The 41,997-nt window shown below is 60.0% G+C and carries 34 protein-coding genes and 1 pseudogene; 18 read left to right on the top strand and 17 right to left on the bottom strand.

All coding sequences use genetic code 11. The annotated features are described in order from the left end of the window. The first annotated feature begins 1,126 nt into the window (after window positions 1–1,126). The 3 genes from L8H52_RS29060 to L8H52_RS29050 all read left to right on the top strand — a co-directional run bounded on the left by L8H52_RS29060 (window position 1,127) and on the right by L8H52_RS29050 (window position 7,848). Window positions 1,127–4,579 (top strand): alpha/beta fold hydrolase, encoded by a 3,453-nt coding sequence (locus L8H52_RS29060; protein WP_242209908.1) that lies wholly within the window; start codon window positions 1,127–1,129, stop codon window positions 4,577–4,579. A gap of 131 nt (window positions 4,580–4,710) precedes the next feature. Then, window positions 4,711–6,579, top strand: coding sequence for a hypothetical protein (locus L8H52_RS29055; RefSeq protein WP_242209909.1), 1,869 nt, complete (start codon window positions 4,711–4,713; stop codon window positions 6,577–6,579). Window positions 6,580–6,603: 24 nt separating this feature from the next. Next, on the top strand, window positions 6,604–7,848 hold the full coding sequence (locus tag L8H52_RS29050; RefSeq protein WP_242209910.1) for a metallophosphoesterase: 1,245 nt from the start codon (window positions 6,604–6,606) through the stop codon (window positions 7,846–7,848). Between the two features lie 122 nt (window positions 7,849–7,970). Here the strand turns inward: L8H52_RS29050 and gbcA are convergent, their stop codons facing one another. After that, window positions 7,971–9,266, bottom strand: coding sequence for a glycine-betaine demethylase subunit GbcA (gene gbcA, locus L8H52_RS29045; protein ID WP_008083155.1), 1,296 nt, complete (start codon window positions 9,264–9,266; stop codon window positions 7,971–7,973). A gap of 297 nt (window positions 9,267–9,563) precedes the next feature. Here gbcA and gbcB point away from each other — a divergent pair, with 297 nt between their 5' ends. After that, complete coding sequence (gbcB, locus tag L8H52_RS29040; protein WP_007911227.1) at window positions 9,564–10,664, top strand: glycine-betaine demethylase subunit GbcB; 1,101 nt, start codon at window positions 9,564–9,566, stop codon at window positions 10,662–10,664. 337 nt (window positions 10,665–11,001) lie between these two features. Here gbcB and L8H52_RS29035 read toward each other — a convergent pair whose 3' ends face one another. The 3 genes and pseudogenes from L8H52_RS29035 to L8H52_RS29025 form a co-directional block, all read right to left on the bottom strand. After that, on the bottom strand, window positions 11,002–11,826 hold the full coding sequence (locus tag L8H52_RS29035; RefSeq protein ID WP_242209911.1) for an NAD(P)-dependent oxidoreductase: 825 nt from the start codon (window positions 11,824–11,826) through the stop codon (window positions 11,002–11,004). A 98-nt stretch (window positions 11,827–11,924) separates the two neighbouring features. Further along, window positions 11,925–12,032, bottom strand: a pseudogene (locus tag L8H52_RS29030) (metal ABC transporter ATP-binding protein); the annotation flags it as partial. Further along, window positions 12,029–13,069 carry a low specificity L-threonine aldolase gene (locus L8H52_RS29025; protein ID WP_242209912.1) on the bottom strand — a complete coding sequence of 347 codons (1,041 nt, stop codon included), beginning with the start codon at window positions 13,067–13,069 and terminating at the stop codon, window positions 12,029–12,031. The pseudogene L8H52_RS29030 and the gene L8H52_RS29025, both read right to left, overlap by 4 nt. Window positions 13,070–13,195: 126 nt before the next feature. Between L8H52_RS29025 and L8H52_RS29020 the strand changes: the two genes are divergently transcribed. From L8H52_RS29020 to fdhA, 8 genes are all read left to right on the top strand, one after another. Beyond that, window positions 13,196–13,906, top strand: a complete 711-nt coding sequence (locus tag L8H52_RS29020) for a TraX family protein (RefSeq protein WP_242209913.1) — start codon at window positions 13,196–13,198, stop codon at window positions 13,904–13,906. 274 nt (window positions 13,907–14,180) lie between these two features. Further along, window positions 14,181–15,434, top strand: coding sequence for a serine hydroxymethyltransferase (locus tag L8H52_RS29015; RefSeq protein WP_242209915.1), 1,254 nt, complete (start codon window positions 14,181–14,183; stop codon window positions 15,432–15,434). Window positions 15,435–15,454: 20 nt separating this feature from the next. Beyond that, a complete protein-coding gene (locus L8H52_RS29010) occupies window positions 15,455–16,705 on the top strand; it encodes a sarcosine oxidase subunit beta (protein WP_095187127.1) in 1,251 nt (416 codons plus the stop codon). A gap of 14 nt (window positions 16,706–16,719) precedes the next feature. Next, window positions 16,720–17,049 (top strand): sarcosine oxidase subunit delta, encoded by a 330-nt coding sequence (locus L8H52_RS29005; protein ID WP_016986286.1) that lies wholly within the window; start codon window positions 16,720–16,722, stop codon window positions 17,047–17,049. After that, complete coding sequence (locus L8H52_RS29000) at window positions 17,046–20,063, top strand: sarcosine oxidase subunit alpha (RefSeq protein WP_242209917.1); 3,018 nt, start codon at window positions 17,046–17,048, stop codon at window positions 20,061–20,063. The genes L8H52_RS29005 and L8H52_RS29000 overlap by 4 nt, the downstream gene beginning before the upstream one ends. 132 nt (window positions 20,064–20,195) lie before the next feature. Next, entirely contained in the window at window positions 20,196–20,828 is a 633-nt protein-coding gene (soxG, locus tag L8H52_RS28995; RefSeq protein WP_242209918.1) for a sarcosine oxidase subunit gamma family protein, read from the top strand. A 226-nt stretch (window positions 20,829–21,054) separates the two neighbouring features. Further along, entirely contained in the window at window positions 21,055–21,912 is an 858-nt protein-coding gene (gene purU, locus L8H52_RS28990; protein WP_008086918.1) for a formyltetrahydrofolate deformylase, read from the top strand. 203 nt (window positions 21,913–22,115) lie between these two features. Continuing rightward, a complete protein-coding gene (gene fdhA / locus L8H52_RS28985) occupies window positions 22,116–23,315 on the top strand; it encodes a formaldehyde dehydrogenase, glutathione-independent (RefSeq protein ID WP_008086916.1) in 1,200 nt (399 codons plus the stop codon). Window positions 23,316–23,372: 57 nt separating this feature from the next. On the opposite strand, the gene L8H52_RS28980 is transcribed toward fdhA, so the two are convergent. The 4 genes from L8H52_RS28980 to L8H52_RS28965 all read right to left on the bottom strand — a co-directional run bounded on the left by L8H52_RS28980 (window position 23,373) and on the right by L8H52_RS28965 (window position 25,696). Further along, window positions 23,373–23,591 carry a cold-shock protein gene (locus L8H52_RS28980; protein ID WP_242209920.1) on the bottom strand — a complete coding sequence of 73 codons (219 nt, stop codon included), beginning with the start codon at window positions 23,589–23,591 and terminating at the stop codon, window positions 23,373–23,375. A 69-nt stretch (window positions 23,592–23,660) separates the two neighbouring features. Continuing rightward, window positions 23,661–23,846 carry a hypothetical protein gene (locus L8H52_RS28975; RefSeq protein ID WP_242209921.1) on the bottom strand — a complete coding sequence of 62 codons (186 nt, stop codon included), beginning with the start codon at window positions 23,844–23,846 and terminating at the stop codon, window positions 23,661–23,663. Between the two features lie 543 nt (window positions 23,847–24,389). Then, complete coding sequence (locus tag L8H52_RS28970) at window positions 24,390–25,064, bottom strand: anti-sigma factor (RefSeq protein ID WP_242209923.1); 675 nt, start codon at window positions 25,062–25,064, stop codon at window positions 24,390–24,392. Then, window positions 25,061–25,696 (bottom strand): sigma-70 family RNA polymerase sigma factor, encoded by a 636-nt coding sequence (locus tag L8H52_RS28965; RefSeq protein ID WP_242209924.1) that lies wholly within the window; start codon window positions 25,694–25,696, stop codon window positions 25,061–25,063. Before L8H52_RS28965 ends, L8H52_RS28970 begins: the two co-directional genes overlap by 4 nt. A 150-nt stretch (window positions 25,697–25,846) precedes the next feature. Between L8H52_RS28965 and L8H52_RS28960 the strand changes: the two genes are divergently transcribed. After that, complete coding sequence (locus L8H52_RS28960; RefSeq protein ID WP_007909995.1) at window positions 25,847–26,404, top strand: DUF2780 domain-containing protein; 558 nt, start codon at window positions 25,847–25,849, stop codon at window positions 26,402–26,404. Window position 26,405: 1 nt separating this feature from the next. Here L8H52_RS28960 and L8H52_RS28955 read toward each other — a convergent pair whose 3' ends face one another. Further along, window positions 26,406–27,293 carry an acyltransferase gene (locus tag L8H52_RS28955; protein ID WP_242209926.1) on the bottom strand — a complete coding sequence of 296 codons (888 nt, stop codon included), beginning with the start codon at window positions 27,291–27,293 and terminating at the stop codon, window positions 26,406–26,408. A 306-nt stretch (window positions 27,294–27,599) separates the two neighbouring features. Here L8H52_RS28955 and L8H52_RS28950 point away from each other — a divergent pair, with 306 nt between their 5' ends. From L8H52_RS28950 to creD, 4 genes are all read left to right on the top strand, one after another. Then, complete coding sequence (locus L8H52_RS28950; RefSeq protein WP_008078089.1) at window positions 27,600–28,103, top strand: ATP-dependent zinc protease; 504 nt, start codon at window positions 27,600–27,602, stop codon at window positions 28,101–28,103. A gap of 72 nt (window positions 28,104–28,175) precedes the next feature. After that, window positions 28,176–28,856 carry a two-component system response regulator CreB gene (creB, locus tag L8H52_RS28945; protein WP_242209928.1) on the top strand — a complete coding sequence of 227 codons (681 nt, stop codon included), beginning with the start codon at window positions 28,176–28,178 and terminating at the stop codon, window positions 28,854–28,856. Further along, window positions 28,856–30,274, top strand: coding sequence for a two-component system sensor histidine kinase CreC (gene creC / locus L8H52_RS28940; protein WP_242209931.1), 1,419 nt, complete (start codon window positions 28,856–28,858; stop codon window positions 30,272–30,274). Before creB ends, creC begins: the two co-directional genes overlap by 1 nt. Window positions 30,275–30,459: 185 nt before the next feature. Further along, window positions 30,460–31,830, top strand: coding sequence for a cell envelope integrity protein CreD (gene creD / locus L8H52_RS28935; RefSeq protein WP_242209933.1), 1,371 nt, complete (start codon window positions 30,460–30,462; stop codon window positions 31,828–31,830). 196 nt (window positions 31,831–32,026) lie between these two features. On the opposite strand, the gene L8H52_RS28930 is transcribed toward creD, so the two are convergent. The 8 genes from L8H52_RS28930 to L8H52_RS28895 form a co-directional block, all read right to left on the bottom strand. Continuing rightward, on the bottom strand, window positions 32,027–32,656 hold the full coding sequence (locus L8H52_RS28930) for a glutathione S-transferase (RefSeq protein WP_242209935.1): 630 nt from the start codon (window positions 32,654–32,656) through the stop codon (window positions 32,027–32,029). A gap of 174 nt (window positions 32,657–32,830) precedes the next feature. Further along, window positions 32,831–33,010: a hypothetical protein gene (locus tag L8H52_RS28925; protein ID WP_242209936.1), complete on the bottom strand. Its 180-nt coding sequence runs from the start codon at window positions 33,008–33,010 to the stop codon at window positions 32,831–32,833. Then, window positions 33,007–34,137: a PepSY-associated TM helix domain-containing protein gene (locus tag L8H52_RS28920; protein WP_242209937.1), complete on the bottom strand. Its 1,131-nt coding sequence runs from the start codon at window positions 34,135–34,137 to the stop codon at window positions 33,007–33,009. Before L8H52_RS28920 ends, L8H52_RS28925 begins: the two co-directional genes overlap by 4 nt. A gap of 74 nt (window positions 34,138–34,211) precedes the next feature. Continuing rightward, window positions 34,212–36,638 (bottom strand): TonB-dependent siderophore receptor, encoded by a 2,427-nt coding sequence (locus L8H52_RS28915; RefSeq protein WP_242209939.1) that lies wholly within the window; start codon window positions 36,636–36,638, stop codon window positions 34,212–34,214. A 235-nt stretch (window positions 36,639–36,873) separates the two neighbouring features. Next, window positions 36,874–37,848, bottom strand: coding sequence for a FecR family protein (locus L8H52_RS28910; RefSeq protein WP_242209940.1), 975 nt, complete (start codon window positions 37,846–37,848; stop codon window positions 36,874–36,876). Beyond that, window positions 37,845–38,321 (bottom strand): RNA polymerase sigma factor, encoded by a 477-nt coding sequence (locus L8H52_RS28905; RefSeq protein WP_242209943.1) that lies wholly within the window; start codon window positions 38,319–38,321, stop codon window positions 37,845–37,847. Before L8H52_RS28905 ends, L8H52_RS28910 begins: the two co-directional genes overlap by 4 nt. A gap of 331 nt (window positions 38,322–38,652) precedes the next feature. Further along, window positions 38,653–39,360: a 3'-5' exonuclease gene (locus L8H52_RS28900; RefSeq protein WP_242209944.1), complete on the bottom strand. Its 708-nt coding sequence runs from the start codon at window positions 39,358–39,360 to the stop codon at window positions 38,653–38,655. After that, on the bottom strand, window positions 39,357–41,297 hold the full coding sequence (locus L8H52_RS28895) for a putative nucleotidyltransferase substrate binding domain-containing protein (protein WP_242209946.1): 1,941 nt from the start codon (window positions 41,295–41,297) through the stop codon (window positions 39,357–39,359). Before L8H52_RS28895 ends, L8H52_RS28900 begins: the two co-directional genes overlap by 4 nt. Window positions 41,298–41,549: 252 nt before the next feature. Here L8H52_RS28895 and L8H52_RS28890 point away from each other — a divergent pair, with 252 nt between their 5' ends. Next, window positions 41,550–41,996, top strand: coding sequence for a response regulator (locus L8H52_RS28890; protein WP_077574803.1), 447 nt, complete (start codon window positions 41,550–41,552; stop codon window positions 41,994–41,996). The last annotated feature ends 1 nt before the right edge of the window (window position 41,997 follow it).

The following is a 41,997-nucleotide window of genomic DNA, read 5'->3' as shown; positions in this document are numbered from 1 at the left end:
TAGCCCTCTCCCGGAGGGAGAGGGGACCTACCGAGTGGTATTGGCTAATTACATCGACCTGCGACTGCGCGGTGACCTTGGTTTGGCCAAGCCTGAGATCACAATGTTCGTTCAGGTCGGTGGAGCTTGCATAGGCGATGCGGTCGGCCCCCTCTCCCTTTGGGAGAGGGCTGGGCGGGCGGCGTTCCGATGAGGGTAGCTTTACCCACAATCCCTGTTGGCGGATCTGTGGATAACGTGTTCGCCCTTCTCTAGACCCCACGCCAATCAAGCCCTACAGCCCTCCGTTCAAAAAACAACCAGCCTAAGTCACGGATTTTCGGCGCTTTTTCGGCAGGATAACTTAATAAGTTGCCCCCAATCTCTGTTGGCGCTTCTGTGGATAAGATGTTCGCTATCCGCTGAAGCCCATACAAACCGTGGCTTTCAGAGAGTTGATTAATAAATGATCAATTTGTACTTTTAACCGGATGAATCTTCCGAAACCCCCGATTTTTCGCAGTCTTCAGCGCTTTTCCACAGCAGATGCAAAGTTACCCCCGAACTCTGTTGGCGCTTCTGTGGATAACGTGTTTGCCATCCGCTACAAGCCATTAAAACCGTGGCTTTCAAGGATGTGATCAAAAAACAACCAATGCGTCTTCCAGATCGCCCTTCTGGATAAGTCACGCTTTTTCTTCACAAATCAGCCAGTTATTTTCCGAGTCATCCACAGTTACCCCCATTTGCTGTGGGTGGCTATGTGGATAACTTGTTCGTCAAATCCCGTGAGCCCCGCCCGTCATAGTCCAAACGGCAATTGATCAGATTTCATACAGTTCTAAGGCGCTGCCTTGACTTCGATTCCAGCGCTGTCTTCACTGCAATGGCACAAGGACAGCCGTCACTTATCCACATCAGGTTCTGGGAGAACGCATGATGGATAGTCAGCCGCACCGCCCCCCGCCCTCGCCACGCAAGCGCACGCTACGACGCGCCGCCAATCAGCACGCTCGCCTGTAGCGCGCCCCACCCGCCAGACCGCTGTGCTGTCGCCGGACTTGATCCGGAGGCCAGGTGCCCGTTCGCCCATTGATTGCAGGCAACCGCAGAGTTGCCCCATCTGCCTGATTAGAGGATGCACCTCATGACACGGATCGCAACGCCCATCAGCGAGATCAAGGAACACTACGATGTGATTGTCATTGGTTCAGGCTACGGCGGCGGCATTGCTGCCTCGCGCCTGTCCCGTGCCGGCAAACGTGTGTGCCTGCTCGAACGCGGTCGGGAAATCCAACCCGGCGAATACCCCAACACCATGATCGCCGCCACCGAAGAACTGCAGGTGCATGACCCGGACGGCCATATCGGCTCGCGTACCGGTCTGTTCGATCTGCACGTCAACGCCCAGCAAAACGTCGTGGTCGGTTGCGGCCTCGGCGGCACGTCGCTGATCAATGCCAACGTGGCCCTTGAGCCGGAGCCAGGCGTGTTCGATGACCCACGCTGGCCGCAAGCGGTGCGTGAACACCGCGACACGTTGCTCAAGGACGGTTATGCCCGCGCCCGCGAGATGCTCAAACCCAATCCTTATCCGAGCACTGCGCCGAACCTGCCCAAGCTAGACGCCAACAAGAAGTCGGCGGATTACCTCCAGCAGGGTGCGCATTTCTACAAGCCGCCGATCAACGTGACCTTCGACAAACTGCCGAACAACCTCAACCACGTCGGTGTCGAGCAACTGCCGTGCAACCAGTGCGGCGACTGCGTGTCGGGCTGTAACAACAAGGCCAAGAACACCACGCTGATGAACTATCTGCCGGACGCCTGGAACCATGGCACGGAGATTTTCTGTCAGGCCGAGGTGCGGCATCTGGAGCGCGACGGTGATGGCTGGATCGTGCATTTCCAATATTTGGACAGTGGCCGTGAGATGTTCAGCGCGCCGACGCTGTTCGTGAAGGCTGACATCGTCGTGGTCTCCGCCGGCACCCTCGGCTCCACGGAAATTCTTCTGCGCACGCGCGACAAAGGTGTGGTGATGTCCGCCCAGCTCGGCGAGAACATGAGCGGCAACGGCGACATCCTCGGCTTCGGCCACAACTGCGAACAGGTCATCAATGGCATCGGTTTCGGCGCGCACCCGGCCAAGGAACTGCATCCGGTCGGCCCGTGCATCACCTCGGTCATCGACATGCGCACCGAAGGCGACTGGCGCAGTCGCATGGTCATCGAGGAAGGTTCGATCCCCGGCGCGCTTGGCCGGCCGATGGTGCCGAGCATGGCGGGATTCGCCGAGATGATCGGCGTGGCTAGCGACGACAGCTTCAGCGCCAAGGTGAAATACAAGGAGCGCGAAGCCGAAAGCTTCCTGCGCGGCCCGTATTACGGCGCACTGCACAACATGCAGACCTACCTGATCATGAGCCACGACAGCGGCCAGGGGCGCATGGTCCTCGACAACAAGGATCAACTGCGCATTGATTGGCCCGGCGTTGGCGAGCAGGAGAACTTCAAACTCGGCAACCAGCGTCTGCACCAGAGCACCAAAGCGTTGGGCGGGGTCTGGGTGGAGAACCCGATCTGGACCAAGCTGCTCAAGCACAGCATCGTCTCGGTGCACCCGTTGGGCGGTTGCGTGATGGGCGAAGATGCGGCGCAAGGCGTGGTCAATCACAAGGGCCAGGTTTTCAGCGGCGCCAGTGGCACCGATGTGTACGCCAACTTGTACGTGACCGATGGCGCAGTGATTCCGACGTCGCTGGCGGTCAATCCGCTGCTGACCATTTCTGCCGTGAGTGAACGCAACATGGGCCTGCTCGCTGCCGACCGTGGCTGGCAGATCGACTACACACTGCCGTCGGCGCCACGCAAACCGGTGGCGCCGCCAACCCTTGGCGTGCAGTTCACCGAAACCATGAAGGGCTATTTCTCCCGGGCCTTCACTGCGGCGCAGAGCACCGATCTGAAAGTCTACGAAGCGGCGGCCAAGCGCGGCGAGGCGGATAACTCGCCGATCGACTTCACCCTGACCATCACCGCCAACGACCTCAATCGCATGATCAAGGAGCCGGAACACGCAGCGACCATCGTTGGCACCGTCATCGCCCCAGCGCTGTCATCACAGCCGCTGACCGCCAGCAACGGCGTGTTCAACCTGTTCGAGCAGTTCGAGCAACAGGTCGATACACGGCACATGAAGTACGACATGAAACTGACCGCCGAGGACGGCTGCGACTATTTCTTCAGCGCCTTCAAAACCGTGCCGGAAGATAACGGCGTGCTGAACATCTGGCACGACACCAGCACTCTTTATGTGACCTTGTATCGCGGCCCGGACAAGACCGGCGAGGTGATCGGCTCCGGGGTGATGCACATCCATCCGACCGATTTCGCCAAGCAGATGACCACCATGAAGGTGCTCAATGCGCGCAACGAGCGTGAACGTATCGAAGGGCTGGCGCGCTTCGGCAAGTTCTTCGCCGGGATTCTCTGGGAAAGTTACGGCGGCGTGTTTGCCGGCGATATCTATTTCAACCCCGACGCGCCGCCACGGTTGAAAAGACCGCTGGATGCGCCGACGCCAGCGGTGCATTTCTTCCCTACCGAGGACGGTGTCGAGTTGCGTCTGACCCGTTATCAGGCCGGGAGCAAAGGCCCGGTGATGCTGGTGCATGGCTTGGGCGTGGGCTCGAATATCTTTTCCACCGACACCATTCAGACCAACCTGCTGGAATACCTGTGCAAGCACGATTACGACGTCTGGCTGCTGGATTTCCGTGTGAGCATTTTGCTGCCGGCGAGCAAGAAGGAATGGAACGGCGATCAGATTGCCCAGTACGACTTCAAGGCTGCCATCGCGCAGATTCAGCAGGAGACCAACGCCAAAGACGTGCAATGCGTAGTGCATTGCTATGGTGCGACGACATTTTTCATGTCACTGCTCGCCGGTTTGCAGGGCGTGCGCTCGGTGGTGTGCTCGCAGATTGCTGCGGACACCGTGGTCGCGACCGCAACGGGGTTGAAGGCCGGGTTGCACTTGCCGGGGATGCTCGATGCGATTGGCATCAAGTCGATGACCGCTTACGCCGACAGCAAGGAGAACTGGTTCAACAAACTCTACGACAAGGCCCTCAACGGCTACGCACGGATCGAGGCACAGGGTTATTGCACCAATCCGGTGTGCCATCGCATCACCTTCATGTACGCCTCGCTGTATCGCCACGACACCCTCAACGAAACCCTGCACGACAACCTGCACGAGTTGTTCGGCGAGTCGAACATCGAGACCTTCGAGCACCTGGCCCTGATCGTGCGCAAAGGGCATCTGGTGGATTTCAAAGGCAACGATGTGTACATGCCGCACTTTGACCGGCTGACCATGCCGATCTGTTTTATCAGCGGCGCCGACAACCAGTGCTACCTGCCGGAAAGCACCCTCAAGACCTACCAGCGTTTGTGCGACATGCACGGGCCGGACCGCTACAGCCGCCAAGTAGTGCCGGGTTACGGCCACATCGACTGCATGTTCGGCAAGAACGCGGTGGTCGACGTCTACCCGATCATCCTTGAACACCTGGAGAAAACTGCCCTCGGGTAACCGCCGATCGTTGATCGTTCCCACGCTCCGCGTGGGAACGCATCCCGGGACGCTCTGCGTCCCAAGAGCGGACGCAGAGCGTCCATGGCGGCATTCCCACGCGGAGCGTGGGAACGATCTGGGGAACTGATATGGACAGCTACATCCGCTGGTTTCAACGCTTCATCTGGATCGGCATTGCGATGAACATGGTGTTTGCCATCCCCGCGCTGTTCGCGCCGGGGTTGCTGACATCGGTGGTCGGGCTGCCGCCGCAACTCTCCGACCCATGGCTGGAAAACGCCGGCATGCTGCTGGTCGGCATCAGCGTGTTTTACATGCCGTCGGGTTTCAACGCACCGCGCTACGTGGTGCATTCCTGGTTGTGTGTGCTGACGCGGCTGATCGCGGTGATCTTCTGGATCTACCTGATCAACACCAGCATCCAGGGCTCGGTGTTCGTGCCGATGCTGATGGGCGATCTGAGCTTCTTTTTGATCCTCGGCATTCTGCTCTACCTCGGCACCACGCCGGAAAATCGGCCGTGGGCGTTGCTCTGCGATGGTTGGCGCGAATGGCGCGCGGCGTGGCAGCGACAATGGCAGAGCCACGCCTTCAAGATCGGCACGCTGGTGGTGGTCACGGTGCTCGGTTTCATCGGTTACGAAACCTGGTATCAGATGCTTCGCGTCGTTCCTGAGCAGGAATATGCTTCCGACGAAGACCACTACAAATACGCCGCCATCGGTCTCGGCATCGAAGCGCGCATCCCGTATTACCTGTTCGCCGTGCTGCCGCAGATGTGTCCGGAGAAAATGCCCAAACCCGGTGGCTGGGAGGTTTTCGGTTTCCTCTTTGAAAACGGCAAGGACCTGCCGATCGGCATGGCCAAGCGGCAGATCGGTTACCCGACGGTAGAGCCAAACTGCGCGCTGTGCCACACCGGCTCTTACCGCGCCAATGCCAGCGACGTCGCCGTCAATGTCCCGAGTGCACCGGCCAACACCCTGCAACTGCAAGCCTTCCAGTGGTTTGCCTACGATTGCGCCAGCGATCCGAAATTCACCACCGACGCGGTGATGGCGGCGATCAACAGCAAATTCCAGTTGGGCTTCTTCGAAAAACTCTACAACCGCTATCTGATCATGCCGATGGCCAAAAGCGCATTGCTCAAGCAGAAACAGGCCTACGCCTGGCAGAAGCTGCGTCCGCAACAGGGCCCGGGGCGCACCGACACCTTCAACCCGACGAAAATGGTGGTGTTCGGCTTCCCGGATGACTCGACCATCGGCACCGTCGATCTGCCGCAGGTGTGGAACCAGAAACCGCGGGAATCGATGTACCTGCACTGGGACGGCAATAACAACAAGATCCACGAACGCAACTACGCCGCCGCAATGGCCGTGGGCGCGACGCCGGAATCGGTATTGCCGCCCAGCTTCAACCGCGTGACCAACTGGCTGCTCGGGCACAAGGCGCCCGTGTGGCCGTGGACGCTGGATCAAGCGAAAGTCGCGCAGGGCAAGCCGATCTGGGCGGCCAACTGCGCCGCGTGTCATGACTTCGGCCGCGCCGACACGGGACAGGTCACGACCAATATCGACCAGCTCGGCACCGATCCCCATCGGCTCGACTCTTTCACCACAGGTTTGGTGGCCGCGTTCCACTCCTTCAAAAAGCCACCGTTCGATTTCGGCGCCTACCGCAAGACCCAGAGCTACAGCAACACGCCCACCGACGGTGTCTGGCTGCGTGCGCCGTACCTGCACAACGGCTCGGTGCCGACGCTGTGGGACTTGCTGCAACCAGCGGAAAAACGTCCGCAGACGTTCATCACCGGCTCGGACATCTACGACCCGGTCAACGTCGGTTTCGTCACCAGCGGCGCCCAGGCCAAAGCCTCGGCCGACTTCAAATACGACACGCGTCTGGAGGGCAACCACAACACGGGCCACCTGTACGGCACGACGCTGTCGGACGACGACAAGCGGGCGCTGATCGAATTCATGAAAACCCTGTGAACCTTACGGAGAGAGGATTACGCCATGTCACTGGTCAGTCATTGGGAACACGAGTACGACAAGGTCAAAGTGCGCATTCACGGCTTGTTCACGCGAATGGAAATGGCCTGGATGAAACTCATCAGCGAGCTGGAGCCGCAGGAGTTTCAGGCGATCATCAAGTTGCTGCAGCGCGGGCATGATCAGGCGCAGTACGTGCTGAAAAACGGCGAGTTGCCGGACGACGAACCCGCCGTGCCGTGGGAGTTGTCCCATGGCTTGTCGATCCTGCGCATCGGCAATGCCACGCCGCTGCCGCAATCGCCCGATCAACTGGCGACCCGCGTGCTGAAGGACGGCACGCTGCTGGGTTGTCGCAAGTGGGAACTGCTTGATTTGTTATGGAGCGAAGCGCTGCTGAAGTGGATCGAGAACCTGCGCCATCACGCGACGTTTGGCACTGATCCGGCCGTAGTGCAGATGGATCGCGACGTAACCCTGGCGATTGCTGGCGACTGGGGCACCGGGCCGTTCGACAGCCATGCGCCAGCGGTGTCGGTGGCCAATCAGATGCAACTGGCCCAGGCCGATTTCACCATTCACCTGGGCGATGTGTATTACGCCGGCAGCCATTCACAGGAAGACGTCGACATGGCCGGTTGGCCAATGGGCACCCATGGCTCATTCACCCTCAACTCCAACCACGAGATGTACAGCGGCGCCCACGGTTATTTCAAGGAACTGGCCAAGCGTTTTCCAGGGCAGCAGGGCACCAGCTATTTCGCCTTGATCAACGATGACTGGCTGGTGGTCGGGCTGGATTCTGCCTATGCGTCGGATGCGATGAATCTGTACATGGACGGCACCTTGAACGAGCCGCAGATCGAGTGGATGAAAGGTCTGCCGAAACGAAAAAAAATCATGGTGCTCAGCCATCATCAAGGCTTCGATATCTCCGGGCACAACAAGACCGCGCTGTATCAACCGGTGTGCGATGCGCTGGGGCGGGAACCGGATTACTGGTATTGGGGACATCTGCACAACGGCATTGTTTATGCGCAGCAGGGTGGTTTGCAGGCACGTTGCGCCGGGCACGGGGCGATTCCCTACGGCAATTCCAGTGAGCTGAACGGGCACTCGCGGGTGTTGTGGTCGGAGACGCAGGATGCCAACGACCCGGCGTATCCGCTGCGGGTGTTGAACGGGTACGCGAAGATCCGGTTGGTGGGTGAGGAGATTTTTGAGGAGTTTATTGGTGAGGATGGATCGGTGAGGTGGTCATCGTACTGACTGATCGTTCCCACGCTCCGCGTGGGAATGCAGCCCGGGACGCTCTGCGTCCCAAAGGCCGAACGCGGAGCGTCCGTTGAGGCATTCCCACGCAGAGCGTGGGAACGATCAAGCAGAAGACATCAGCCCTGAACGGGGACACCTTTGAGGTAGGGCGCAGGCTCGGCCCCAAGGTTGTTCAGCAAGCGCTCGCTGTACCAGTCGACGAAGTTGACCACGCCAAACTCATAAGTCTTCGAATAAGGCCCAGGCTGATACGCCGTCGAATTGATCCCGCGCTGGTTCTCTTCCGCCAGACGACGATCCTGATCGTTGGTCGCATCCCACACCTGACGCATACGCTCGACGTCGTAATCCACGCCTTCAACCGCATCCTTGTGCACGATCCACTTGGTGGTGACCATGGTTTCCTGCGCGCTGATCGGCCACACGGTGAAGACGATGATGTGATCGCCCATGCAGTGGTTCCACGAATGCGGCAGGTGCAGGATGCGCATCGAGCCGAGGTCCGGGTTTTTGATGCGGCCCATCAGTTTCGCGCAGCCCTGCTTGCCGTCGAGGGTCATCGACACGGTGCCTTTGAGCAGCGGCATGCGCACGATGCGGTTGCGCAGGCCGAAACTGGCATGGGCGTAGGGGATCTTTTCGGCTTCCCAGGCAGCAGCGGAGGCGGCGACGTGATCCTTGAACGCCTGATCGGCGCGCGGGTCGGTGACGTCGTCCCATTCCAGCAGGGTTTTCAGCAGTTCCGGGTGCGACGCGTTGCAGTGGTAGCACTCGCGGTTGTTTTCCAGCACCAGTTTCCAGTTGGCCTTCTCCATCAAGGTGGTGGTGATCGCCACCTTGGTGTTCTCCATGTCGTACGGTTCCATGTAGTGGTTCAGCGTAGACAGGAAGTCATCAATGGCCGGCGGGTTCTCGGCCAGGCTGATGAAGATGTAACCGCCGGCAGTCTTCACGTTCACCGGTTTCAGGCCGTACTGCTTCATGTCGAAGTCGGCGCCCATCTCGGTGCCAGCGAATAGCAGGCGACCGTCCAGCTCGTAGGTCCATTGGTGGTAATGACAGACCAGTTTGGCGACCTTGCCTTTTTCACTGGTGCACAGGCGCGAGCCACGGTGGCGGCAGACGTTGTGGAACGCATGCACCACACCCTCGGCGCCACGAATGACGATGATCGGGTTTTTGCCGATCTGCAGGGTCAGGTAGTTGCCCTTGGCCGGGATTTCGCAGGTCATGCCAGCGATCAACCACTCTTTCTGGAAGATCTCCTGCATGTCGATATCGAACAGCCGTTCATCGCTATAGAACGGCTGTGGCAGTGAAAAGGTGCGCTCGCGCTCCTGGAGCATTTGTGCGGTGGCCTTGCGTGCGGGTTCCAGCGGATCGCCCAGGCTGATTTTTGCGGTGACGTCCATCGATGTGATCCTCATGGCCATCTGCGTGGCCGGCGAATAGTGGCTGATCAGGTGTGTTGCTAACGGTTGCTACGCAAGGTGTAAAGAAGCTGTCTTGGTGTTGGGGCGAGTGTGGGCCCGGCGCAGGGCGCAACCTTATCCATGGGCGACATGGTGCAATCTGTTCCCGACGCGCAACCCCCGGTGGTTGGGGGCTGGTCGCGATAAGTATGTCAATGTCGCGGATAGGTAAACGGGCGGTTCGCGCTATACGCAGAATCGCCGACATGAGGCCGACAGTCGGCCGTGGAGAACAGCATGTCCAACAGCTTCCTGAATCCGGTCACCACCCAGACCTGGGCCAATGGCCGACACATCGTCCGTTGCGTCAAAGTCATCCAGGAAACCTGGGACGTGCGCACCTTCTGTTTCATGGCCGACCAGCCGATCCTGTTCTTCTTCAAGCCCGGGCAGTTTGTGACCCTGGAGCTGGAAATCGAAGGCCAGCCGATCATGCGCTCGTACACGATTTCCAGTTCGCCGTCGGTGCCGTACAGCTTTTCGGTGACGATCAAGCGCGTGCCGGGCGGCAAGGTTTCCAACTGGCTGCACGACACGCTTCACGAGGGGCAAGAGTTGGCGGTGCACGGGCCGGTCGGGCTGTTTAATGCAATCGACTTCCCGAGTCCGAAAGTGCTTTATCTCAGCGGCGGCGTGGGGATCACGCCGTGCATGTCGATGGCGCGCTGGTTTTACGACACCAACGCCAACGTCGACATGACCTTTATCCACAGCGCGCGCTCGCCGAAGGACATCATTTACCACCGCGAGCTGGAACACATGGCGTCGCGGATCGACAACTTCAGCCTGCACCTGATTTGCGAGAAGCATGGCTTGGGTGAGCCATGGGCCGGGTATCGCGGTTACCTGAATCACAAGATGCTTGAGCTGATGGTGCCGGACTTCCTTGAGCGCGAAGTGTTCTGCTGCGGCCCGACGCCGTACATGAATGCGGTCAAGCGGTTGCTGGAAGTGGCCGGGTACGACATGTCGCGTTATCACGAGGAATCGTTCGGTGCCACGCCGCCGGAAGCGCGTGCTGATGCGGTGGAACAGGCCGAGCAGGCTGCGGATGCGCCAGAAATCGATGCGGCGGATCTGCATCAGGTCGAATTCACCTCGTCGGGCAAGAGCATTCGTGTGGCACCGGGCGAGACGGTGCATGCGGCGGCGGCCAAGCTTGGCTTGATGATTCCGAAAGCTTGCGGGATGGGGATTTGCGGGACGTGCAAGGTGCTCAAGCTGGGGGGGGAAGTGGAGATGGAGCACAACGGCGGGATTACCGAGGACGACGAGGCTGAAGGGTTTATCTTGTCGTGCTGCAGTGTGCCTAAAGGCGACGTCCGTATCGATTTCTGAGTGGGCGATTTTTTGCGTATGGCTTGCCCCTCACCCCAGCCCTCTCCCAGAGGGAGAGGGGGCCGACCGAGGTGTCTGGCGTTCTGCATCGACCTGAACGACCTTATCGATTATGGATTCGGCAAAGCAGATTCAGGTCGGCGTATTCCTCAAGCATCCCCCAATCAGTCCCCTCTCCCTCCGGGAGAGGGCCGACCGAGGTGTCTGGCGTTCTGCATCGACCTGAACGACCTTATCGATTATGGATTCGGCAAAGCAGTTTCACGTCGGCGTAATTCTCGAATATACCCCAATCAGTCCCCTCTCCCTCTGGGAGAGGGCTAGGGTGAGGGGCTTTTCAGTCGATAAACAAATCCGGCATTAGTGCCGCGTCGCTTTCTCGATCAAAGCGATATTGACCGAACTCCGTCACACCGCTCTCCCGCAAAACCTCCTCATCAATCAACAACCGCCCAGTGATCTGCCGCTCGCTGCTATCCAGAATCACATGCGCCGCATCCGCCATGATCGAAGGTAGGCGCGCCTGCTTGAACGACTCCCGATTGCCCAACTGAAACTCAATCGCCGCCGTGGCAATCATCGTCTGCGGCCACAATGAATTGACGCTGATCCCATAACTCGCAAATTCCTCATTCATCCCCAGCGTCAACATGCTCATGCCGTACTTGGTCACGGTGTACGGGCTGAACTGCGCAAACCACTTGCTCGCCAGATTCAGCGGTGGCGACAGGTTGAGAATGTGCCCCGAGGTTTTTTTCAGATAGGGCAGGGCGGCCTGGCTGCACAGCAGCACTGCGCGGGTGTTGATCTGGTGCATCAGGTCGAAACGCTTGAGTTCGATGTGTTGCACACCCGTCAACTTGATCGCCCCGGCGTTGTTCACCAGCGCATCGATGCCGCCGAAATGCTCGTTGGCCTGCGCGAGTGCCTGACGCACGGCGTCTTCATCACGCACATCTACCCGCAACGCGAGGGCCTTGCCGCCCGCGGCTTCGACTTCGGCGGCGACGCTGTGGATGGTGCCGGGCAGTTTGGCGTGGGCTTCGGCGCTTTTCGCCGCAATGACGATATTCGCCCCGTCCCTTGCGGCGCGCAGCGCAATCTCACGGCCAATGCCACGGCTGGCGCCGGTGATGAACAGGGTTTTGCCTTGTAACGACATGCCGATGCTCCTGCTTATTGTTATGTGAGCGAAGGGCTCGACAGACAATGTAGACCAAGTCTTCAGGTGCGAACTAGGAGGGCTGAGTGGGCGAGTTTTTGTGGGAGCGAGCCTGCTCGCGAAAGCGGTGTGTCATTCAACATCTGTGTTGTTTGACACGGCCTCTTCGCGAGCAGGCTCGCTCCCACAGGGGATGGGGCTATCAGGCGGACATGACTTCGCGGATGTCGCGGGCGAGTTCGCGGACGCGTTCTTCTTCGGTGTCCCACGAGCACATGAAGCGTGCGCCGCCCTTGCCGATGAAGGTGTAGAAGCGCCAGTTCTTCGCGGTCAGCGCGGCGATGGCCGGTTCCGAGAGTTGCAGGAACACGCCGTTGGCCTGCACCGGGAACATCAGTTCGACGCCCGGAATGTCGCTGACCAGTTCGGCCAGCAATTGCGCGCAGTGGTTGGCGTGGCGGGCGTATTCCAGCCAGGCGTCGTTTTCGAGGATGCCGACCCACGGTGCCGAGAGGAAACGCATTTTCGACGCCAGTTGCCCGGCCTGTTTGCAGCGGTAATCGAAGTCTTCGGCCAGTTTGTGGTTGAAGAACAGGATCGCTTCACCCACGGCCATGCCGTTTTTCGTGCCGCCAAAACACAGCACGTCAACACCGGCCTTCCAGGTCAGATCGGCTGGCGAGCAGCCGAGGAAGGCGCAGGCGTTGGAGAAACGCGCGCCGTCCATGTGCAGGTGCAAGCCCAGTTCCTTGCAAGTGGCGCTGATGGCGCGGACTTCTTCCGGGGTGTAGACGCTGCCGACTTCGGTGGCTTGGGTCAGGGTAACCACACGCGGTTTCGGGTAGTGAATGTCCTGGCGCTTGAGCGCGACTTCGCGGATCGATTGCGGGGTGATCTTGCCGTTTTCAGTGCCGGCGATCAGCAGTTTCGAACCGTTGGAGAAGAATTCCGGGGCGCCGCATTCGTCGGTTTCGACGTGGGCGGTTTCCGAGCAGATCACGCTGTGGTAACTCTGGCACAGCGACGACAGGGCCAGCGAGTTGGCGGCGGTGCCGTTGAAGGCGAAGAACACTTCGCAGTCGGTTTCGAACAGTTTGCGGAAATGATCGGACGCGCGTGCGGTCCATTCATCGTCGCCATACGCGCGCTGGTGGCCGTGGTTGGCCTGTTCCATTGCAGCCCAGGCTTCAGGGCAGATTCCGGAATAGTTGTCGCTGGCGAATTGTTGGCTCTTGTCGGTCATGGCCGGCTTCCGTGGTCGAGACTCTTGTGAAGGCTCGTGGTCAATGAGGGTGCGCACTTTACCGAAGATCTTCCGGGGAGCACACGGGATGTCACGTACAGGAAATTACCAGTTTGTAGGACGATTATGCACCTGAGCAAACGCGACGGCGCGCTGGATCTGCTCAAGTGGCTGGCACTGCTGAGCATGTTGCTCGATCACCTGCGATATGTCGGGTTCTCCGCCGATTGGCTGTATGTGCCGGGGCGGCTGGCGTTTCCGTGGTTTTGTCTGGCGATGGCGGCGAATCTTTCGCGCGATGGTTCGCGGAGGATGGAATGGCGCTATCTGGGGTGGTTGTTGCTGTTCAGTGTGGTGAGTGAAATTCCCTATCGGTTGTACATTCCAGAGCCCGGTACGTTGAACGTGATGCCGACGCTGACGTTGGGCTTGCTGGTGGCGCGGGGGTGGCAGGATCCCTCGATCATGTCGCGATTGCTGGGCGTTGCTGCGCTGGTGCTGGCGATAGTTTTCCCGGAACGGCTGATGTTCGGCTTCTTCGGTGTTTTGTTGCCGCTGGCGATGCTGCTGGTGTTTCGCCGCCCGTGGTACTTCTGCTTGCTGCCGGGTTTGATTTGTCTCGCAGCGAATCAATGGCAGGTGCTGTATGACTCGGCGAGGTTCGGCAGTAGCGTCGCGATCCTTGGCATTGCCACGTGTCTGCTTGCGCCCATGCTCGGAATGTTCCTGTTGCGACATGTGCGACATCTCCAGCCAGCGCCGATGCGGCGCTGGGCGTACGCGCTCTATCCCGCACATTTCCTCCTGCTGCTCGTGGTTCGCACGGCATGCACCTGACCCCTGTGGGAGCGAGCCTGCTCGCGAAGAGGCCGGCACATCCAACATAGAAGTTGGCTGACAGACCGCTTTCGCGAGCAGGCTCGCTCCCACAGGGGATCTACGGCGTTTCGAATAAGCCATTTCCAGGCATGTCGTAAACGCACCTTTGCGTGGCGCGCGCAGGCATTTGAGCTGTCTGCGCCGGTCATACCATCGGCATCAAAGGGCACTGCCTTCATTGCCAGTGCCTTACCGAGACGAATGGCGCACAGATGCCGCTGGGAGAGACGCGATGTTCAGCAAGCAAGACCAGATCCAGGGTTACGACGATGCACTGTTGGCGGCGATGAATGCCGAGGAGCAACGTCAGGAAGATCACATCGAGCTGATCGCGTCGGAGAACTACACCAGCAAACGCGTAATGGAAGCGCAAGGCAGCGGCCTGACCAACAAATACGCCGAAGGCTATCCGGGCAAGCGCTACTACGGTGGCTGCGAGCACGTCGATAAAGTCGAAGCGCTGGCCATCGAACGCGCCAAGCAACTGTTCGGCGCCGATTACGCCAACGTCCAGCCGCACTCCGGTTCGTCCGCTAACAGCGCGGTGTACCTGGCGCTGATCCAGCCGGGCGACACCATCCTCGGCATGAGCCTGGCCCACGGTGGTCACCTGACCCACGGCGCGAAAGTGTCGTCCTCGGGCAAGCTCTACAACGCTGTGCAGTACGGCATCAACACCGACACCGGTCTGATCGATTACGACGAAGTCGAGCGTCTCGCCGTCGAGTCCAAGCCGAAAATGATCGTCGCCGGTTTCTCAGCTTACTCGAAGACCCTCGACTTCCCGCGCTTCCGTCAGATCGCTGACAAGGTCGGCGCGCTGCTGTTCGTCGACATGGCCCACGTTGCCGGTCTGGTCGCCGCCGGTCTGTACCCGAACCCGCTGCCGTACGCCGACGTGGTCACCACCACCACGCACAAAACCCTGCGCGGTCCACGTGGCGGCTTGATCCTGGCCAAGTCCAACGAAGAGATCGAGAAGAAGCTCAACGCTGCCGTTTTCCCCGGCGCTCAGGGCGGCCCGCTGATGCACGTCATCGCCGGTAAAGCCGTGTGCTTCAAGGAAGCGCTGGAGCCGGGCTTCAAGGCTTATCAGCAACAAGTGATCGACAACGCTAAGGCGATGGCCAGCGTGTTTATCAAACGTGGCTACGATGTAGTGTCCGGCGGCACCGACAACCATTTGTTCCTGGTCAGCCTGATCCGTCAGGGCCTGACCGGCAAAGACGCCGACGCCGCCCTTGGCCGTGCGCACATCACCGTCAACAAGAACGCCGTGCCGAACGACCCGCAATCGCCGTTCGTGACCTCGGGCCTGCGCATCGGCACCCCGGCGGTTACTACTCGCGGTTTCAAGGTGACCCAGTGCGAAGTGTTGGCTGGCTGGATTTGCGACATCCTCGACAACCTCGGCGATGCCGATGTCGAGGCCAATGTTGCCCAGCAAGTGTCGGCCCTGTGCGCAGACTTCCCGGTTTATCGCTGAGTGTTCTGGAGTAACTGACTATGCAACGCTATTCGGGCTTCGGCCTCTTCAAACACTCCCTCAGCCACCACGAAAACTGGCAGCGCATGTGGCGCACGCCAACGCCGAAGAAAGTCTACGACGTGGTCATCGTCGGCGGCGGCGGGCACGGTCTGGCGACTGCCTACTATCTGGCGAAAGAACACGGCATCACCAACGTCGCCGTGGTCGAGAAAGGCTGGCTGGGCGGCGGTAACACCGCGCGCAACACCACCATCGTTCGCTCCAACTACCTGTGGGACGAGTCGGCGCACCTCTACGAACACGCGATGAAATTGTGGGAAGGCCTGTCGCAGGACCTCAACTACAACGTGATGTTCTCCCAGCGTGGCGTCTACAACCTGTGCCACACCCTGCAGGACATCCGTGATTCCGAGCGTCGGGTCAGCGCCAACCGCCTCAACGGCGTCGATGGCGAACTGCTCAACGCCCAGCAAGTGGCTGACGAGATTCCGTACCTCGACTGCTCGAAAAACACCCGCTACCCAGTGTTGGGCGCGACCGTTCAACGTCGCGGCGGCGTCGCCCGTCACGATGCCGTGGCGTGGGGCTTTGCCCGTGCCGCCGACGCCCTCGGCGTGGACTTGATCCAGCAGACCGAAGTGATCGGTTTCCGCAAGGAAAACGGCGTGTGCATCGGTGTTGAAACCAATAAAGGCTTTATCGGCGCCAAGCGCGTCGGCGTGGTCACGGCCGGTAACTCCGGGCACATGGCCAAACTCGCTGGTTTCCGTCTGCCGATCGAATCCCATCCGCTGCAAGCGCTGGTGTCCGAGCCGATCAAGCCGATTATCGACAGCGTGATCATGTCCAACGCCGTACACGGTTACATCAGCCAGTCCGACAAGGGCGACCTGGTGATCGGCGCCGGTATCGACGGCTACAACGGCTACGGCCAGCGCGGTTCGTACCCGGTGATCGAACACACGATTCAAGCCATCGTCGAGATGTTCCCGGTGTTGTCGCGCGTACGCATGAACCGCCAGTGGGGCGGCATCGTCGACACCACGCCGGATGCGTGCCCGATCATTTCGAAAACCCCGGTGCCGAACATGTTCTTCAACTGCGGTTGGGGCACCGGTGGTTTCAAAGCGACTCCTGGCTCGGGCAACGTGTTTGCCGCGAGTCTGGCCAAGGGTGAAATGCACCCGTTGGCCGCACCTTTCTCCATCGACCGTTTCCACAACGGTGCGTTGATCGATGAACACGGCGCTGCTGCGGTTGCCCACTAACAGGAGAAATCCCCATGTTGCATATCTTCTGTCCTCACTGCGGCGAACTGCGCTCCGAAGAGGAATTCCACGCATCCGGTCAGGCGCACATTCCGCGCCCGCTCGATCCAGGCGCCTGCACCGACGAGGAGTGGGGCGACTACATGTTCTTCCGCGATAACCCGCGCGGACTGCACCACGAACTGTGGGATCACGTCGCCGGTTGCCGCCAGTACTTCAACGTCACCCGCGACACCGTGACCTACGAGATTCTCGAGACCTACAAGATCGGCACCAAGCCGCAATTCACCGACAAGGCTGATACGGCGAAAACAGCCACGACGGCGCTGGGAGAGAAGGTATGAGCCAGACCAATCGCCTGTCCAACGGTGGACGGATCGACCGCAACAAAGTGCTGAGCTTCACTTTCAACGGTCAGAGCTACAAAGGCTTCGAGGGTGACTCGTTGGCCGCCGCGCTGATCGCCAACGGCGTCGATATCATTGGCCGCAGCTTCAAGTACTCGCGTCCTCGCGGGATTTTCGCCGCCGGTGCCGAAGAGCCGAACGCGGTGCTGCAGATCGGCGCGACCGAAGCTACGCAGATCCCCAACGTGCGCGCCACGCAACAGGCGCTGTATCAAGGTCTGGTCGCGACCAGCACCAACGGCTGGCCGAGCGTCAACAACGACATGATGGGCATTCTCGGCAAGGTCGGCGGCAAGCTGATGCCGCCGGGTTTCTACTACAAAACCTTCATGTACCCGCAATCGTTCTGGATGACCTACGAGAAGTACATTCGCAAGGCCGCCGGTCTTGGCCGTTCGCCGACCGAAGTCGATCCGGACACCTACGACTACATGAACCAGCACTGCGACGTACTGATCGTCGGCGCTGGCCCGGCCGGTCTCGCCGCTGCCCTGGCCGCTGCGCGCAGCGGTGCCCGAGTGATTCTTGCCGATGAGCAGGAAGAGTTCGGTGGCAGCCTGCTCGACTCGCGCGAAAGCCTCGATGGCAAACCGGCGATGGACTGGGTCGCCAGCGTCATCACTGAACTGAAGAACACCCCGGACGTGCTGCTGTTGCCGCGCGCCACGGTCAACGGTTACCACGACCACAACTTCCTGACCATTCACGAACGCCTCACCGATCACCTCGGCGACCGTGCGCCCATCGGTCAGGTGCGTCAGCGTATTCACCGGGTCCGCGCCAAGCGTGTCGTGCTGGCGACCGGTGCTTGCGAGCGTCCACTGGTCTACGGCAACAACGATGTGCCGGGCAACATGCTTGCCGGTGCGGTGTCGACTTACGTGCGCCGCTACGGCGTAGCACCGGGCAAGAAGCTGGTGCTGTCGACCAACAACGATCACGCCTACCGCGTTGCTCTGGATTGGCTCGACGCCAGTCTGCAAGTAGTCGCCATTGCCGATGCCCGTAGCAATCCGCGTGGTGCATTGGTCGAAGAAGCCCGCGCCAAAGGCATCCGGATTCTCACTGGCAGCGCTGTGATTGAAGCCCGTGGCAGCAAGCGCGTCACCGCTGCTCGCGTTGCCGCGATTGATGTCAAAGCCCATTCGGTGACCAGTCCTGGCGAATGGCTCGATTGCGACGTGATCGCCAGTTCCGGTGGTTACAGCCCGGTTGTCCACTTGGCTTCGCACCTCGGTGGCAAGCCGACCTGGCGCGAAGACATCCTCGGTTTCGTACCGGGCGAAGCACCGCAGAAACGCGTGTGCGTCGGTGGTATCAACGGTGTTTACGGTCTCGGTGATTCGCTGGCTGATGGTTTTGAAGGTGGCGTGCGCGCTGCCGCTGAAGCCGGTTTCCAGACCGTCGAAGGCGTGCTGCCGAAAGCCCTGAGCCGTCACGAAGAACCGACGCTGGCGCTGTTCCAGGTGCCGCATGAAAAGAACACCGCACGGGCGCCGAAGCAATTCGTCGACCTGCAAAACGACGTGACTGCCGCCGCCATCGAACTGGCCACCCGCGAAGGTTTCGAGTCGGTCGAGCACGTCAAACGCTACACCGCGCTGGGCTTCGGCACTGATCAGGGCAAGCTCGGCAACGTCAACGGTCTGGCCATCGCGGCCCGCTCGCTGAACGTGACCATCCCGCAGATGGGCACCACGATGTTCCGTCCGAACTACACGCCGGTGACTTTCGGCGCCGTGGCCGGTCGTCACTGTGGGCACATCTTCGAGCCGGTGCGTCACACCGCACTGCATGCCTGGCATGTGAAGAACGGCGCCGAGTTTGAAGACGTCGGTCAGTGGAAACGTCCTTGGTACTTCCCGAAAAACGGCGAAGACCTGCATGCCGCGGTGAAGCGCGAATGCAAAGCCGTGCGCGACAGCGTCGGCCTGCTCGACGCCTCGACCCTCGGCAAGATCGACATTCAAGGCCCGGATGCCCGCGAGTTCCTCAACCGCGTATACACCAACGCCTGGACCAAGCTCGACGTGGGCAAGGCCCGCTACGGTTTGATGTGCAAAGAAGATGGCATGGTCTTCGACGACGGTGTCACGGCATGCCTGGCGGACAACCATTTCGTCATGACCACCACCACCGGCGGCGCGGCGCGCGTGCTGCAGTGGCTGGAGCTGTACCACCAGACCGAATGGCCGGACATGAAGGTCTACTTCACCTCCGTCACCGACCACTGGGCGACCATGACCCTGTCCGGGCCGAACAGCCGCAAGCTGCTCAGTGCTGTGACTGACATTGATTTGAGCAACGAAGCGTTCCCGTTCATGACCTGGAAAGAAGGTCTGGTCGGAGGCGTGCCGGCGCGGGTGTTCCGCATCTCGTTCACCGGTGAGCTGTCGTACGAAGTCAACGTGCAGGCCGACTATGCGATGGGCGTGCTGGAGAAAATCGTCGAGGCGGGCAAACAGTACAACCTGACCCCATACGGCACTGAAACCATGCACGTCCTGCGTGCCGAGAAGGGTTTCATCATTGTCGGTCAGGATACGGACGGCTCGATGACTCCGGACGACCTGAACATGGGCTGGTGCGTCGGTCGCACCAAACCGTTCTCGTGGATCGGTCAGCGTGGGATGAACCGTGAAGACTGCGTGAAGGATCAGCGCAAGCAACTGGTCGGTCTGAAGCCGATCGATCCGAACGTGTGGCTGCCGGAAGGTGCGCAACTGGTGTTCAACACCAAGCAGACCATTCCGATGACCATGGTCGGCCACGTGACCTCCAGCTACGCACACAACTCCCTCGGTTATTCGTTTGCCATGGGCGTGGTCAAGGGCGGTCTGAAGCGCCTCGGCGAGCGGGTGTTTGCACCGCTGGCCGATGGCAGCGTGATCGAGGCGGAGATTGTTTCTTCGGTGTTCTTCGATCCGAAGGGGGATCGCCAGAACATTTGACACTGATCGTTCCCACGCTCTGCGTGGGAATGCATCCCGGGACGCTCTGCGTCCCAAGAGCGGACGCATAGCGTCCATGGCGGCATTCCCACGCAGAGCGTGGGAACGATCAAGAATTCAGGAAGGTGCTTTATGACCACAGCCAATGTTTATCAACAACGCCCGACCACCGGGGCCCGTGCCGAGTCGTCGCTGCACCATGCCGACCTCGCCAGCCTGGTCGGCAAGGGCCGCAAGAACGCCGGCGTGATCGTGCGGGAAAAGAAACTCCTCGGCCATCTGACTATCCGTGGCGATGGCCACGATGCCGCGTTCGCCGCCGGTGTGCACAAGGGCCTGGGCATCGAACTGCCTGGCGCGCTGAGCGTCATCGTCAAAGGCGAAACCAGCCTGCAATGGATGGGCCCGGACGAGTGGCTGCTGATCGTGCCGAGCGGTGAAGAATTCGCCGCCGAACAGAAACTGCGTGAAGCGCTGGGCGATCTGCACATCGCGATCGTCAACGTCAGCGGCGGCCAGCAAGTGCTCGAGCTGAGCGGGCCGAACGTGCGTCAGGTGCTGATGAAGTCGACCAGCTATGACGTGCACCCGAACAGTTTTCCGGTGGGTAAAGCCGTCGGCACGGTGTTCGCCAAGTCGCAGCTGATGATTCGGCATACGGCGGAGGACACTTGGGAATTGTTGATCCGTCGCAGCTTTTCGGATTACTGGTGGTTGTGGTTGCAGGATGCTTCGGCTGAGTACGGGTTGAGCGTTCAGGCCTGACAAAGATCAAGAGCCACCCCCTCACCCCAGCCCTCTCCCCCAGGGGGGAGAGGGGGAAAGGGAGCCGATCTCGGGTGTTGTTGTGATCTATATTCACCCGTGATATTTCAGGTCGGCATAGCTCGAAACAACACCTCGGTCAGTCCCCTCTACCTCCGGGAGAGGGCTAGGGTGAGGGGAAAAAATCCCCCTGACACCCCGCACAAAGAACAGGAGTCACCGCACCATGAGCCGCGCCCCAGACACATGGATTCTGACCGCCGACTGCCCCAGCGTCCTCGGCACGGTGGACGCGGTCACGCGTTTTCTGTTCGAACAGGGTTGCTACGTCACTGAGCACCATTCGTTCGATGACCGCCTCTCCGGGCGCTTTTTCATTCGCGTGGAATTTCGTCAGCCCGACGGTTTCGACGAGCAATCCTTCCGCGCAGGCCTCGCCGAACGCGGTCAGGCCTTCGGCATGATCTTCGAACTGACCGCGCCGAACTACCGGCCAAAAGTGGTGATCATGGTTTCCAAGGCCGATCACTGCCTCAACGACTTGCTCTACCGCCAGCGCATTGGCCAGTTGTCGATGGACGTGGCGGCGGTAGTCTCCAATCACCCGGATCTGAAACCGCTGGCCGACTGGCACCAGATTCCCTACTACCATTTCCCCCTCGACCCCAACGACAAACCGTCGCAGGAGCGTCAGGTGTGGCAGGTGATCGAAGAGTCCGGCGCCGAACTGGTGATCCTCGCCCGCTACATGCAGGTGTTGTCACCGGAGCTGTGCCGCAAGCTCGATGGCAAGGCGATCAACATTCATCACTCGTTGTTGCCGGGCTTCAAGGGCGCCAAGCCGTATCACCAGGCCTACAACAAGGGCGTGAAACTGGTTGGCGCGACGGCGCATTACATCAATAACGATCTCGACGAAGGGCCGATCATTGCCCAAGGCGTCGAGGCGGTGGATCACAGTCATTACCCTGAGGATCTGATTGCCAAGGGGCGGGATATCGAAGGTCTGACGTTGGCGCGGGCTGTTGGGTATCACATCGAGAGACGGGTGTTTTTGAACGCCAATAGAACCGTCGTTCTTTAGATCGCTTTCGCGAGCAGGCTCGCTCCCACAGGGATTTGTGTTGAAACACAGGTCTCTGTCACACCAAAGATCAACTGTGGGAGCGAGCCTGCTCGCGAAGGGGCCATAACTGACAACGCAAAACCAACAAGCAATACCCGAGCACTCAACGCGCTGCCTGCCTGGGCAACGCGGTTCCATAAAAACAACAGCGAGGTGAAAGCATGTCTGGCAATCGTGGTGTGGTGTATCTCGGCGCTGGCAAGGTCGAAGTACAGAAAATCGACTATCCGAAAATGCAGGACCCGCGCGGTCGCAAGATCGAGCACGGGGTCATTCTCAAAGTGGTTTCCACCAACATCTGCGGCTCCGACCAGCACATGGTGCGCGGCCGTACCACGGCGCAGACCGGTCTGGTGCTGGGCCATGAGATCACCGGTGAGGTGATCGAGAAAGGCTCCGACGTCGAAAACCTGAAAATCGGCGACCTGGTCTCCGTACCGTTCAACGTCGCTTGCGGACGCTGCCGTTCCTGCAAAGAGCAACACACTGGCGTCTGCCTGACCGTCAACCCGGCCCGTGCCGGCGGCGCATACGGCTACGTCGACATGGGCGACTGGACCGGTGGCCAGGCCGAGTACGTGCTGGTGCCATACGCCGACTTCAACCTGCTGAAACTGCCGGACCGCGATAAGGCCATGGAGAAAATCCGCGACCTGACTTGCCTCTCCGACATTCTCCCGACCGGTTACCACGGCGCGGTCACTGCGGGCGTTGGTCCGGGCAGCACCGTTTACATTGCCGGCGCTGGCCCGGTCGGGCTGGCGGCTGCCGCTTCTGCGCGTCTGCTCGGTGCTGCGGTGGTGATCATCGGCGACGTCAACACCATCCGCCTGGCCCACGCCAAGGCCCAGGGTTTTGAGATCGTCGACTTGTCGAAGGACGCGCCACTGCACGAACAAATCGCCGCGCTGTTGGGCGAACCGGAGGTCGACTGCGCGGTGGACTGCGTCGGTTTCGAAGCCCGCGGTCACGGCCATGACGGTGCCAAATCGGAAGCCCCGGCCACCGTACTCAACTCGTTGATGGGCGTGGTGCGTGTTGCCGGCAAGATCGGTATCCCGGGCCTGTACGTCACCGAAGATCCGGGTGCCGTAGACGCTGCCGCAAAAATGGGCAGCCTGAGCATCCGCTTCGGTCTGGGCTGGGCCAAGTCGCACAGCTTCCACACCGGCCAGACCCCGGTGATGAAGTACAACCGCCAACTGATGCAGGCGATCATGTGGGATCGCATCAACATTGCCGAAGTGGTGGGCGTGCAGGTGATCAGCCTCGATCAGGCGCCGGAAGGTTACGGCGAGTTCGATGCGGGCGTGCCGAAGAAGTTTGTGATTGATCCGCATAAGTTGTTTAGTGCGGCATAACATTTGCGCAGTACGAGAACGGCGCCATCCAGGCGCCGTTTTTTATCGAGCCGTTTTCTATACGACCTTAACTTCTTCCGCTTGCATTCCCTTCTGTCCTTTTGCAGCAATGAAAGTAACAGTCTGACCTTCTTTCAAGCTCTTGAATCCGTCCGATTGGATGGCTTTGAAGTGGACGAAAAGATCATCGCCTCCGCCCTCAGGCGTAATAAAGCCGAAGCCTTTTTCGTCGTTAAACCATTTAACCGTGCCGGTTATTCTTGGTGGTTGTGCCATTTCTGCGCTTCCTGTTTATTTATGAAGAACTTCATTTCACACATGTTGCCGTATTGATTTTTCAGCCTGTCATTCGTCTTCGATTTGAATGTTTATCGCGTAGTTTTTTCCGTTATCACCGGGCACAAGGTCATAAGTAACCTTCTGCCCCGCTTTGATGTATTTGATGATCGGATCGTCCGGGCTGATGCAAAAGATGATCGGCGGGACATCTGATTCGAGCAGTTGATCGCGCGGACTGCATTGCTTCTCCATCACTGTATCTCCCGTTGAATGACCGTTAATTGCACCTCGCTTCTTCGAACAATTGACACACCAGCAGCCTATTCCAGCCCTGATCGCTAGACACCTGTCAGATCTGACAGGTGTCTAGTTCTTTTTGAAATATTGAGTTTCACGACAAGCAATTAATGACCTAAAAAACTGCAGCCTTTGGTTGTTTCGGGGGGGTGAGGTCCTGTGGGAAGTTCGATGCGGGCGTGCCGAAGAAGTTTGTGATTGATCCGCATAAGTTCTTTAGTGCGGCGTAGGGCTTAAGCGCAATACAAAGCGGCGACCTCAGGGTCGCCGTTTTTTGTGGGAAGGCAAGGTCAAAAGCTACCCTCATCGGAACGCCGCCCGCCCAGCCCTCTCCCAGAGGGAGAGGGGGCCGACCGAGGTGACTTGCGTCGTTCATCGACCTGAAATATCGAGTCGACTATGGATTCAACGCAAGTCTTCCACGTCGGCGTATTGCGTCAATATCCCCCGGTCAGTCCCCTCTCCCTCTGGGAGAGGGCTAGGGTGAGGGGCTTTGCTTCAAAGGGCCGCCAACGTCCCTTGATACAGCACCGGCCCAGTCGGCTGTCCGGTCGGCGAACCACCTTTAGGTTCCAGACTGACCGCCAAAGCAATCGGTTTGCCGATCAACACCTTCTGCGCTTCGCTCAACTCAACCTTGCCTTTGCCACCCGCCGGAATAACGCCGAGGGAAATCGGTTTGCCATCCGCCGGAATCGCCCACAGTTCCAGGCTGCGATCCGCATCAACCGCCGCCAATGTCAACGGCTCGACCTGCAGATAATCCGCATGTGCCTCGACCTTCAGCGCCGGTTGCGCATCGGCGGTCAGCAGGGTGGCGCGGTAGCGGGCGTCGTCGCGGTTGTACAGCGAGCCGAGGAACACCAGCACCACGATCGAACACAGTGCAGCGGTAACCCGTAGCCAGTTCCAGAACGGCCGCTTCTCGGGCACATGCAGCACTTGCGGTTCGATCCGCGCGGTAATGCCTTGCCACACTCGGTCGGGTACGGGATGTTCCGGAAGTGTTTGGGTGAGAGAGGCGAGGCTTTCCTGCCATTGCGCCACTTCAGCTCGCAACAATGCGTCGTCCAGCAGCAATTGCTCAAACCGCCGCCGCGCTGGCGCGGACATCAGGCCGATGGCGTAATCGGCAGCGAGGGCGCGGCGCAGGGCAGGGGTCTGGTAGTTCATGATTCAAGGCACCGGCGCAGACGTTCCATGCCACGGCGGATCCACGATTTCACCGTCCCCAGTGGCGTGGCGAGATGTTCGGCGAGTTCCGTGCATGACAATCCCTGAAAGTAGGCCACGGTGATCGATTGGCGCTGCATGCTTTCAAGGGTGTCCAGACAGCGGTTCAACGTCTGAGCCTCGCGGGCGCTGTTCAACTGATCATGCGCTGAAGGGCTTTCGTCCGGCAGGGCGTCCTGTTCGAGGTCGGTCAGTGGCCGGTCACGATGTTTGCGCAACTGGTCGATGGCCTGATTGCGGGTGATGTTGATCATCCAGGTCAGCGGTGCCGACAGGTGCGCTTCGTAGCGCGAGGCGTTGTTCCAGATGCGCACGAAGGCTTCCTGCAGCACTTCTTCGGCGAGATCCGCGCGGCCCATGAAGCGCAGCGCGACGCCATGCAGGCGTGGGCCGACGCTGCGATAGAGCGTTTCGAAGGCGCGACGATCACCCAGTGAACACTGGGCCAACAACTGTCGCAGCTGATCGGTGTCGGCGATGGGAATGACGACTCTCCAGGCAAAGGTCGAGCGACGAGGGCTGGGCTCGGACTGTTCACAGGCTAGTTCAGCGACAGCGGTTGTGCCATTCATCACGAGGGTGTCCGGGATTTCACGTTTTATATACGCAGGCCGGACGAAAATGGATGCGCCGCGCCGGAACATGCCGGCAGATACTCGGTCAAACCGGCAGTTTCGCTGCCCGCTCAACGGGTGGTTTTCACAGCGCAAGAGGATGTCTGAATGAAGATTTCACGCGGTATTGCCTTGGCTTCACTGATGACCCTTGCGGCCAGCCCGGTGTTCGCCGGTTTCAGCCTCGACGATGTGACCAAGGCGGCTTCGAGCATGCAGGGTGGCAACGCTGCCACCGCTGCCGCGCCGACCTCGGAAACCGCCGGTCTGCTGCAAGCCGTCACCGGTCTGGGAGTTACGCCGCAGCAAGCTGTCGGCGGCACCAGCGCCATGCTCGGCCTGGCCAAGAACCAATTGAGCAGCACCGATTATTCGCAGTTGGCCAAGGAAGTACCGGGCATCGACAAGCTGTCGGGCGGTAGCGGTAACCTGGCGGCGTTGAGCGGGTTGCTCGGTCAGTCCGGCAAGTCCGCCGGTCTGGAAAACGCCCTGGGCAACGTCAAGGACACCAATGACCTGAACAACGCTTTCGGTGCCTTGGGCATGGACAGCGGCATGGTCGGCCAGTTTGCCCCGGTGCTGCTCAAGTACTTGGGTGACCAAGGCGTCGGCGGCCCGCTGTTGCAAAGCCTGGGCAGCATCTGGGGCGCCGGCACCGGTAGCTGATTCAGCGGCGCTCGCTGCGCAGTTCGGCGATGCGCTGATCTTTCTCGTTCCAGAGCTGGTTGACCCAGCTCTGGACCTTCTCGCGAAACACCGGATCATTCTCGTAATCACCCTGCCACAGCGCCGGGTCGAGTTCGCGGGTCTTGATGTCGATGATCACGCGCGGCACGTTGCCGCTGATCAAATCCCAGAACCCCGGGATTTTCGCCTGTGGATAAACCACGGTGACGTCGAGAATCGCATCCAGCTGTTCACCCATCGCCGCCAACACAAAGGCCACGCCGCCAGCCTTGGGCTTGAGCAAGTGGTTGAACGGTGATTGCTGCTGCGCGCTTTTCGCGGCGGTGTAGCGCGTGCCTTCCAGATAATTCACCACGGTCACCGGCTGACGCTTGAACAGCTCGCAGGCCTGTCTGGTGATTTCCAGATCCTTGCCCGCCAGCTCCGGGTTCTTCGCCAGGAATGCCTTGGTGTAGCGCTTCATGAACGGGTAATCCAGCGCCCACCACGCCAGCCCCAGAAACGGCACCCAGATCAGCTCTTTCTTGAGGAAGAATTTGAAGAACGGCGTGCGTCGGTTGAGGGTCTGGATCAGCGCCGGAATGTCGACCCACGATTGGTGGTTACTGACTACCAGATACGAGGTGTCGCTGCGCAGGTCTTCACCGCCGCGAATGTCCCATTGGGTGGGAATGCACAGGCGGAAAATCAGCTTGTCGATCTCGGCCCAGGTCTCGGCGATCCACATTACCGCCGCCGACGCGTAATCGCGCCAGCGGCCTGGTGCGATCAGTTTGAGCAGGGCAAACACCAGCAACGGCCCGATCAGGATCAGGGTGTTGAGCAACAGCAGCAAGGTGACGAAACAGCCGGTGAGCAGGCGGCGCATAAGCAACTCTTTGCAAACGGATGGGCGCGCCATGATAAGCAGCTTCGCGCGACAGGCCAAATCGCTGGTGACGAATGTTTCACTTTTGGCTGGGTATGCTTGGCTCAAGCGTTGTGCTGAATGTGCTGGCCTCTTCGCGAGCAGGCTCGCTCCCACACTGGATTCAGGTGTATTGAAAATGTGCGCTCAACACAAAACCCTGTGGGAGCGAGCCTGCTCGCGAAAGCGATTTCAAGGCGAACGAATGCCTCAATGGGTGTCTAAAATCCCAATCTGCCGCCCTCAATTTCCAAGGAAGCCCCTTACGTGAAATCCCTCCTTGCACTGTTTGCCCTCGTCGCCCTGCCGGTCATGGCCGCCGAGCCGACCCTGTACGGGCGCTACGAATACATCGCACTGCCGGAAATCGGCGGTGAAGTGCTCAAGGCCAAGATGGACACCGGCGCACTTACCGCCTCGCTGTCGGCCAAGGACATCGAAACCTTCACCCGTGACGGCGACGACTGGGTGCGTTTCCGCCTCGGTACCAAGGACGCCAGCAACAAGGTCTACGAACACAAGGTCGCGCGGATCAGCAAGATCAAAAGCCGCTCGGACGAAGAGGATGAGGGCGAAAGCACCGAAGTCGCCAAACGCCCGGTGGTCGATCTGGAGCTGTGCCTGGGCAACGTCAAGCGTACCGTTGAGGTCAACCTGACCGACCGCAGCAACTTCAACTACCCGCTGTTGATCGGTGCCAAGGCCTTGCGCGAATTTGGCGCAGCGGTGAACCCGGCGCGTCGTTTTACGGCCGACAAGCCGGACTGCTGAACCAAGTGGTCTCATTGACGTAACGTCAGGCTTGGGGCACCGTTCGCGCACTCAACCACGGGCTCGGACGCCATGCCTCATATTCTGATTGTCGAAGACGAAGCGGCGATTGCCGACACGCTGATTTTTGCCTTGCAGGGCGAGGGCTTCAGCACCACGTGGCTGTGCCTCGGCGCGGCGGCGCTGGAGCATCAGCGGCAGACCCCGGCCGATCTGATCATCCTCGACATTGGCCTGCCGGACATCAGCGGTTTCGAGACCTGCAAGCAACTGCGGCGCTTCAGCGAAGTGCCGGTGCTGTTTCTCAGCGCCCGCGATGCCGAGATCGATCGTGTGGTGGGCCTGGAGATCGGCGCCGACGACTACGTGGTCAAGCCGTTCAGTCCGCGTGAAGTCGCTGCGCGGGTGAAGGCCATTCTCAAACGCATGGCGCCGCGCCCCACGATTGAAGCCACTTCAGCGCTGTTTCGGGTCGATCCTGAACGTGTGCAAATCAGTTATCGCGGCCAGAACCTGAGCCTGACCCGCCACGAATTCCGCCTGTTGCAATGCCTGCTCGAACAACCCGAACGGGTGTTCAGCCGCGAACAATTACTTGATGCGCTAGGCGTCGCCGCCGACGCCGGCTACGAGCGCAGCATCGACAGTCACATCAAAAGCGTACGCGCCAAACTGCGTCTGGTGCGCGCCGACGCCGAGCCGATCCAGACCCATCGCGGCCTCGGTTACAGCTACAGCCCGGGGCACAGCTGATGTCGCTGGGGCTGCGGATCTTTCTGGTGTATGTGCTGTTTGTCGGCCTCACCGGTTATTTTGTGCTCAACACGGTGATGGAGGAAATCCGCCCCGGCGTGCGTCAGTCCACCGAAGAAACCCTGGTCGATACCGCCAACCTGATGGCAGAAATCCTGCGCGATGATTTCAAGGCTGGCACCCTCAGTGAGAACCGCTGGCCCGAACTGCTGCGCGCGTATGGCGAGCGCCAGCCGCAAGCAACGATTTGGGGCTTGCCGAAAAATCAGGTCAACCACCGTATCTACGTCACTGACGCCAAGGGCATCGTCGTGCTCGATTCCAGTGGCGTCGCGGTCGGTCAGGATTACTCGCGCTGGAACGACGTCTACCTGACGTTGCGCGGTGAATACGGCGCACGTTCGAGCCGCAGCGATCCGGATGACGCCAGCTCGTCGGTGATGCACGTCGGCGCGCCGATCCGCGACAACGGCAAGATCATCGGTGTGGTCACCGTGGCCAAACCCAACAGCTCATTGCAGCCGTATGTCGATCGCACCGAGCGGCGCTTGCTGTTTTATGGCGCCGGATTGATCGGACTCGGTCTGCTCTTTGGCGCATTGCTGTCGTGGTGGCTGAGCCGTGCGCTGCACCGGTTGACCGGTTATGCCCAGGCGGTCAGCGAAGGCCGGCGCGTTGAGGTGCCGCATTACCGTGGCGGTGAACTGGAACAGCTCGCCACCGCTGTGGAGCAGATGCGTACGCAACTGGAAGGCAAGGCTTACGTCGAGCGCTATGTGCACACGCTGACCCATGAACTGAAAAGTCCGCTGGCGGCGATTCGTGGCGCGGCGGAGTTGCTGCAAGGCGACATGCCGCCGGTTCAGCGACTGCGCTTTGTCGGCAACATCGACAGCGAAAGTGTGCGGATGCAGCAGTTGATCGAACGCTTGCTCAATCTGGCCCAGGTTGAACAACGTCAAGGCTTGGAGGAGCGGGTCGCCGTGCCGTTGACGGTGTTGGTCGATGAGTTGCTGCAAGGGCAGGCGGCGCGGATTGAAGGTAAGCAGTTGCGCATCGAACAGGCTATTGCGGCGGATCTGCTGCTGATTGGCGAGCCGTTTCTGCTGCGTCAGGCGTTGGGTAACTTGTTGGAGAATGCGCTGGATTTCACCCCGGTTCAGGGGCTGCTGCGTTTCAGTGCCGAGCGGGTTGGCGAGCAGACCGAATTTCGATTGTTCAATGAAACGGCGCCGATTCCTGACTACGCCTTGCCGCGTTTGACCGAGCGTTTCTACTCATTGCCGCGTCCGGACAGTGGGCGCAAAAGCACCGGGTTGGGGCTTAACTTTGTTGAAGAAGTGGTCAAGTTGCATGGTGGGTCGATGCAGATCCGCAATGTCGAAAGCGGTGTGGAAGTGACATTGCGCCTGTCTTGATACCGAGGCGCGGCCTTCGCGAGCAGGCTCGCTCCCACAGGGGATTTGTGAACGACACAGATCCAATGTGGGAGCGAGCCTGCTCGCGAAGGGGCCAGTGAAGTCTCCACACAATCTCCATATTCCCCCCACAAACCCCCCACACCCGATCACCAGACTCTGCCCATCCAAACAGGGAGAGTCCCATGAACAAGAATCTGACCATCAAGCTCGGCGCCATCGCCGTGCTGATCCTGCTGTTGCTGATCCCGCTGCTGATGATCGACGGCGTCATCGACGATCGCCAACAGTTGCGCGACGGCGTGCTTGAAGACATTGCCCGCAGCTCCAGCTACAGCCAGCAACTGAGCGGGCCGGTGATGGTGGTGCCGTATCGCAAAGTGATTCACAACTGGAAAACCAACGACAAAACCAATCAGCGCTACGACGAACCGAGCGAAGAGCGCGGTCGTCTGTATTTCCTGCCGGAGCGTTTCGAACTCGATGGTCAGGTGCAAACCGAACTGCGTGCGCGGGGTATTTATGAGGCGCGGCTATTCCACGCCGATAACCGCATCAACGGCCATTTCTCATTGCCGGCGCAGTTGGGCATCAAGGAAGACTTCACTGATTACCAGTTCGACGCGCCGTTTCTCGCCGTCGGTATCAGCGACATTCGCGGCATCGAAAATGCGCTGAAACTGGAACTCGATGGCCAGCGTCTGGACTTCGTGCCGGGCACCCAGGTCGGCTGGCTCGGCGAGGGTGTGCGAGTGACGCTGCCGCTGCTCGACACCAGCAAAACCACGGAACTGAGCTTCGGTTTCGATTTGCGCCTGCAAGGCACCGGTTCGTTGCAGGTGCTGCCGGTGGGCAAGAGCAGCAGCGTCAGCCTCACTGCGAATTGGCCGCATCCAAGTTTCATCGGCAATTTCCTGCCGGCCAAGCGTGAGATCAACGATCAGGGTTTCAGCGCCGATTGGCAGACCACGTTTTTCTCCACCAATCTGCAAGACGCCATGAGCCGTTGCGTCAGCGGCAATGATTGCGAGGCATTCAACGGCCGCAGCTTTGGTGTGAGTTTCATCGATCCGGTAGATCAGTACCTGAAGAGTGACCGGGCGATCAAATATGCGCTGCTGTTCATCGTGCTGACGTTCGCCGGTTTCTTCCTGTTCGAAGTGCTCAAGAGTCTTGCTGTGCACCCGGTGCAATACGCGCTGGTCGGTGTGGCGCTGGCGTTCTTTTATCTGCTGTTGCTGTCGTTGTCGGAGCACATTGGTTTTGCTCTGGCGTATCTGTTGTCGGCCAGTGCTTGTGTGCTGTTGATCGGGTTTTATGTCTGCCACGTGCTGCGCAGTGTGCGTCACGGTTTGAGTTTTTCGGCGGGATTGGCGGCCCTGTACGGCCTGCTTTATGGCTTGTTGAGCGCTGAGGATTACGCGTTGCTGATGGGCTCGTTGTTGCTGTTCGGTCTGCTCGGTGTGTTTATGGTGCTGACGCGCAAACTGGATTGGTACGGGATTGGGCAGAAGCCGGGCAAGCCGTTGGAGTTTGATGTGGGGGCGATGCAATGAGCGGGTTGCGTGAAGATCAGCGGGAGGTAGAGGTTTTGGTGACACTGATTTTTGCAGCGCTGCCGCCGGAACCGAGGTGGTGCATTCGCGAGCAGGCTCGCTCCCACAGGATTTGTGCTGAAACAGAAATCTCTGCCAAACCCAAATCCAATGTGGGAGCGAGACTGCTCGCGAGGCCGGAACAGGCGCCGCCGATTTAAGGCTTGGGCATCGTGGCGATCATGGACGGTCGCTGACTCACTTCAAAAAACCAGTTGGCCAGTTGCGGGTTGGCATCACGCCAGCCCAGATCCGGGAAGCGCAGATCGAGATAACCCAGCGCACAGGCGACGCTGATCGCTGCCACATCGAAATGGCTGGTCAGCTCGGCGATGGCTTCCTTTTCCAATACAGCGAGGGCGCGGCGGATCTTGTCGCGCTGGGCTTCGAGCCATTCGTCCCAATGCTTCTCCGGTGCGCGCAGGACCAATTCATAACGCACCATCACCGACGCATCCATGATCCCGTCGGCCATCGAGGCCAGGGTCAGACGCCGCCAGCGGGCCGCGCCTTCACGCGGGATCAGCGGGTTGCCGACGTGCTGCTGGTCGAGGTAATCGAGGATGACGCGGCTGTCATGGATGACATGGCCGTCGGCCAGACGCAGGGCGGGGATCTTGCCCAACGGATTATCGGCGTTGAGCTCGGCGCTCGGGCTGACCGGACTGAGCACGCAGTCTTGCAGCGCGACGCGATCCTGCTGGCCGGTTTCATGCAGCAACACCATCACTTTGCGCACGAACGGAGAGAGCGTGTTGTGGTACAGGGTCATGCTGGGGGCGGACATTGGCAGGGTCTCGATCAGGACAGTGAGGGGGCAGCATAGCGCGTAACGCCACCTGCTCACGTCCGACGCAAAACCAATGTGGGAGCGAGCCTGCTCGCGAAGGCGTCGGTACAGTCAACATTGGTGTTGAATGTCAGAGCGCTTTCGCGAGCAGGCTCGCTCCCACAGGTTTCTTTAGCTTCGCTGCAGCAATCCCCTGATCGCCAGAACGGCCGGGACACCCAACCCAACCCAGCTCAACGCATCCCAAACCCCATCCCCCAACAACGCCGCAAACAACCCCGATGCACTGAGCAATGCAATCACGATCGGCGTGCTGAACACCTTCCAGAAATTCGACTGACGCGGCTTCATGCAGAGGTCTCCGCCGTTTCCAGCACAGGCTTCGCCGCTTTGCGCCGCACCACCCACAGATACACGCCGCTGCCGAGCACAATGATCGTCAGCACATCCAGCGTGGCCCAGAGAATTTTCATCGGCATGCCGCCGTAATCACCAAAGTGCAGCGGCTGCGACATGCCCATGGCGTCCATGTACCAAGGTCGCTCGGCCACCGCAGTGACCTGCAGCGTGGTCGCATCGATCAGCACCGGCGTCAGCAAGTGCGAGGTCAAATGCGTGCCACCCTTCATGAACACCGAGTAATGGTGTTCGCTGGAAAAGCGTGTGCCGGGGAAGGCAATAAAATCCGGCTTCATCCCCGGCGCGACTTCAGCGGCAATGTCGAGCAGGCGGGTGGCCGGCGCCAGGTGTGTCAGCGGCGGAGCATCGCGGTAAGGTTCGATCAGGGCGGTCAGCGCATCGTTGCGCCAAGCCGCGATCAACAAGTCGGCGCAGGCGCTGATCACACCGGTCACGCCGACCACCAGCGCCCAGGTCAGGGTGACTACGCCGATCAGGTTATGCAGGTCGAGCCAGCGCAAGCGGGTGGATTTATCCTGGCGCACCGTGCCGAATTTCAGGCGGCGCATGAACGGCAGATACAGCACCGTTCCGGACACGATGGCCACAACAAACAGCAGCCCCATGAGCGCCAGCAGCAACTTGCCCGGCAGCCCGGCGAACATGTCGACATGCAGGCGCAGGATAAACAGCATCAAGCCGCCGTTGGCCGACGGCGTTTCCAGTGCTTCACCGGTACGTGCATCGAGCATGAAGGTGTGCGATGAGTTCGGTTCAGTGCCGGCGGTTTTCGCCATGATCGTCAGCACGGCATTTGGCTCATCGTCATCGAAACCGAAATACTGCACGACTTCATCTGGACGATGTTTCTCGGCGGCCTCGACCAGTTGCGCCAGATTCAGGCGCGGTGTGTCGGCCGGCATCTCGCGCACTTCGGGTGCATCGCCGAGCAGATGTTCGATCTCGTGATGGAAAATCAGTGGCAGACCAGTCAGTGCCAGCATCAGCAAAAACACGGTGCAGACCAGGCTGGTCCAGGTGTGGACGAACGACCAGCGACGAATTGTTTTACTTTTCATTTCATGACCTTCAAAAACACCAAAGCCGTCCACGAGGGACGGCCTGGTCACAGGGCCTGTTTCAGCTCAGTTGCTTACCACTTGTAAGTAGCGCTGGCGACGACGCTACGCTGGTCGCCGTAGTAGCAATAGAAACCGTCACAGGTGGAAATGTAGTCCTTGTCGAACAGGTTGGTCGCGTTGAGTGCCAGCGACGCGCCTTTGAGGCTGTTGTCCAGACGGCCGAGGTCGTAATGCACAGTGGCGTCGAACACGGTGTAGGCATCCGCCTTGCCCAGCCAGGTGTTGGCCTTGTCGCCGTAGGTGTTGCCGGTGTAGCGAACGCCACCGCCTATGCCGAAGCCGTCGAGCACGCCGGCGTGCCAGGTGTAATCGGTCCACAACGACGCTTGCTGGTTCGGCATCAGTTGCAGGCGATTGCCCTTGTCGACGCCATTCTGCACTTCGGATTTGGCCAAGGTGTAGGCGGCAATGACTTTCAAGTTATCGGTCACATCGGAAACCGCTTCCAGCTCCAGGCCTTTGACTTTCACTTCGCCGGTCTGGCTGGTGATCGACACGTTGTTGACGAAGGTGTTGACGGAGACGTTCTTCTGGGTCAGCTCATACACGGCAGCGGTCAGCAGGGTTTTGCTGCCCGGTGGCTGGTACTTGATGCCCAGTTCCCACTGCTTGCCTTCGGTCGGTTTGAGCGACTCGGTGGACGAGGCGTCGGCACCGGTGGTCGGCTGGAACGACTCGGCGTACGACAGGTACGGCACGAAACCGTTGTCGAAGACATAGCTGAGCGCTGCGTTGCCGCTGAAGGCCTTGTCGCGCTGGGTGTTGGTCGCATCGCCCTTGTTGATGAATTTGGTGCTGGTGTGCACCCAGTCTTCACGGCCGCCGAGGGTCAGGCGCCACTGGTCGAGAGCCATCTGATCCTGCACGTACAGGCCGGTCTGGTAGGTCTTCTGGTTGTAGTCGTAAAACGCCGTCGAGCGCGCCGGGCGCACGATCGGCTGACCGTAGATCGGCGTGATGACGTTGGTTGGCAGGCCATCACCGAAGATCGAGGTGTAGTTGGTGTTGCTGCGCTGGTGATCCAGGCCCAGCAGCAGGGTGTGGCGGATGTCACCGGTGGCGAAGTCGGCCTGGAAGTTGTTGTCCACGGCGAACTGGCTGATGTCTTCGTCGACGCTGGTGCTGGTGCGGTTTACGTTGCCCTGATCGTCAACTTGCGCGAACGGATAGGAACCCGGCGTCAGCGACTGGAACGACAGATCCGACTTGGTGTAACGCAGGTTCTGCTTGAACTGCCAGACATCGTTCAGACGATGTTCAAAGGCATAGCCCAGCGCGTAGTAGGTGCGGTCGTAATATTCCCAGTCCGGATCACCCAGATTCTTGTGGTGGGAAATATCACCGAACGGCGATTTGATCTTGGTGCCCTGCACTGGCAGGAACTGGCTGGTGATGCCGGTATCGTCGCGGGTGAACTGGCTCAGCAGGGTGAGCTTGGTGTCGTCGTCGATGTTCCAGGTCAGGCTCGGCGCGATGTTGTAGCGCTTGTTGTCGACGTGATCGACCTGCGTGCCGCTGTCACGTACTACGCCGCTGAGGCCATAGAGAAACTGGCCGGCATCGTCGATCTTGCCGGTGCTGGCGAAGTTGATCTGACGGTGGTTGTCGCTGCCGTATTGCAACTGGATTTCGCTGCTGGCTTCGGCGCTTGGGCGACGGCTGACCATGTCGAGCAGGCCACCCGGCGGGGTCTGACCGTAAACCGAAGAGGCCGGGCCGCGCAGCAGGGCGAGGCGGTCGAGGTTCCAGGTTTCCTGTTTCGGGTTGGCGTACACACCTTTTGGCAACGGCAGGCCGTCGAGGAACTGGGTCGGCTCGAAGCCGCGTACGCGCAGCCAGTCAGCGCGGGTGTCGCTGCCGTAGCTGCTGGCGGTGATACCCGGCATGTAGCGCACGGCATCATCGAGGCTGTGCACGCCACGATCTTCCATTTGCTGACGGGTCGCCACGGAGATCGAACGCGGTGCTTCGACCAGCGCGGTGTCGGTCTTGGTGCCAGCGGCGGTGCGAGTGGCGGTGTAGCCTTCGACCGGGCCCCAGGCGCTTTCGAGGTTTTCCACACCGATGACGGAAGTTTCCGGCAGCGCCATCACACCTTCAGGCACGGTAACCAGGGTGTAGGTGCCAGTGCTGCTTTGTTCCAGTTGCAGACCGGTGCCACGCAGTGCCGCGCGCAGGGCGCCAGTTGCATCGAATTGGCCGCTTACCGGCGCGGAAGTCTTGCCCGCTGCCAGCGACGGGTTCAACGACAGCGCGAGGCCGCCCTGGCTGGCGATTTGGTTCAGCGTAGTCGCCAATGGCGCCGCCGGCAGGTTGTAGGCGCGCACGCTGGACGCTTGTTCAGCGGCGAGCAACGGACTGCTGATCAGCGGCGCGCTGAGCGCAATGGCGACAGCCAGCAGACTGGGGCGCAACAAGGTGTCTAGCGAACGGGACATACGGCGGCTCCTGAATGGAAATATTTCTCAATTGCCTGTGTGCCGGATGAAAAACAGAAAGTGATAGGGCTGGATGAAAATAATTTCTATTAGCTGGAAAACAGCCACATTTCTGCGGGCTTGATCGTTCCCACGCTCCGCGTGGGAATGCCTCAATGGACGCTCCGCGTCCGCTTTGGCAGGGACGCAGAGCGTCCCGGGCTGCATTCCCACGCAGAGCGTGGGAACGATCAGGTCAAGGGGAGGAGGGCTCGGCCTTCGCGACGGTCACCCAATACGCCGTATGCCGCTCGATCTGCACTGGCAGGGTCGGCAGCAGCGCGCTCAAGGCTTTGTCGGTGTCATGCAGCGGGAAACTGCCGGTAATCCGCAGGTCCGCCACGTCCGGCGCCACGCCCAGATGCCCGCGACGATAACGCCCCAGTTCATGCACCAGATCGCCGAGGCGCGCGTTATCCACCACCAGCATGCCGCGCGTCCAGGCATCAGCGCCGGGATTGAGCGCGACAACCGAGCCCAGCCCATCACTGCGCAGCAGCACTTGCTGGCCTTCATGGAGGATCTGCTCTTCAGGGCTGGATTGCGGGTGCGCCGCGACCGCCGACTGCAACACGCTCAGGCGCGTGCCTTCGTCTTCACGCTTGACCAGAAACCGCGTGCCCAAGGCACGCATGCTGCCTTCGCGGGTTTCAACGATGAAGGGCCGCGGATCGCCGTGACCGGTCTCGACGAGAATTTCGCCTTCCTGCAACACGATCAGTCGGCGTGTCTCATCGAAGCGCACATCCACCGCACTGTGAGTATTGAGATTCAGCACGGTGCCGTCAGCCAGGCGCACGGTGCGCTGCTCACCGGTAGCGGTGCGCTGATCGGCGAGCCAGTAATCCAGCGGCATAAACCGTTCACTGGCGAACAGCCCCAGACCCACGATCACCACGACGCTGGCCAGCCCACTGCCGAGCTTGCGCACTCGACGGCGAACACCCTCGCGCGATTGCAGCAAGGCACTGCGAGCCGGGCCCTTGGCCACGCTGAAACGCTGATCGAGCATGCCCAGTTGCTGCCAGGCGCGGGCGTGTTCTTCATTGGCCGCGTGCCATTTGGCGAACTCTTCGCGCTCCAGCGGACTGCTCGAATCGAGGGTCAGTTGCCAGGCAATCGCCGCGTCCAGCACATGCGCCGGCACCGGTCTGGAACTGGCCGGACTCATGTCGGTTCGCCGTACAGGGCGATGTAGCACTGACGAATGCCTTGCGCCAGATACTGGCGTACACGCGGCACCGAAACGCCGAGCTTGTCGGCAATCTCGGCATGGCCGAGGCCGTCGAGGCGGTTATAAAGGAAAGCGGCGCGGGCCTTGGTCGACAGTTTGCCGAGCAGGCGATCGATGGCTTTGAGGTCTTCGAGGATCATTTGCTGTTCTTCCACCGACGGTTGTTCGCCTTCGGGGATCAGCATCAGTTCGGTGAGGTAGGCCTGTTCCAGCGCAGCGCGGCGGAAGTAGTCGAACAACAAGCCTTTGGCGATCGCCACCAGAAAGGCGCGCGGCTCGCGGGGTGTCGGCATTTCGTCGCGACCGAGCAAGCGCACGAAGGTGTCCTGGCTCAAGTCCTCGGCGCGCTGCGGGCAAGCCACATTGCGCCGCAACCATGTCAGCAGCCAACCGCGATGGTCGCGATACATCGCACCGACGAGCTCACTGTGAGGGCTTGGGACTGACGACACCGGACATCACCGATTGGGAAATGTTAACTAACGCGAATTGTTCGCGATTGTGGCAGAGGTGGGAATGGTTAGCAATTGGCCACTGGTCAGGTGGGCGGCGAAGGCAAACCCTCACCCTAGCCCTCTCCCAGAGGGAGAGGGGACTGATCGGGGGATGCTTGCGAGACACGCTGACCTGAAAGTGCATTGCCGAATCCATAATCGACTCGGTCTTTCAAGTCGATGTAAGGCTTCAGACACCACGGTCGGCTCCCTCTCCCTCCGGGAGAGGGCTGGGGTGAGGGTGCTTCTAAAACGAAGGCGCCTGCTGTCTCCGCTTCCACTGACTCAACCGCTGCTGCAAGTTCAACGGACTATGAATCTGCTGCCCCCGCGCCCGGCTGAACAGAATCAACGCCAGTTCCGCCGTGGCCAGCGCATCGGCGCTCGCGTTATGCCGCTCGAACACTTCAAGCTTGAACCAGTCGATCCACTCATCCAGCCCGGCCTCACGGATCTGCGCCTGTGGACACACCAGCGGGGCGATGTCCGCGACATCGAGAAACACCTGCTGCAACTTGTGCCCCAGATGCTCCTTTAGCGCACGTCCAAGCATGTGTTGGTCGAACGGCGCATGAAACGCCAGCACCGGGCTGTCACCGATAAACTCCAATAACTCCAGCAATGCCTCGGCCGGTTCACTGCCGGCTGCAATCGCGTTCGGCCCCAAGCCGTGAATCAACACGCTGGGGCTGAGCTTCAATTCGCGACACTGCAGCGTGCGCTCGAACTGCTGGCTGAAGTCGATCGCGCCATCTTCGATCACCACCGCACCAATCGACAACACACGATCCTTGTTCAGATTCAGCCCGGTGGTTTCCAGATCCAGCACCACCCAGCGCTGTTCACGCAGCGTGCATTCGCTCAGTTCGGTTAGCGCCGGCAGCTGCGCCAGACGCTGCTGCAAATCCACCGGCACCACCGCACTCGCCGGACGCAGCCACGAAAACAGGCTCATAGCTGATACCGCAACGTCAGGCTGCTTTGCAGGCGCTGGGCCTGACGCAACGATTCACGCAGGATGCGCCGGTCGAGATGATTGAGGCTGTCCGGGTCGACGCGGTTGGAGTAGGGCTGGTTCTCCCGCGTCTGCAGTTGATGCTGCTGCATCCGCGTTTGCTGAATGAAGTGATACGCCTCTTCATACGCCGCGCCATCCAGGCGCTCGATGACTTCTTTCTCGACCAACTGACGGAAACGTTCGAGGGTGTTGTTGGCGTCGATGCCGTTGGCCAGTGCGAGCAAGCGCGCGCCATCGACGAACGGCGTCAGGCCCTGAACCTTCAGATCCAGCGTGGCTTTCTCGCCATTCTTGCGCGCCAGCACAAACTCGCGGAAACGCCCCACCGGTGGACGATTGCGCAGAGCGTTCTCGGCCATCATGCGCTGGAACAAACGGTTGTCGCCGACCTGATCGAGAATCCCCCGGCGCAATTGTTCGCAGCTTGTTTCATCGCCCCAAACCACACGCAGATCGAAATAGATGCTCGACCCGAGCAGGTTTTCCGGCGTCGCCTCACGAATAAACGCCGCAAAGCGTCGCGCCCATTCCGCCCGCGACAAACACAGCTCGGGATTGCCGGCCATGATGTTGCCCTTGCACAGGGTGAAGCCGCACAGCGCCAGACTCTGGTTGATCTGCTGCGCAATCGGCAGCAGCTTGCCGCGAATCTCCGCTGCATGCGCCGCGTCTCGCGCGTCGAACAAAATGCCGTTGTCCTGATCGGTGTGCAGCGTCTGCTCGCGGCGGCCTTCACTGCCGAAGCACAGCCAACTGAACGGCACACCGGGATCGCCCTTTTCGGCGAGGGTCAGTTCGATCACCCGGCACACGGTGTGATCGTTGAGCAGGGTAATGATGTGGGTGATCTGCGTCGACGACGCGCCATGAGCGAGCATGCGCTCGACCAGTTGGCCGATCTCGCCGCGCAGACTGACCAGTTGTTCGACACGTTGCGCGCTGCGAATCGTCCGCGCCAGATGCACCAGATCGACCCGTTGCAGTGAAAACAGATCGCGCTCGGAGACCACGCCGCACAAGCGTTGATCCTTGACCAGACAGACATGCGCGATGTGCCGCTCGGTCATGGCAATCGCCGCATCGAAGGCACTGTGATCCGGCGAAAGATAAAAGGGCGCGCGGGTCATGTGGCGTTCGATGGCTTCGCTGAAATCACCAACACCTTCCGCCACCACATGGCGTAAATCGCGCAGGGTGAAAATTCCCAGCGGCGCCTTGTGTTCATCCACGGCGACGATGCTGCCGACCTGTTGCTCGTGCATCAATTTCACCGCTTCACGCAACGGCGTATCGGGGCTGCAGGTCACCGGGTGACGCATCGCCAGTTCGCCGAGTCGGGTGTTCAGCGAGTACTGCGTGCCGAGGGTTTCCACGGCTTTCTGCTGCACTTGCTGATTGACCTGATCGAGCAGACTGCTGACCCCACGCAAGGCGAAATCGCGAAACGTGCTGGAAAGGGCGAACAGTTTGATGAACGCCAGTTTGTTCAGTTGCAGGCAGAAGGTGTCTTCGCCCGCCAGGTGCTCGGTGCGTGTGGCCCGTTCGCCAAGCAGCGCGGCCAAGGGGAAGCATTCGCCCGTGGTGATCTCGAACGTGGTCTCGGTGCCAGGTTTGGTGATGTGCTGACGTTCGCCGACCACCCGACCTTGCTTGACGATATGGAAGTGTTCGACCGGGCCGTCGGCGGGTTTGATGATGCTCTCGCCCTGAGCGTAAAAGCGCAGTTGGCATTGTTCCACCAGATAGGCGAGGTGGGCGTGTTCCATCTGATTGAAGGGCGGGAATCGCTGGAGGAATTGCAGGGTGCCCTGAATGTTCTGCAATACCGCGGTTTTCCCTGCCTGGGTGAAGGCGTCCGCTTTACTCATAACCATTACCGCAGTCTTTTTTGAATTGTTGTTGTCGGATCGTTGCGGCCATGGTCGACCCCTGCGGGCAGGGTGCCCATTGGACGTAAGTCTAGGTTTTGCCACCATTGGCGCAGTTTCGGAGATGCCCTACGCAAACAGTCGGAAATTCCCTGGTTTACCCCCTTGGAAAAAAATCCGACGAAGTGCACATTGAAGCTCTGCCCAGCGATGTCTGACCACTTGCCAAGGGATTGTTTTGAACATTTAGAGAACGCCATGTCCGACCACGATATTTTGAGCGATGCCGAGCGGGAAGCGCTCAGTGCAGTCATGCTCGAACCTGATCTGCCGCCGCAGCGTGTATTGATCGTTGACGACGACAAGGATGCTCGTGAGCTGTTGTCGGAGATTCTTGCGTTGGATGGCATTCGTTGCATGACTGCAGCCAGTGGTGAGACCGCGTTGAAGATGCTTGAAGAAAAGCCTTCGATCGGGCTGGTCATCACCGATTTGCGCATGGGCCATGTCGGTGGGCTTGAACTGATACGGCAAGTACGCGAATCGGTACGGGCGGCGATGCCGATCATCATTGTTTCCGGCGATGCCGATGTGAAGGATGCGATTGCGGCGATGCATTTGAGCGTGGTGGATTTTCTGCTCAAGCCGATTGATACGGGCAAGTTGTTGGCGCTGGTGAAACATGAGTTGGGGATTGAACCCTAAG

It is taken from the genome of Pseudomonas sp. CROZ-RG-20F-R04-15 (assembly GCF_022662375.1).
GTDB lineage: Bacteria > Pseudomonadota > Gammaproteobacteria > Pseudomonadales > Pseudomonadaceae > Aquipseudomonas.
Note: the sequence above shows the minus strand (reverse complement) of the source record. Positions and strands in the feature narration are given on the sequence as shown.

Coding starts and splice junctions, on each gene's coding strand:
- gbcB (WP_007911227.1), top strand. CDS start 9,564: ATGTCCAACAGCTTCCTGAATCCGGTCACCACCCAGACCTGGGCCAAT.
- L8H52_RS29000 (WP_242209917.1), top strand. CDS start 17,046: ATGAGCCAGACCAATCGCCTGTCCAACGGTGGACGGATCGACCGCAAC.
- L8H52_RS29060 (WP_242209908.1), top strand. CDS start 1,127: ATGACACGGATCGCAACGCCCATCAGCGAGATCAAGGAACACTACGAT.
- L8H52_RS29050 (WP_242209910.1), top strand. CDS start 6,604: ATGTCACTGGTCAGTCATTGGGAACACGAGTACGACAAGGTCAAAGTG.
- L8H52_RS28905 (WP_242209943.1), bottom strand. CDS start 38,321: ATGTATCGCGACCATCGCGGTTGGCTGCTGACATGGTTGCGGCGCAAT.
- L8H52_RS28965 (WP_242209924.1), bottom strand. CDS start 25,696: ATGAATGGCACAACCGCTGTCGCTGAACTAGCCTGTGAACAGTCCGAG.
- L8H52_RS28930 (WP_242209935.1), bottom strand. CDS start 32,656: ATGTCCGCCCCCAGCATGACCCTGTACCACAACACGCTCTCTCCGTTC.
- L8H52_RS29010 (WP_095187127.1), top strand. CDS start 15,455: ATGCAACGCTATTCGGGCTTCGGCCTCTTCAAACACTCCCTCAGCCAC.
- L8H52_RS28960 (WP_007909995.1), top strand. CDS start 25,847: ATGAAGATTTCACGCGGTATTGCCTTGGCTTCACTGATGACCCTTGCG.
- L8H52_RS28970 (WP_242209923.1), bottom strand. CDS start 25,064: ATGAACTACCAGACCCCTGCCCTGCGCCGCGCCCTCGCTGCCGATTAC.
- creC (WP_242209931.1), top strand. CDS start 28,856: ATGTCGCTGGGGCTGCGGATCTTTCTGGTGTATGTGCTGTTTGTCGGC.
- L8H52_RS28955 (WP_242209926.1), bottom strand. CDS start 27,293: ATGCGCCGCCTGCTCACCGGCTGTTTCGTCACCTTGCTGCTGTTGCTC.
- L8H52_RS28920 (WP_242209937.1), bottom strand. CDS start 34,137: ATGAAAAGTAAAACAATTCGTCGCTGGTCGTTCGTCCACACCTGGACC.
- L8H52_RS28900 (WP_242209944.1), bottom strand. CDS start 39,360: ATGAGCCTGTTTTCGTGGCTGCGTCCGGCGAGTGCGGTGGTGCCGGTG.
- L8H52_RS28975 (WP_242209921.1), bottom strand. CDS start 23,846: ATGGAGAAGCAATGCAGTCCGCGCGATCAACTGCTCGAATCAGATGTC.
- L8H52_RS28980 (WP_242209920.1), bottom strand. CDS start 23,591: ATGGCACAACCACCAAGAATAACCGGCACGGTTAAATGGTTTAACGAC.
- creD (WP_242209933.1), top strand. CDS start 30,460: ATGAACAAGAATCTGACCATCAAGCTCGGCGCCATCGCCGTGCTGATC.
- fdhA (WP_008086916.1), top strand. CDS start 22,116: ATGTCTGGCAATCGTGGTGTGGTGTATCTCGGCGCTGGCAAGGTCGAA.
- L8H52_RS29005 (WP_016986286.1), top strand. CDS start 16,720: ATGTTGCATATCTTCTGTCCTCACTGCGGCGAACTGCGCTCCGAAGAG.
- L8H52_RS28895 (WP_242209946.1), bottom strand. CDS start 41,297: ATGGTTATGAGTAAAGCGGACGCCTTCACCCAGGCAGGGAAAACCGCG.
- L8H52_RS28890 (WP_077574803.1), top strand. CDS start 41,550: ATGTCCGACCACGATATTTTGAGCGATGCCGAGCGGGAAGCGCTCAGT.
- creB (WP_242209928.1), top strand. CDS start 28,176: ATGCCTCATATTCTGATTGTCGAAGACGAAGCGGCGATTGCCGACACG.
- L8H52_RS29020 (WP_242209913.1), top strand. CDS start 13,196: ATGCACCTGAGCAAACGCGACGGCGCGCTGGATCTGCTCAAGTGGCTG.
- purU (WP_008086918.1), top strand. CDS start 21,055: ATGAGCCGCGCCCCAGACACATGGATTCTGACCGCCGACTGCCCCAGC.
- gbcA (WP_008083155.1), bottom strand. CDS start 9,266: ATGGACGTCACCGCAAAAATCAGCCTGGGCGATCCGCTGGAACCCGCA.
- L8H52_RS29015 (WP_242209915.1), top strand. CDS start 14,181: ATGTTCAGCAAGCAAGACCAGATCCAGGGTTACGACGATGCACTGTTG.
- L8H52_RS28925 (WP_242209936.1), bottom strand. CDS start 33,010: ATGAAGCCGCGTCAGTCGAATTTCTGGAAGGTGTTCAGCACGCCGATC.
- soxG (WP_242209918.1), top strand. CDS start 20,196: ATGACCACAGCCAATGTTTATCAACAACGCCCGACCACCGGGGCCCGT.
- L8H52_RS29035 (WP_242209911.1), bottom strand. CDS start 11,826: ATGTCGTTACAAGGCAAAACCCTGTTCATCACCGGCGCCAGCCGTGGC.
- L8H52_RS28910 (WP_242209940.1), bottom strand. CDS start 37,848: ATGAGTCCGGCCAGTTCCAGACCGGTGCCGGCGCATGTGCTGGACGCG.
- L8H52_RS29055 (WP_242209909.1), top strand. CDS start 4,711: ATGGACAGCTACATCCGCTGGTTTCAACGCTTCATCTGGATCGGCATT.
- L8H52_RS28915 (WP_242209939.1), bottom strand. CDS start 36,638: ATGTCCCGTTCGCTAGACACCTTGTTGCGCCCCAGTCTGCTGGCTGTC.
- L8H52_RS29025 (WP_242209912.1), bottom strand. CDS start 13,069: ATGACCGACAAGAGCCAACAATTCGCCAGCGACAACTATTCCGGAATC.